Origin of the sequence: Mesorhizobium sp. B2-3-15 (assembly GCF_006442875.1) — a bacterium.
Lineage (GTDB): Bacteria > Pseudomonadota > Alphaproteobacteria > Rhizobiales > Rhizobiaceae > Mesorhizobium > Mesorhizobium australicum.
The window spans coordinates 339,034-393,085 of sequence record NZ_VFVO01000005.1 but is presented as its reverse complement, the minus strand read 5'-3'; the positions used below and the strand labels follow the sequence as shown (position 1 = coordinate 393,085).

Here is a 54,052-nt window from a genome sequence, read left to right as displayed (position 1 = left end):
AACGAGGCGAGGTCGACCGGCTTTTCTTCATCCGTCGGCAGCGGCGAAAGGGGGTCGCCTTCCGGCGACAGCGGATTCCACTGTCCGCTTTTGATGTCGCTTGACTTGCGCCTTGCATTGTCGATGCGCCGGCCGTCGGGCGTGGCATAGAGGCCCTCGCCATAGACGCTCATCGAGGAGGCGACGACGATCCGTTCGACCGGATGCTTGATCAGCGCTTCAAGCAATGTCGCCGTGCCGAGATCGTTGGTGCCGACATAGCGCGCGATCTCGTACATTGATTGTCCGACGCCGACTTCCGATGCCAGATGAATGACGGCGTCGACGCCTTCCAGCGCCTCGGCAACGGCTTCGCGGTCGCGAATGTCGCCCTTGATCAGTTCGGCACCTGCGGGAAGCGCGACCGCTTCACCCGCATGCACCTGCTCCAGCAGGGCGTCGAGAATGCGAACTGAATAATCCTGAGCGATGAGTTCTTGTGTGACGTGGCGGCCGATGAAGCCGCAGCCTCCTGTAACCAATATGCGTTTCACGACGACTCCTCGGACAAGTGACCTCGGCGCCCCGAACTTTTCGGCAAAAGGTTTGTTCCCTGTGCTTCAACAAAGTTCCCTTCGCGGGCTTCGCCTGAAAGCAAGCGCAACACCATCGGCCCGCGATGCGGGAACATTGCCGCCGGTATGCTGTTAGGGCGCTCGACAGCCGCCGTGACGCCGAAAGGCGAAGCCGATGATCAAGGGAGATTTCAATGTCGCAGTCCCAGACGACCACCAATCACGACGAAATTCGCAAATGGGCCGAGGAGCGGCAGGGCCGGCCGGCGGTGGTCCGCACCAAGGGCGAGGGCGGCATCCTGCGGATCGACTTTGGCGAGCCCGAGGAAGCATTCGACCCCATCGATTGGGACGAGTTCTTCCGGATATTCGACGAGAACGATCTGGCCTTCCTTTATCAGGCCAAGACCAGCGACGGAAAATCCAGCCGTTTCAACAAATTCGTCGAGCGCGATCGCAAAGGTTAAGAAGGCCTGGCGGCCGATGCAGCGGGCCCCAGAAAATCTCGAAAGTCGCTGGAACAATCGACTGCCCTATTGCTTCGGGCGCTGATCCAGAAAGGTGATCCAGCAGCCCCCAAGGGAAGCGCTTTGGCCTCGGCCCAGGAGAATTCAATGCATCAGCTTTGCGCCGCGGGCTTTGGCCACTTCTCGCATGACGTCGTTGAGCCAGTTTTCGGTGGACTGGCCAAGCTGCCGGTGGTCGACGTCCCGGATCGCTTGCTCGAGTGTCCTCTCGACCAGCCGGTCCGATGCGTTGACGTCTCCCAGCAGAAGACGCGCCGCGAGGCGCAGTTTGGGCAAAAGGGTGAAAACGTCGTCTGGCGGGGAGGGCACGGAGATGTCCGCTTGTTCGGACGCCTGCGGCGGAAAAAGGGCATTGAACACAGCCTTGCTGCCCGAGGATTTCCGCAAATTGCTGGCGTAACGGAGATGCTCGGGGATGGCGATGTCGTTGTCGCCGCTGAAGAATACGAAGGGGATACCGCGGCGCATCAACTTGTCGGCGATCGGAAACACACGTCGGCCGTTGAGATTGACGTCCAGGATTGCAGCTTCGGCTTGATCGGTATGTTCAGACGCCTGCTCGACGGTAGCGGCGGGCCCGAGAATGATAGCACCCATGTTGCTGAAAAACCTCGCAAGATCTCCAGCCATCGACCATTCGTCTTCGACAATCAGAAGATGCAACCCCCGCAGATCGCGCACGTCGTCATCCTTTCTTCGAACGGAGTTTAGGATGCAAAGAAGGCACTTCCACTTTCCTGTCATCCAGCGCCGCTTGCAACCGTTTCGCAAGCACCAGCATGCGATCCGGGATGGGCCCATCGAGACCTTCGATTAATTCAGGCGCCCCCGGCACCATTGGCGCCAGGAGTTTCAGGCCAGCAGAGCGTTTTGTCATTGAACCACCATGGATATCGGGTTCAACGTCATCCTTGCTGACTTGTTCCATCCTCCCTGCGCGCTATATGGTTGTGTCCTGTCCGATCCGACGTTGAGAGGCTTCATGTCGGTCGGGCGAAAGGGGGACAAGCCGTGACAGCCCGATCAATCAAGTTCCCCATCGTCGGCATCGGTGCGTCCGCTGGTGGCATTCCCGCAATGGAAGGGCTTTTCAAGGGCATCACCGACCGGCCCGGCATGGCGTTCGTGATCATCACGCACCTCAGTCCCAAGCGCAACAGCCTGCTGCACGAGGTCATCGACCGCTACACCGCCATGCCTGTCGTGGTGGTCGAGGACGGCGTGGCCGTTGAACCCGACCACGTCTATGTGATGCCGGAAAACGTCACTCTGGTCATCGAGAATGGCGTGCTGCACCTGCGGCGCCCCAATGGGCTTACCCAAGAGCGCAAACCTGTCGATATCTTCTTCAGCGCACTGGCCGACGACCAGGGCGAATACTCGGTCGGCGTGATTCTGTCGGGCGGTGATTCCGATGGCACCCTGGGCGTCAAGGCGATCAAGGAGCGGGGCGGGCTCACCGTCGCGCAAGCGCCGGACGGCTATGGTCCGCGCAATCCCGACATGCCGCAGAGCGCCATTGCCAGCGGCCTGATCGATGTTGCCGTGCCCGCCGAGGAGATTGGGGCGAAGCTCGAGGCTTACGCCAGGGGCTTCGACACGCTGGACGGGCTGACGAACGAAGAGGACGACCATGCGGCCGACATAGATAAGGTCCGCGAACAGATATACGGCATTTTGCGCAGCCACTCCGGCCACGACTTTTCAGGCTATAAAACCAAGACATTCCTGCGCCGCATCAAGCGGCGCATGCAGATCGCCCAGATGCAGTCCATCAACGGCTATATCGACTGGCTGAAGAAGGACCCTCGCGAGGTGATGAACCTGTTTCGCGATCTGCTGATCAATGTCACCAACTTCTTCCGCGATCCCGATGCCTTCGAATTGCTGGAACAAAAGATTATCCCGCGGCTGTTCGAGGGCAAGACCGCGACCGATACGGTCAGGGTCTGGGTTCCGGGCTGCGCCACCGGCGAGGAGGTGTTCTCCATCGGCATCCTGCTGCGTGAACACATGGAAACGCTTTCAGCGGTTCCGCGCGTCCAGATATTCGCCACCGACATAGACGAGCCGGCCCTGGCCGTGGCGCGCGCCGCACGCTATCCCGAGGCCTTGATGCAGGGTCTTTCCCCGGAGCGCAAACAGCGGTTTTTCAACGGCGATGGCGAAAGCTACGTCATCAGCAACGAGATCCGGGAACTGTGCATCTTCTCGCCGCACAGCGTCATCCGCGATCCGCCCTTCTCGCGCATGGATCTGGTTTCGTGCCGCAATCTGCTGATCTATTTCGGCCCAGCCATTCAAAGTCGCGTTCTTCCTGTCTTCCACTATTCGCTGAAGCCGGGTGGCTATCTTTTCCTCGGCACGTCCGAAAGCGTTGGGCAGCACGAAAATCTGTTCGCCACCGTCGACAAGAAGCATCGCCTCTTCCAAGCACGGGAGCATGCCTCGCCACATATCAGGCTGCCGGCGCTGATCGGGGATGTCCATTCCGGCGTCTTTCCCGCCGAAACCGCCGGCTTGAAGAAGGGCACGGTCGGCTATCCGCTGCGCCAGGCTGTCGAGGCGCAGGTGCTGGAGCGGTTCGCGCCGCCGCATGTCCTCGTCAACGCCGAAGGCGACGTCGTCTACTATTCGGCGAGGACCGGAAGATACCTCGAAGCGCCGCAAGGCATCCCCAGCCGGCAGTTGCTGACGATGGCGCGCCGCGGGCTTCGCCTGGACCTGCGCGCCGCATTGAGGGAGGCGACGACGACACGCCGCACTGTTGTGCGGGACAATCTCGCCGTCGAGGAAGACGACGAACGCGTCCAACCGATCAGGCTGACCATCGAACCCCTGGCCGAGAGGGGCAATGGTGAGCCGCTTTACCTTGTCCTCTTCGAGCCGTCGGGCCCGACCCAGGCCCGATCCGATGAGGCCGGGGGCGGCCGTGACAGCGACAGCACCGCCGATCTTGAGCGGGAACTGCGCGACACAAGAGAGCGCCTTCAATCCACCATAGAGGAATACGAGACGGCCCTCGAAGAGGTGAAATCGTCGAACGAGGAACTCGTCTCCGTCAACGAAGAGGCGCAATCCACCAACGAGGAACTTGAAGCGTCCAAGGAAGAGATGCAGTCGCTCAACGAAGAGCTCAACACGATCAACGCGGAGTTGACCAGCAAGATAGAAGAGCTCGATCACGCCAACAGCGATCTGCGCAATCTGTTCGAAAGCACCGACATCGCGACCATTTTTCTCGACCGCAGTCTTGTGGTGCGGACCTTCACGCCGGCGGCCTCGTCCTTCTTCAGTCTGCGCCCCTCCGACGTCGGCCGACCGCTGACGGATCTGTCGAGCCAACTCGATTATCCCGAGTTGAAGCAGCACATCGACAAGGTGTTCGAGACAGGCGAGACCCTGAACCACCATCTTGCGCGCGATTCCAGGGGCCTGTTTCACATGGTCCGCATCAATCCCTATCGGGACAAGGGCAACAGGATACAGGGCGTCGTGGTGACACTGGTCGACGTCACCACCCTGGCGCGGGCGGAAGAGCATCAGCAGGTGCTCATCTCGGAGCTCAACCATCGCGTCAAGAACATGCTGGCGGTGATCGCCAGCATCGCCAACCGGACGCGGGACAGTTCGGATACGAAAGAAGAGTTCGCGGAGGCCTTGATCGGCCGGCTGCATGCCATGTCCCGGGCCTACGGATTGCTGACCCGCGAGAGGTGGAAAGAAGCTTCGGTCAAGGAACTGCTCCACCAGGAACTCGAGCCGTTCGGCATCGAACGGATCGAACTCGATGGCGACGATGTTAGACTCGGCCCGCAACAGGGGCTTTCCCTCAGTATGGCCATCCATGAACTGGCAACCAACGCGGCCAAGTATGGCGCCCTGTCCAAGCCTCGAGGCAGGATTGGTGTCAGATGGGCGATGGACGGCGATAATTTCACGCTTGGCTGGCGCGAAAAGGACGGCCCTCCGGTCAAGGAGCCGTTGAACAACGGCTTTGGCCTGAACCTGTTGAAGGGGGAAATCGGCTACAGGCTCGGGGGCCAGGTCGACACCTCCTTCCACAAGGAAGGTCTTGAGGTCCAGATCGCTTTTTCGGCAAACCACAAGGACGCGCCGTGAGCGACAGACCGCGCGTTCTGGTGGTTGAGGACGAGTGGCTGATCGCGGAGGACGTCGCGTCTGATCTGCGTGCGGCGGGCTATCCCGTGGTCGGGCCTGTTTCGTCCGTTGCCGCAGCACTTCGGCTGGTCGAGGCCGATAAGGTCGACATGGCGTTGCTGGACGTTCAACTGAACGCCGAAACGAGCCTGCCGATCGCGGAGATATTGCTGGCCCGCGGCACTCCTTTCGCGTTCGTCACGGGATATGGGCGGGGCGATCTTCCCGCCCGGTTCCGAAACTGCAAATTCGTGGCAAAACCCGCAAGCGAAGCGGCCATTCTCACTGTCGTGGCTGAACTGGCGTCGCTTCACGCCAACAAACCCTCATGATCTAAAGAGCCAGCCCGTCGCGATCAATCCAGCGGCTTGTCGGTGGGCCGGAGCGTGGTGCTCGCCTGGCGCGGCCGACCGGCATTTCGGTTGGCGACCGGATTGTCCAATGGAACGCTTGACGGGCGCGACGCGCCCGCGGTCTTTGGCGTCAACGGTTTTGCACCGGCATCCGTGTCGCTGGCATCCCTCCCTGGGTGCGGCAGGCCCTCGGCGTTCGGTGAATGGACGGCGGGTTTCGAGGCAGAATCTTCCTTGGCCATGATGGTTCCTTTCCTGCACGAAACGATCTCAATCATCGGCACGATTGAAAGTTCCGCGACCGCGACGGCGCCGACGCCAAAGGGGAGGGCACGAGCGAAGACGAAACGGTTCTCGTGCCGATGAACGGCTCACCCATGCGGCCGCATGACCACCTTGATGCAGCCGTCCTGCTTGTCGCGAAACGTCTTGTAGAGATCGGGCCCGGCTTCAAGGCCGGCCCTGTGCGTGATCACGAAGGACGGGTCGATCTCGCCGGTCTGGACCTTGGCCAAAAGCGGTTCGAGATACCGTTGCGTGTGGGTCTGGCCCATACGGAACGTCAGGCCTTTGTTCATCGCGGCGCCAAAGGGGATATGATCGACGAGGCCGATATACACGCCGGGGATCGAAATGGTGCCGCCCTTGCGGCAACAGTAGATTGCTTCGCGCAGCACATGTGGCCTGTCGGTGCCGAGGAAGGAAGCCGCCTTGACCTTGTCGAGCATGGAGTCGGCACTGGCACCGGCATCGGCTTCGGTGCCCACGCAATCGATGCAGCGATCCGGCCCTCGGCCATCGGTCATCGCCATCAGGGCGTCGTAGACATTTGAGTTACTGAAATCGAGTGTCTCGGCCTTGCCATGTTCGCGAGCCATGGCCAGTCGTTCCGGAACCTTGTCGATCGCGATGATGCGACCGGCGCCGAGCATCCATGCGCTCTGGATGGCGAACTGGCCGACCGGACCGCAGCCCCAGATCGCGACCGTGTCGCCGGGCTCGATGCCGGCGTTTTCCGCTGCCATGTAGCCGGTCGGAAAGATGTCGGAAAGAAACAGCACCTGCTCGTCATCCATGCCTTCCGGCACCTTGATCGGGCCGACATCGGCGAATGGTACGCGCAGATATTCGGCCTGGCCGCCCCAATAGCCGCCAACCAGATGCGAATAGCCGAACAGGCCGGCCGGCGATTGTCCCATCACCTCGGCCGCTTGCTTGGCGTTGGGATTGGACCGGTCGCAGAGCGAGAACAGCCCCTTCTGGCAAAACCAGCACTCGCCGCACGAAATGTTGAACGGCACCACGATGCGGTCGCCCTTCTTGAACTTGGAATGACCGCGGCCGACCTCCACGACCTCTCCCATGGTCTCGTGTCCAAGCACGTCGCCCGATTCCATGGTCGGCATGTAGCCGTCCATCAGATGCAGGTCCGAGCCGCAAATGGCGCAGCAAGTGACCTTGATGATGACGTCACGGTCATCCTCGATGGCCGGATCCTGCACCTGATCGCAGCGTATATCGCCTTTGCCGTGCCATGTGAGGGCTTTCATCCTGTTGCTCCTGCGTTGACTATTTTGAGGTATCGGCAAATGCAGCTTTCATTCAGCCGAAGTGGGCGCCACCGACGATTACCTTGCGATACTCGCAAAGGGTCTGCGTCCGCAGACAGGAAGAGATCAGTCCCTGGACGCTGAACCCGGCTCGGCCATTTTGCGGTGCTGTTCGGCCAGCGTACCTGCCGGAGTGATATGCGCGGCGGCGACCTGCAGCTTGTTCTTCCAGCCGCTGATCACTTGTTCCTCTCCCGCCATCATCGCCTCATAACCGGTTCTGGCGACATCTGCCGGATCGTCCTTCTCGTCGGTGCCGACCTTGGTATCCATCATTTCGGCGCGTTCGAAGAACCGCGTCTGCGTCGCCCCGGGCATCAGCACCGTGACTGTGACGCCGGTGTCCCGCATCTCATGGCGCAGCGCGATCGAGAAGGAATCAATGAACGCCTTGGTGCCGTTGTAGACGGCCTGGAAAGTGCCGGGCATGAAGCCGGCAATCGATCCGGTGAACAGAATTCGGCCACGGCCGCGGCGTGCCATCCTGGCGCCGAGCTCATGCGCAAGGGAGACCGTGCCGGTGATGTTGGTGTCGATGACCCGGCGAACCTTCTGCCAGTCCTGGTCGAGAAAGCCGTCGCCGAGGCCGCGTCCGGCGTTCAGGAACAGAAGGTCGATGTCGCGATCGCCGACCCGCGCAATGAGTTGATCGACGCCTTCGACGGATGCCAGATCTGCCTCGACGGCTTCAACGGTCACATCATGCGAAGCCAGAGCCTCGGCCGCCTGTTGGACCGCGGGCTCGTCGGCGGCTATGACCAGGTTATAGCCGTCCTTGGCGCATAGTTTGGCAAGTTCCCTCCCGATGCCGCTCGATGCGCCCGTCACCACGGCCAGCTTTGCGTTGGTCATCATGTCCTCCGAAGTTCGTTCCGGCCGAACCAGCGGGGTCCCTGATTGTTCCGCGTGGACCGGATCGAATGCCGGGCTGCCGAAGGGCCATGCCAGTCGACCCCCTTGGCGCGTTCAGGCACGAACAACGCGAAGATGACGAAGTGGAACAACTGAGGCCGATCCAGGTTCGGTGTCGTGCGGCGTCGTCGCTCCCCTTGTTTGGCGCCGCGCGATCGGGTTCCCCTCAGCCTGATCAGCCCGCGCGCTCCCCGGCCGGGAGGCGCGGGCTTTCTCATGAGCTTGGCGGTCGTGTTTCGAGTTCAGCTGGGAACAACCCACACACTCGGCAGTTCGGCGCGCAGGAGAAACGAAAATGCAATATGCCGATGAAATCGCGCTCAGGCGCGTGAAGATGCTGGTCGAACAATATGTATCCGCCAGAAGCAGGAGATATGACTTCGTCTCGACCGAGTTGGCGTGCAAGGCCATTCGTCAGCTGGTTCGCAGCCCCATCGACGATAGCGAGCTGGATCATTTGCTGGCTAAAAGTGCCGTCAAACAAGGGCTTTCCATCCGGTTCGATCGAATAGGTCCCTTGCAGGTTGCTTCACCCCAACTCATCCAGGAAAAGTCAGTATGAAAGCGATGTGGTTGATTTGGTCGGCATCGGCGTTGCTCGCCCTGGCGGCGTGCAACAACAATGCCGACCCCGTCAAATCCAAGACGGATACGATGAACAGCCAGCCGGCCGACAAGAATCCAACAACGGATACCAATCCGACACCGCAGTCCAGTACCGGCGGGGACCAGCAAGGCACGCAGCCGACGCAGCCGGCGTTACCGAAGCCATCTGGAAGTTAGGGTTGGTGCCGTTGCTTGTCCGGGTAGTGACACCGGCGAGAATCGTGAGGCGCGCATGAGTTGCAAAGTGACGCCGCGTCTGGTTTCGATATGATCGCAACAGCAAGGGCGCACGTCGCTGGCGCGACCCGGCCGAGCTCGATCCCGTTGCGTTGCTTCGCGGCTGCGGTGACGGCCGGCGCCCGGCCTCGGTGCCACCTGGCTGTGGAACTATTTTCGTCAGTGGCTGTTCGGCAGGCGAAGGGAGCCGCAGGATGGAACGACGCAACGCACTACTCTCGCTGGTGATAGCCGCTGTCATCATCGTCGGTTTCCTGATCGGCTTTCTCTACGTCGATGTGGGGTGGCGCACCTCGCCCCTGAAACGAGCGCCTGAGCAGAACCAGGGCGGCAACGCTCCGGCGGACACCTCACCGGCTGCAGGGGTCAAGAAAGATCCCAAGGAGAATACCGAGATGCCGGGGCAGCAGTGATTCACGGCTAGCCAACAGCCGCAACTTGGGCACCGACGGCGCCGTCTTTCATATCATTTCAGCTCAACGCGTTGTCTGTCATCCCACCGTACTGTTTCTGATGTTCCTTCTGCTCCTGGTCTGGTTGGTTGCTGGTTTTCCCGGTCTGGCTCTGCCATCGCGCTTCGCATAGCTTGCGTGCTTCTCGGAACATCTCCGCAGGACTGACCATTATCGGCATGGAGAGCAAAGCTATGGAGCTTGGTGATGGGTATCCTTTCCGATCTGGACAAGAAGCTGACGGACAACATGTATGAACATGGCAGTGAGCTCACCGACGCGGTAGCGGACCTGCCGCGGCCGGTCGTTGAAACCGTCGACCGGCTGATGCTTTTCATTCAGCCCGAAGCGCGCGAGACAGTGAGAAATCAGGTTCTCGGCCTGGTCCACGAATACCGGATCGAGAACCCTGCAGATCCAACAGAGCAGGGGTGAATTAGCCGTTCTGGTCGATCGCGTGGGGCGCGGGCTGGCTGCCGCTATCGTTGCTCGTTCTATGGCTGCCGAGCCACAACCAAGCCGCAATGATGACGGCTGCCACGATGGCTATCCAGACTATGAGACGAGGCATTGCCGAATCCTCTGTGCAGCAGTCCATCACGTCGATGATCAGGACGGGTCGCCACCTTCCCGTGTTCCAATCCCACAATCGATGCTTTGTTCCGCTTGAATTGGGTCTCGTGGCCGGCGGGCCTCTGTCGTTGGTCCTTATGTCTCGCGGTCGGCGCCTGTCCGAGCGGTGGCGTTTGATTGACGGGCACACCGGGCGCTCTAGATCAATTCACGCCGACCGTGACTTCCATCGGCTCGGGAGACCATTCTCGTGGCGCACCAAACGCCGGCTTTGACCTTTAGTGGCCCTTATCCGAGGCTGAGTTGTATGCGCGTGCTGTTGCTCACGGGCGTCTTGGCGGGATGCTCGTCCTCCGACCAGATCGAGCAGCAATCAAAAACGGCGGCCTCCGCGGCACAGACCGTATCGGTAATGCTCGATGCCTGGATGGATGGGGCGGCGCCGTTCGCATACACAGCCGGCACGCTGCGGTCGACCGGCAAGACTCTGGCCGACGCCGAGGCACAAATCCGATCGGCCGGAACGGCTGAACCCGCCGAGCAATCTGCTTTGGCGGCAGCGATCAAGAATCTGTCAGCCGCGGTGGCTCGCGCCGACGCGGGATTGCAGGCGGACAATCGAGCGGAGGTCCAAAACGCAAAGCAGGATCTTCGACGGGGCTCGCGCACGCTGGCCACCGCCTATGCCAGATATTTCGCGCCGAAGCCATGAAGAAGCTCGTGGAGATATCGCTTGGCGTGGTTACCAGCGTTGGCGGCTTCCTTGAAGTCGGATCGATGGCAACGGCGGCCCAAGCGGGCGCAACCTTCGGCTTCCAGTTGATCTGGGCCGTGGTCCTCGGCACCATCTGCATCATCTTTCTGGTGGAAATGGCCGGCCGGTTCGCCGCGGTGAGCCATCACACGATCTGCGACGGCATCCGCGAGAGATTTGGTTTCAACGTCTTTGTGTGGCCGTTGCTTGCCACCTTGCTGCTCAGTCTCATGGTGCTCTCCGCCGAGATCGGCGGCGTTGCCATCGCACTCGAACTTGCCACGGGCATAGGCTTCCAGTGGTGGGCTCTGCCGGTGGCTTTTCTGGCATGGCTGCTGCTCTGGAAAGGCACGTTCGGTTTCATCGAGAAAGGTGTGTCGATGCTCGGCTTGGTGACGTTGTGTTTCGTCGTCGCGGCCGTGATGCTGAAACCCGATTGGACGGCGGTCGCGGCTGGCGCAGTGCCTTCGCTGCCAACCCACGACACCGCCAATTACTGGTTCATGGCGGTCAGCATTCTCGGCGCCTCGATATCGCCCTACCTGTTCATGTTCTATTCCTCGGGGGCTATCGAGGACCAGTGGGACAAGAGCTACCTCGGCGCCAACCGGGCCATAGCGGGACTGGGGATGACCTTCGGCGGCACCATTTCGATCGGCGTGTTGATCGTGGCCGCTCTCGTGCTGGCGACGCACGGCATCAACCAGGTCGACGACTATCACCAAATGCCGTTGATGCTGATCCCGGTATTCGGCTTCTGGGGTTTCATCCTGTTCGTAGCCTCGCTCGCCATTGCCTGCTTCGGCGCTGCACTCGAAGTCGCGCTGCAGCAGGCTTACCTCGTGGCGCAAGGTTTCGGCTGGACCTGGGGCGAGGACCGCAAGCCGCGCGAGAATCCAGGCTTCAGCGCCGTGTATACGGTATCGTTGTTGCTTGCGGCCATCCCGATCATGCTTGGTGTCGATCCGTTGAGGCTCACCATATTTTCCATGGCGCTGACGGCGGCCAGCCTGCCGTTGACGGTGGTTCCATTCCTGTTTCTGCTGAACGACGAACGCTACGTCGGCGAGCATCGCAACGGCATTCTCTCGAATGCCGCGGTCATCTTCATCATCGCGCTCGGCTTTGTGCTGGCCGTGGTGACGATCCCGCTGCAGATATTCGGAGGCACATGATGGAGTTGCTGCGTGATCTCCTGGACAAGCAGGTGGTCGACCGCCGCCAGGTCAAAATCGGCAAGGTCGATGGGCTGGTGGCCGAATTGCGGCAGGGCAAGCCCCCAAGGATCGTCGCGATCGAACTCGGCTCCATCACTTTGGCGCGTCGCCTTGGCACGTGGCCGGGGCGATGGATGGCGCAACTCGCGGCAAAGCTGGGTGGCAAGCGCCATGGCGAGCCGCATCGGATCGCCTGGCACAAGGTGAAGGATATCGGCGTCGACATCGAGTTCGATATCGATGTGCGTCGCACGACGATCTTCGCCTGGCAGGACTGGTTGCGCGATCATGTCATCGGACGCATTCCGGGAGCTTGATGATGACCGTCGTCAATCTTGAACATCTGGCTGGGCGACGCGTGCTTTCGCAGCGGGGCAAGAGCATCGGCTACATCGAGGAAATCCGCGCCGAACCGGATGGCGACGATTTTGTCGTTACTGAATTCCATGTCGGCGTCTACGCCGCTTTCGAGCGTCTTTCGACCTCGGCCATAGGCGTGGCGGTGCTCGATCTCTTTCGGCTGCGCCGCCGCGATGGCCTATACCGCATCCCTTGGGACAAGCTCGACATTTCTAACCCGGCGCGGCCGCGGCTGCTGTGTCCGATGACCGAACTTTCGGGCATGAAGAGCGCACCCGATCTTCGCGAATAGGCCGTCGCCGCGCTTTCTCGCAGACGTCTTCACCGAAGCATGCTCGCCGCCAGAAAAACCGCGGCCGCTACCAAAACGACGGCTGCAACGACCAACAGCGGCCAGTTGCTGCGAGGTCGTAGTTCCGGCTCGCCTTCGACCGGCCGCATCGCATTGGCGAAGCTGGCGTCATTTTCGAATTTCGGCCGGCGGGAACGTGGCGGCTCCGTAGGGATCGGATTTTGTGTGTCCGCCGCCTCGGCATCGGTCTCCATCGGAGCAACGGCAGGATCGAAGCCCGGCGTTTTGTCCTGCGTCTCTCCCCCCTGGATCTCGCCTCTGGCAGAGGCCGGTGTAGGAATTGACATCTTGGCACTGACCTCTCTCGTTCGAACCAGGCTCTGCCAAATCCGCAGCGGTGGTGCGCATAGCGCCAACGACTAGATTTGATCGCCGAGCAGAATCCTGGCGTCCTTGGCCGCAACAATGAACGCCTGTCGTGCAACCCTTGGAGGCTTTTCGCCACGCATCACCGCAAGGCAGGCCCTGATCGCGGCAAGACGCCTTTCCGACGTCGGCTTTGGCCAGTCCCGCAGCAGCACTTCGGCGGCATCGGACACAGAGACCACAACCCTGTCGCGGTCTATGCGGCCAGGTTGAATAACGATCGGTTTTCTGAAATGGCCTGTACGCACCCGCCCCTCCAAGACCTTCGCCTGTTGCTCCACGGAGCCTTCCGCGGACGGCCTCTAACGCCGCGACAGTCGATTTGTTCCAGTGCACCTGGCGTTTGGAATTTGGAATAACGACGCTTGAGCCGCTCGTCTCCACCCATGGTTTTCTGGCGCTGCCGGGTCTAGCGGCATGGGGCCTGGAGAGCGGAACAAAGCGCATCTTGGCTTGTTAGGACGCAGCCAAATTCGCTCACCGACAAGGACAAAGCCGATGAAAACACGACACCTTCTCGCATCCCTCGCGGTTGCTTCCACGGTTCTCGCAATGCCTGCCTTCGCGGCCGACAGCGCCCAGGATTTTGTCGACAAGGCTGCCGTCGGCGGCAAGTTCGAAGTGGACTCGAGTCAGATTGCCTTGGGCAAGGCCCAGGACCAGCGCATCAAGGATTTTGCCCAGATGATGATCCGGGACCACGGCGCCGCCAACACCAAGCTGCAAGCGGTCGCCGGCGAACAAAAACTGAAGGTGCCCTCAGCGCTCGACGCTCAGCATCAGGGCGATCTGGATAAGCTCAAGAACGCGCAGGGGCCGATTGATCCGGCCTATGTCGACGCGCAGCGCAAGGCGCATGACGAAGCCGTCAAGCTGTTCGAGGATTATGCCAGCGGGGGTGACAACGCCGCGCTCAAGACTTTTGCCCAGCAAACGGTCGGCACACTGAAGATGCACCAGCAGGCGATCGAAAAGATCGCCGCCGGGCAAGATTCCGTTACGGGAGCGACAACGCCGGCGGTGAAGACCGACAATACTCCCAACGCCGCCGCCCTCGTTCCTGGTGCAAACAGCTTCACCGAAGCCCAGGCCAAGAGCCGTATCGAGAACGCCGGATATTCGAACGTGTCGAAGCTGACCAAGGACGATCAGGGCATCTGGCGCGGCCAGGCGGCCAAGGGAGGCGAAAACCTCAACGTTGGCGTCGACTACCAGGGCAACGTGGTTGCCGCAAGCAAGTGAGCGTGGATCAGGAGAAATCACATGAAAACCGTAACTGGACTGTTCGACAATTATGACGACGCGGCCGATGCGGTCGGCGAGCTTGAGGCGACGGGAGTCCCGCATTCCAACATCAGCATCGTCGCCAACAACTCGGATGACTGGTACGACGCAAATCGTTCCGAGGCCGCTGAAGACGCTGGCAGCGGTGCCGGAATCGGAGCCGTGATCGGCGGCGCCGGGGGGTTGCTCACGGGACTTGGCGTCATGGCCATCCCGGGTGTTGGCCCGGTGGTCGCGGCCGGATGGCTCGCCGCCACCGCCGCCGGTGCGGTTGCCGGTGCCGTGGCCGGTGGAGCGGCCGGCGGCATCATTGGCGCTCTGACGGAATCGGGCGTGCCCGAGCGCGATGCGCACGTCTATGCGGAAGGTGTACGCCGCGGCGGTACCTTGGTGACGGCCAAGGTGGAGGACGAACTCGTGCCGAATGCCGAGCAGATTTTGGGGCAATCCCGATCGGTGGACCTGGCCGAACGCCGCAGATCGTACGAGGCCGACGGCTGGACCGGCTTCGATGCCAATGCAGGCGAATACGTGCCGGGCGAGATCGATCGCGACGGCGGACGCGCAATCAATCGACCCTGAAAGCGGCTCACGTTCCTTTGACTGGCACGCAGCGACGAGGTTCGCGGAAATCGATCTTGCCGCGCTATGCTGGGGCGCTTTGCGGCGTTTAAGCACCATCGAATCCATCTCGAGGGCATCGGGCTGGGTTCGATCGCGTTTGAAGCCATGTTCCCAGCGGAATCACCGCCGCTCAGAACAGATCGCTCCATGACGAAACGGACCCCGCCCGCAAGGCGGAACCATGGAGGGGTCGACGTTGTTGTCCCAGCGGCCGACTTGTCGGTTGGCGGCTAGGAGCCATCATTGATGACCACCGATCGATCACGCGAAGACGTCCTGGTTTCGCTCCCGTTGATCAATGCAAAGGCGGCGCCGACGCTTAAGCACGCCGGGGCGGAGGTGTTCTACATGGAAGCCGTCCGCGAGCTCACCGCCACGGACATTCCCTTTCTGGTCGCTGGAACCTATGCGGTAAGCGCCTATACCGGCGTCACTCGCCAGACCAAGGATCTCGATATCTTCTGCAAGGCCGGTGACTACGCGCGGATCCTCGCCCATTTCAAGGAGCTTGGATATGCCGTCGAAATCGTGGACGACCGGTGGCTTGGCAAGGTGTTCAAGGGCAGGCATTTCTTCGACGTCATCTTCGGATCGGCCAACGGCATGATGCCTGTTGGCGATCGATGGCTGGAGCACGCCAGACAGACCGAGTTGCTGGGCAGCCGCGTACGGATCATCGGCCCGACCGAACTCATCTGGTCCAAATGCTTCATCCAAGACAGGGGCCGGCACGATGGCGCCGATATCGCCCACACGATCCTCAAGGCACACGACCAGATAGATTGGCACCGGCTGCTTTCCTATCTGGAGGTTCATTGGGAGGTCCTGCTGATGCAGCTCATCAACTTCAGATGGATTTACCCAAGCGAGCGCGATCACATCCCGGCATGGCTCCTCGATGAACTCCTCGACCGCCTCGCCAAGCAACGGCAATTGCCGTCCCCCAGGATGAAGATCTGCCGCGGGCGGCTGCTGTCGCAAACCGACTACGAGATCGATGTCAAGGAATGGGGCTTCGCCGGCGTCGGCGGCGTGGGAGATTTTCGTGATGCCTGACCGCCTGGAGAACGTCGCGCCGAAGGATAACGCAGGGACGCTCAGAGTTGCTGCCATGGGGGATTTGCATGTCAGGGAAGATCCCCGAACCTCGTATCGCGATCTCTTCGGCGAGATATCGAGGGAAGCCGAGATTCTCGTCCTGACGGGAGATCTCACCAATCTCGGCAAGCCTCGTGAGGCGGAGATGCTCGCCGAGGACCTGCGCAACTGCTCGATCCCCGTGGTGGCGGTGCTCGGCAACCACGACTACGAATCCGGCGCGGTGGACGACGTCGCAAACATCCTACGCCAGGCGCATGTTCACCTTCTCGATGGCCATGCGGTCGAAATCGAGGAGGTCGGCTTCGTCGGCGTGAAAGGGTTCGTCGGTGGCTTCGGATCGCGCATGCTCGGCTCCTTCGGCGAACCCGCGATCAAGGCGATGGTCTCGGAAAGTGTCAACGAGGCAATGCGCCTCGAAAACGCGATGCGCCAGGTACGGGCGAAGCGGACGCTCGTGGTCCTCCACTACGCGCCGATCGCTGAGACCGTCGAGGGAGAACCGCTGGAGATATTTCCGTTTCTTGGCTCTTCACGCCTTGCCGAGACGATCGATCGGTTCAAGGTCAGCGCCGTTGTGCACGGTCACGCGCATCGCGGCTCCTATGAAGGCCAAACGCCCGGCGGCGCCAAGGTTTACAACGTCGCCATGCACGTGGCCAAACCGAACGGCCGCCCCTATGCCCTGCTGGAACTCTGACGCCACGGCATCGTGCGAGCATTCAGTTGGAACGCTCTGCCAGGAAGTGGCGGCGCGATAGTGCGAGCTGATCACGGTTGTTTGCCCGCGACATTATTTTTGGAGTTCGTCGCCAGCGGCGAATTCGTCAAACCTCCGTCTTGTCGAAGCCCTGCCGGGCGATAATTTCTTCAGAAGGCGTGGGTACTTCTCCCTCTCAGACAGGAGCCGACCATGAAACATCAGACACTCGACCAGCTCCAAACCGTCGCCAGGATTGAGCCGCTGGCGCCGTTTTCGGTAATGACACGTAATGAACGCATCGCGCGTTGGGCTGAACTTCTCGAGCAAAATCCCGAACGATGCCTCGGTGCGCTAACCGGCACGGAACATTTGCGTCCTGAAGCACGGGCCATCGCACGTGGGGAAGGATCGGCACTCGCGGTTGCCTTCGAAGACCCGATCTTGCGTGCATCGGGGCTGGGGGACGACACATACGGCGAGGCAAAGCGCTTCTTCGAATTGAGCGACTGGCAACTCCACGACATTGTCTGTGATTGCCACGTCGGTGCCACCATGAAAGCCCGATGGGCCGCAGCTCGGGTCCGTGCAACGATCAGCGGGAACAGGCTCTTTGCGTTCCTGAGGCGGTGCTTGATGCGGTGAGACCAAGGGGAGGTCGTTGCATGTCAGCGACGACCTCCTACACCGCCAATGCGCAAGCTATCGCCGATCGTCCTCGCGATAGAGCTGGTCGGTAGCGCGGTCGCTTTCCCTGCGTTCAACCGGACCACGGTTACGGCGGGTTACCAGGACATAGGCAATCAGTATGACCAGCAACGCTGGCCCGCCGGCGACGACGATTAGCCACATGATACCGTCTGACATGGGAAATCTCCTTTCCTTCACAACCGGCAAGAAGACGATCCGTTCCGCTTGGAGCGGTTCGCGGTGCGGACCGGCCGGCGATCGGTTCCTGTCATCCAGGAGGTCCAGACGCCTCCCGGCTATTGCCGGTCGGGTTTCCTTGCGAAGACCGCAGCAGAAGGGCGAGAGGAACCAGCAGCGCCGTTGCCACCGCGCAGTAACGAAAGACGTCGATATAGGCGAGCAGTGAAGCCTGGCGGGCGATCAACTGCCCGATCCAGCCAATGGCCTGCTGCTTGGCCTGGAGCATCGAGGAACCCTCGGCGACGAAGTGCTCGGTCGCCTGCCGTACCACCTGCTGGTAGGCGGGCGACGATTGCGCGGTGTGGCCGACAAGGTTCGCCTGATGGAGTTGTGCGTTCTGGGCGATCACAGTGTTGGAGAGCGACACGCCGATGCTGCCGCCGATATTGCGGGCAACATTGATCAAGGCCGAGGCCTGGTTGGTCTTTTGCGGCGCCAGACCGACATATGCCGCAGTCGAAATCGGGATAAACAGGAACGGCAATCCGATCATCAGGAAGATGCGGGCAAAGGCAAAGAAGCTGAAGCTGGCGTCGGGCGTAAGCGAAGTCATATGCCACAGGCCGATCGCCACCACCGCCATGCCCGCCATGATCAGGTATTTTGGCTGGACGATGCCGGCGGCAAATCCCGAAATCGGCATGAGCATCAGCATGGCGACGCCGCCCGGCATCATCGACAGGCCCGATAGCGTCGCCGTGTAGTCGAAGGCGGTCTGCTGCAGCTGGGGCATCAGCTGCGTGGTGCTGAACAGCACCGCACCGACCGCCATCATCACTAGGAAGGATGTACCGAACTGGCGGGTGAACAGCAGGCGCATGTCGACGATCGGATCGCGGTGGCGGAATTCCCATGGGATCAGCAGGGCGAAGGAGATCGCCGAGATAATGGCGAAAGTCGTGATGAAGCTCGACGCGAACCAGTCGTTGCGCTGGCCCTCGTCGAGAAAGATTTCGAGGCAGCCGAGCGCGGTCGCCACCAGGATGAATCCGACCCAGTCGATCCTGAGACCTCCTTTCAGCCGCTGCTGGCGTTCGCGTTCGAGTACCTCCGGTTCGACCAGCAGCCACTGCACCAACGCCAGCGACATGATGCCGAACGGCACGTTGATGAAGAAGATCCAGTGCCACGAAAAATTGTCGGTCAGCCAGCCGCCGATGGTCGGCCCGACGGTCGGCGCGACGATGACGGCGATGCCGTAGAGGGCAAATGCCTGCGAGCGCTTTTCAGGCGGAAAGGTGTCGGCCAGGATGGATTGCTCGCTTGGCGCCATGCCGCCGCCGCCGAGGCCCTGCAGGATCCTGAAGACGATGAGCATCTCGAGATTGGGCGCCAGCCCGCACAGCAGCGATGCCAGCGTAAACGTCGCGACGCAAAGCATGTAGTAGCGCTTGCGGCCGATCACGCTGGCCAGCCACCCGCTGATTGGAATGATCACGGAGTTGGCGACCAGATAGGTGGTGATGACCCAGGTACTTTCATCCATGCCGGCAGCCAGGCTGCCGGCGATGTTGCGCAGCGCCACATTGGCGATCGAGGTGTCGAGCACCAGCATGAAGGTGGCAATGGAGACAATGATGGCGATGAGCCAGGGATTGCGCTCACCGGCCGCGGACCGGCTTTCGCCTTGGTCGCTGGCCATGTCGCGGCTCATCGCACCTTGACCGTCGGCACCACCGACAGGCCCGGGCCGAGCAGCACATCGGGCGGGTTGTCGAAGACGATCTTGACCGGCACACGCTGCACCACCTTGACGAAATTGCCGGTGGCATTTTCGGCGGGCAGCAGGCTGAAGGCGGTGCCGCTGCCGGCCTGCAGGCTGTCGACATGGCCATGAAAGGTCTTGTCCGGATAGGCGTCGATATCGATGTCGACCGGCTGTCCGGTTCGCATCCTGTCGAGTTGGGTTTCCTTGAAGTTCGCCTTTACCCAGACTTCGTTGGGAACGAACATCATGAGCACCTGACCCGGCTGGGTGTAGGTGCCGATGGCGGCCGAAATGCTTGTCGCGCGGCCGGCGACAGGGGCTGTAATAATGGTACGGGTCAATGCCGTGCGGGCTTGATCCCGGCTGGCCTGTGCCTGGTGAAGCTTGGCTTCGCCGCTTTTGGTCTGTGCCTGCAGCACTGTCACCTGGCTCTTCGCCGCGGCCACGTCCGCCTCGGCGCTGTCCAGGGTTGCCTGGTCCTGTCGAAGGGTCGATGCAGCCTGCTGCGCCTGCTGCTGCGTCACCGTGCCCTTCGTCAGCAATTCGCGATTGCGCTGGTCTTCGGCCTTGGCGAAGTCGAGCGCTGCCTGGGCCAGCGCCACCTGCTTCTGGGCGGCGTCGATCTTGGCATTTTGCGCCTCGATCTGGGCCGCCACATTGGTGATGTCGGCCTGAGCGGCGGCTACGCCGGCATCCGCTTGGCTGAGCGATGCCCGGTAGTCGCTGTCGTCGATGCGCAAGAGAACGTCACCCTTGCGCACCGGTTGGTTGTCGGTGACGGCCACATCGGTGATACGCCCGGCAATCTCGGCGCTCACCGTTACCGTGCGGGCATCGATGAAGGCATCATCGGTGGATTCATACTGACGCGTATTCAGCCACCAGATCGCTACACCCATCGCAACAAGCAGAAGCAGGAGGACAATTGCCGCTGTCCAATAGGGATGGCGCCTGGGAAAGCCCAGCAGGTTCGATTTCTGCGGCCTGTCGTCCATTTGCCGATCGTCCGATTTGTCGTGCCGCGAACTTGGCTGGCTGGCGAGACGCTTGCTTTGCCCGGCCCTGTCGTCGGATGGGTCCGGCTCGCTTTTCTGAGGCTTCGTATCCACGGAACTGGCTTTCAGCAGACTGAAGGGTGATGTCCGCGATGGCGAACGCGGTTTCAACGGCAAAGCCTTGGCAAAGGTTCCTGTTTTGACTTCCCGCCAGCGCCATGGGCAGCGACGCCCTTCAGCCAGTCGGTGTGTGGCTGCTCATCCTCTTTGGCCTGCCCGATTGGGCAATAGGACCGCCCTCCCATCAACCTGGGGCGCTGAGTACCAGCATTCCCGTTTTATAGACGATAGCCGCACTTGGTGAGAGTGGCTCGAACCTTGTCGCTCGTGCAGGTGACGATGGGACATCTACCTGAAAGTTTCATCAGTCCGCAGTCTTGCCCAATGTGTCGGCGACGACCGCGCCGCGCTCACCCATGGGAACCGCCGGGCCTGTGGTCGAGTCACAGGCTGTCTGATGTTCCATTTCCGCGTTGATGGCGGCGCCGGCGATCAGGATGATGACTGAAATCCATGTCCACATCATCAGGCCGACCACGGCACCGAGCGAGCCGTATGTCGCGTTATAGTTGGCAAAATGCTGGAGGTAGAACGAGAACAGCCACGACGCGATAATCCATGCCGCGGTTGCCGCAAGCGCTCCCCAGCTCAACCATCGCCATTTCGCATGTTCCCGGCTCGGCCCGAAGCGGTAGAGCAAGGAAATGCCGGTTAGGATCGACACTACCAGGATGGGCCATCGAGATACCGCAACCACGGTTTCTGTCCAGGCATCAAGGTAGAAAAAGCGCAACAGCGCCGGGACAACACCCACCGTAAGCAGCAGCACGATGCCGATGAGCAGGGCTCCGACCGTGAACAGGATCGACATCAGATTGAGGGTAATGAACGAACGTTTCTCACGCTCTTCGTAGGCGATGTTCATCGCGTCGAAGAGCGCCTTCATGCCGCTGTTGGCGCTCCAGAGGGCGATTGTCAGGCCTATGAAAAAGCCTGTGCCGAGAGCGCCTGCTTTCTGGCGGGCCAAGGCCTGCAACTGATCGCGGATAAGATCGAGCCCGCCCTGCGGTAGCAATCCCTGGAGGTAAGCGACATGGTCGGCGACCGTGACCGGGTCCGCGACGAAGCCATAGATCGAGATGAAGGCTGCCAGGGCGGGAAACAAGGCGAGCAGGAGATAGAAGGTTGCGCCGGCAGCCACCAGCAGAACCCGGTCCTTGTTGAACTCTTCCCAAAGTCGCCAGAAGATGTCCTTCCACCCCAGCCCAGTGATTTGAGATGGCCACGTGGCGTCGCGCCCACGGCTTCCTGGCTCCCGCCCTGCCGCGGCGTTGCTGTCCTTCGTTGTCGAGGCCGCGCGGCCGGCTGCTTCCTCATCGATCAGCGAGGGCTGCTTGTCGTTCGGCGGAGAGCCTCGTTGTGGTTTCAAAGCCATTACCGGGTTCGCTGATGTCCAAAGCGTGGCTGACAACGCGGGATGAAGACACCCGTTCCCGATGCGCGGCCGATCACGATTTTCCTCCTTCCCTGCATCTTTTGCGGCCGATCGGCGTTTGAAATTGGTCAAGTGAACGGGTGTGTCCGATGAGAACGACAACCAGGGATAAGCTCAGGGGCGAAGCGGAGTTGTCCGAGGACGCCGACCTGATCGTCAATCGAACAGCCCACTTCATTTCGGATTGGATCGAAGAACACGTCGTTGACGAGCCTATCCCTATGTCCGGCATCGATGCCGCGGAGGAACTCGCAAATCAGTGCGTGGCGGATGCGCAAGATGAGGGGATCGCGGCGCAGGACATCCAGGATGAGGTGGGCGATCTCACTGAATACATCGCGGAAACGATCGATGAAGGGAACGGCTCCCCCTTGGAAGGGGTGGCCACGGCGGCAACCAAAATCGCGGAACCTCGTTTGTCGAGTGTCAACCCGAGGAGATGGCGATGACGAGGTTCCTATCCTTTCTGATCCTGGCAACGGGTCTTGCGCTCACCGCATGTGACAACAACACCGAGCCGACGAAGGCCAACACCGACACCGTCACCAAGAACCCACCAGTCGACCAGGACGCCAGACCGAAGTCGACGACCGGTGGCGATCAGCCAACTGCCCCGGCGACCAAATGAACGTGATTTCCTATTGCTATACGCCGCTGCCGCTTGCGTGGCTGGCCTGACGGATGAGGCTCCGGTCATTCCCCTGGCGCGGCTAGGCTGATGACTGCGGACGCCAGGATTTCCGGAGGGACCGGAACCTCAATCCACTGCCGCGCATTTCGACTTCACGCGTGGAAGACAAATGTCATCCAACCATCAAGACGCTGGCCAAGGAGAATTCAGATGCAAGGTTCAGAAGCGATTTCCAGGCGCCCTATCGGCGGCATGAGCATAGAACCATTCCTCGGCACGGTGACGGTCCGGTTCTCCGACGCGATAGTCGCTGCAAGCGACCGTGCGAAAATTCTTCGGGAGGAGGGCCATGAGCCGGTCTTCTATATCCCCTTCGAGGATATCTATTTCGACCTGTTCGAGAAGACCAACACCACCAGCGAGTGCCCGTTGAAGGGAACAGCGAGCTATTGGCGTGTTCATGCTGTCGGCGGCTCGGCCGATGACTTCATGTGGGCGTATGAGACGCCGGATACCGCGGCCCTGGCCATCGCGCGTCATGGCGCCTTCGATCCGAAAAAGGCACGTATTGACGTCGATCCGAAGGAGGATAAGCGGCACACTCCACATGTCATGGAGTAGGATGCCGCCTCGACCGTCGTTCTTCTTGCTTGCCGGCATGCCGGCAAGTGGCCGCCGCCAGGGTCAGCGGCACCGGTGCGAGTCCGAGCCTTCCCCTCATCGATCCACCCCTCCACCAAGAAGCCTCGTTGCGGCCGCTTCGATCGGGTTTAGCCGCGCCTCACCGCCATGCCGGAGCAAAATCACTCTTTCGCGATCAGGCAGGGTTTTGTCGCACTGCATTCGGAACAATGCCCGGAGTGAAAGGTTAGCGGCGAAAGCCAGCCCAGGAGCGAGCCATGTCCGAAACCCTCGTCCCAAAGCCAATTAGCCTCAGCCGGAGACTTTTCATGACGGGCACGGTTTCGGCCGCTGCGGTCGCACCGCTCCTGCCTCCCAAGGCCGAGGCGGAGGAAGTGGCCGCTTCCCGTTCCAATCTGCGGGAGCCGGTCGTCACCTCGCTTCGTATCAACAGGCAGGCTTACGAGCTCTCGCTCGACACCAGGACCAGCCTGCTCGACGCCTTGCGTGACCACGTTGGGCTGACCGGGACGAAAAAAGGCTGCGACCATGGGCAATGCGGTGCATGCACCGTGCTCGTCGACGGAAAACGGGTCCTCTCCTGCCTGAGCTTCGCGGTGATGATGCAGGGCAAGGACGTGACGACCGTGGAGGGGCTCGCCTCGCGCGACGGCGCCCTGCATCCGATGCAGCAGGCCTTTATCGACCATGACGCCTTCCAGTGCGGCTATTGCACGCCGGGCCAGATTCTGTCGGCCATCGGCTGCGTCAACGAAGGCCACGCCGGTTCCGAAGCCGATATCCGGGAATATATGAGCGGCAACATCTGCCGGTGCGCCGCATACCCCAACATCGTGGCCGCGATCGTGCAGGCCCGCGACGAAACCGGGAGAGCCTGACATGCGTCCTTTCGTTCTCGAGCAACCGGCCAACATCCCGGCGGCTATCGCCCTCGCTTCGAACTTTGCCGCGCCGGATCGGCCGCCGACCCAGTCAGACATGCAATTCATCGCTGGCGGCACCAATCTGGCCGACTACATGAAGCTCGACGTTGCCCGGCCGAACCGCCTGCTCGATCTCAATCGTCTCTCCGAGCCGGCGCTTCGGCAAATCCGCGTCACCACCGAAGGGGTTCGTTTCGGCGCGCTGGTGCGGATGGGCGAGGCGGCTGACGATAACGACGTCAAGCTCCACTATCCGGTCATTGCCGACAGCCTCAGGCTGGCAGCCAGCGGCCAACTCCGCAACATGGCCAGCCTTGCCGGCAACGTGCTGCAACGGACGCGGTGCGAGTATTTCAGGGAGACCTCATGGGCCTGCAACAAGCGCCAGCCGGGTTCGGGCTGCGCGGCAATGGACGGTTTCAATAGGCAACACGCGGTGCTGGGCGTCAGTGATGCCTGCATCGCCACCTATCATGGTGATTTCGCCCAGGCACTGATTGCCCTTGACGCCAACCTCCATGTCGAGGGTTCTGGCGGCGCGCGCGAAATCCGGTTCGCCAACCTGCATCGCCTGCCCGGCGATACGCCGCATGTCGAGACCGGCCTCGCCGCTGACGAGATCATCACCGCCATCGAGGTGCCCGCGGGTCCTTGGACCCGCCGTTCCCGCTACCTTAAGATCCGTGACCGCGAATCCTATGCCTTCGCCCTGGCTTCCGCGGCGGTCGCTCTCGACCTCGACGGCAACAGCGTCCGCGAGGCACGCATAGCCCTTGGCGGCGTCGCCACGGTGCCGTGGCGGGCGAGGGAAGCGGAAGCGGTCCTGCACGGCAAGATGCTGGACGAGGCAATGGCGCGGGCGGCCGCGGAGACGGCTTTCGCCGATGCCAGGCCGCGCGGCCACAATGCGTTCAAGATCGAGCTTGGCAAACGGACGCTGGTGCGGGCGCTCCTCGAAACCCGTGACATGAAGGTGTGATCATGAACGCAGCCGCTCCGCAGCCCAAGGAGAACATGGGTGTCCCGCTGCCGCGCATCGACGGGCGGCTAAAGGTGACCGGCCAGGCGAGTTATCCGGCGGACCTCGCGGCGGCCAATGTCGCCTATGGCGCGCTGGCCACCAGCAGTATCGCCAGGGGCACGGTGACGGCACTTCACCTGGACAATGCCCGAGCGGTGCCGGGCGTGCTCGACATCGTGACCTATGGCGACATGGACGCGGTGGACAAGCCGAAATTCGGCAATACCGCCGCCGCCTCGATCGCGCCGCTGCATGACCGGAAAGTCTTTCACGATGGGCAGATCATTGCCTTGGTGGTCGCCGAGACCTTCGAGGCGGCGGAGGAGGCTGCGCTGCTGATCCGCGCCGACTACGCCGAGGAGAAACCGAGTGCGGGCTTCGACAGCCCTGGAGCAACGACCATTGCCGCCGCGGGCAAAAGCCCGATGTTCAAGGAAGACGTCAAGGTCGGCGATTTCGATGCTGCCTATGCCGCTGCTCCGGTCAGGATCGATGCACGCTATTCGACACCGACGCAGCACCACAATCCGATCGAACTGTTTTCGACGACGGCAATGTGGCAGGGCGATCAACTCACCATTCATGAGCCGTCCCAGAACGTCACCGGCTGGAAGGCCGAACTTGCCAGGCAGTTGAAGATCGATCCGGCGAAGGTGCGCATTGTCAGCCCATATATCGGCGGCGCATTCGGCTCGAAGGGACCGATGACGGCCCGCACGGCGATCGTCGCGGTCGCGGCAAGGCGTCTCGGCCGGCCGGTGCGTTGCGTGGTCAGCCGCATGCAGGCGTTTGGTACACAGACCTATCGCGCCGAGACCAGGCACCGGATCCGCATGGGCGCAGACAAGGACGGCCGCATAACCGCTTTCGCGCATGAGGGCTGGGAGGTGACATCGCGCCCCGATCCCTACGTGGTCGGGGGAACGTCGGCGACCGGCCGCATGTATGATTACGGCGCGGTGCTTACGCACGTGTCGCTGGTCCAGGCGGACCGCAACACGCCCGGCTACATGCGTTCGCCTCCCGAGACGCCTTACGTCTATGCGCTGGAGAACGCCATGGACGAGATGGCGGTGGCCCTGGCCATGGACCCGGTGGAGTTCCGAAGAGTGAACGAGCCAAAAGCCGAGCCGATCGGGAGAAAGCCGTTCTCGAGCCGCTCGCTGATGCAATGCTACGATCAGGCGGCGGACGCATTCGGCTGGACGAATCGGGACGCCAAGGTCGGGTCGATGCACGACGGCGACTGGTTGATCGGCATGGGTTGCGCGACGGCAGTCTATCCGACCTCGTCGGCTCCCTGCGCTGCGCGCGTATGGCTGACCGTCGACGGCGATGTGCGCGTCCAGAGCGGCTCGCATGAAATCGGCACCGGCGTGCGCACGGTCGCCGGCCAAATGGCAGCAGAGCGCCTCGGTGTCGCCATGGACAGGGTGAGCGTCGAGATGGGCGACAGCACCTTGCCCCCGGCGCCCGTGTCGGGAGGGTCTATCTCCACGGCAAGCGTCTGTTCGGCGGTGCTCAAGGCCTGCGACGCGATCAGGACGAAGCTGTTTGCCGCGGCGACCGGCGAAGGTGGTGCGCTTGTCGGCGCCCACAATGAGGAACTGGATATCCTCGATGGCAAAATCATTGCCAAGGGCGGCGCTTCGGCAAAGGTCGAGGACGTCTTGAAAACCATGCGGGTGGGGGCGATCGAGGAGTATGCCGAGTATGCGCCCAAGGGGGCGAGCCCCGAAGCGCTCAAGAAGCTCTATGCCGGCCAGCCGGAGTTTCACGGCGGCGAGCAGGACGAGGATTCGGTGAAATATGCATTCGGCGCGGAATTCGTCGAAGTTCGCATCAATCGCCTTACCAGGGAAATCCGCGTGCCGCGCATTGTCGGGGCCTTTGCCGCCGGCCGCATCATGAACACGCGCACGGCGCGCAGCCAGCTGATGGGCGGAATGATCTGGGGCATCGGCCAGGCGCTGCATGAGGCGACCGAGGTCGACAGCCGCTATGCCCGCTACGTCAATCGAGATCTGCAGGACTACCTCGTGCCGGTCAATGCCGACATCAAGGATCTCCAGGTGATTCTGGTTCCGGAGATTGACCACGAGGTCAATCCGGCAGGCGTCAAAGGCCTCGGAGAACTGGGCAATGTCGGCACGGCGGCCGCCGTTGCCAGCGCGGTCTACCATGCGACTGGCAAACGCATCCGCGATCTTCCGATCAGGATCGAGCAGCTTATCGTCTGATCTGGCCTACCCCATGGACGGTCCGATTCACGAAATATTACGTGAGGGAACGTCCGGGCCGCCAGCGTCTTTGGCTCTTGAGGCGGTTGATCGCCTCGCATAACTCAAAGGAGAAGAAGATGCCCAATCAAGGTGGTAGCCATGAGCAACATGTGAAAGCAGGCCAGCAGAGCCACAAGAACATGGACGATAAGAACCGCCGTCAGCAGCAGGCGGCCGGTGACAACCATCGCCAACAAGGCGGCGACAGCGCCGGCACGACGCGTGGCGGAACCCATGAACAGCATGTGAGAGCTGGCGAGCAAAGCCACAAGAATCGCTAGCAAACCTGTGTGGCTCCGTGCCCGTCCCGAGCGCTCGGGACGGGCTCTGCATGTGACCGTGCTGGGCAGAGCCGACCCGCACAGTTCGCCGAAAGAGAGACAGATTTGATGCCCGATCCGAGAGAACCCGACCCCAACCGCGACGTACCCATGCCGGCTCCCAATTGGAAGCCCAAGCCGATCGGCGAACCGGAGCCGGAAGGATTGCCCGATGAGGCGCCGTTACCCAATCCTGACGAGAACGAAGAGCCCCCAATGCACGCGGTCGGCTGAGCGGAATCCGCCCGTAGTTTGGTCACTCCTCGTCGAAGCGGCCGCCTTCCCTTGAAGGATCGCGTGACAGCACCGCTTCCTCGACATCGTCGGGCAATGCCTCGTCGCTTTCCTGGTAGGCGTTGTCGTCATCTTCCTCGGGCAATTCGCCGTCGGCCTCGTCTTCCACCTCGACGTCATCCGGAAGGATTTTCGCGCCTGCTAGCGCGTCCCAGTCCTGCTGCTCTACCGTGGGACCTTCAGTCTCCGTCGGGTCTTCCGTCTGAACTGCGGGTTGCTCTCTTTTGCGGGGGTCCATTGTCGTTCTCCGAAATCCGGGGAGTTTGCCCCGGATCGCCTGAAGCGCCCGGGGCAACAGCTCGCCAGCTAGGCGGCCTGTTCCAGGGCACGCTCGTTGACGCCGCCCTCGCCAAGGCTGGAAAGTGCCTCGTCGGTCGCCGTCTCCTCCTCGAGGGTCTCGTTGAGGAGTTTGACCACGTCGCTCTTGCCGAGCTGTTCGGCCCAAGCGATCAGCGTCCCGTAGCGCGCGATCTCGTAGTGTTCGACGGCCTGCGCAGCCCCGACCAGCCCAGCATCCAGCGCGGGGTCGCCCTTGTATTCCTGGAGGATTTCCGAACCCTCCTCGATGATGCCGTCGATGGCCGGACAGGTCTTGCCCCTGGCAGGCTTGTCGAGGAGTTCGAAGATCTGTTCGAGGCGGTCGACCTGGCCCTCGGTTTCCTGCAGGTGTTTCTCGAATGCTGCCGAAACATCTTCGGATTCGGCGCCTTTTGCCATTTTCGGCAGCGCCTTCAGGATTTTCTTCTCGGCGTAGTAGATGTCCTTCAGCCCGTCGAGGAACAGGGCTTCAAGCCCTTTCGTTGCCGCTTTCTTCGCAGTCGCCATGATTGTCATCTCCAATTGTCGTGAAGCCCACCAGCGGTGTAGCTGGAGCACAACTTGCCGTGAGGACGGTTGTTCCAGCCATCTCGCAAAGAGGCGACCGTTGCGTCGGCTCTCATCGCGACCGGGCTTCGCAAGCGCGTCCGCGGCACGAACTCCATCACTGGATCTGTTGTATGGTGCATTGACGCGGCGCCTTGTCCGGCCGCCAGCGCAACAGTTTGGTGCCATGCCGGAACCTGTCGCCGGTGACATGGTCGAAGCGGACCTCGACCACCAGTTCCGGCCGCAGGGGCTCCCATTCGCCGCTGCGCTGCGTGCTCCAGCGGCTAGGCCCGCCCGGCGCCTTGCCGGTGAAGCCGGGTCCGCCACGCAGCTTTTCCAGCTTTCGGGTGACGCCAGCCCGGTCATCCCTGCCGATGGTCGAGGTAAAGCCGACATGGTCGAGCTTGCCCCTATCATCGTAAAGGCCGAGCAGGAGCGAGCCGACCTCCTTGCTGCCGGTCAGATAGCGGAATCCTCCAACCACGCAGTCGGCCGTACGCAACCGTTTGACCTTGACCATCGCGCGTTCCCCTGGACGGTAGGGGTCGGCCAGCAATTTGGCGACCACGCCGTCGGTGGAACCATGGCCGGCTTCCTCAAGCCAGCGTCTGGCGGCCGCCGGATCGGTCGTGCTGGGCGAGAGCCGCAAGCCAGGCTCGGCGTAGTCCTGAACGAAGCCCTCGACCGCCCGGCGTCGTTGCGACAACGGCTCGCCGAGCAGGATCGTGCCGCCCGGCGCGACCGGCATGTCGAACAGGATCAGCCGGGCAGGCGTTTGCGCGCTCAGCTTGCGGATGCGGCTTTCGGCTGGGTGAAGCCGCATCTGCAGCGCATCGAAAGAAAGCTGGCCTTCGAGCTCGATGACGATCTCGCCATCGACCACGAAATTGCGGGCCTTGACTTGCCGCAGCATGGCGACGAGCTCCGGGAAGTAACGACCGAGCGGTTTGCCGGATTTGGCGCGCAAGTCGACATCCGTGTCGCCTTTGAAGGCGAGGCAGCGAAACCCGTCCCATTTGGGCTCGTATTGCCAAAAGCCCTCCCCATCCGGCAGAGCGTCGGCTGCCTTGGCCTCCATGGGGGGCGTGTTCAGGGGTAGGGCAAAGCTGTCCGTCATTGCCTTACGTCGCTTTCTGGGGCACGCGCCAGCGGCGAAGCCCGCCAACCGGCACCCGCGGCAGCTTCAGGCACCGAGATCGATCAAAGCCACGCCGAATTCGGCTCGCTTGCGGCGGCGCAGGTGACCCGGCGCTTCCACCACGGTGATTTCCAATGTCGGCCGAACGGTGCCTTCGAGCAGATGGCCGCCTTTGGTCGTGCCGTCGCTCAAGCCAAGCACCGCGTGGACATGAAGGCTTGGCTTGCCATCATCGCCCGTCGCGACATCACCGATCGCGCTCAGGACCTCGCATTGTTCGTCGATCGGGATTTTTCGATAGCTCTTCGCCTCCAGGTCGAACCAACCGACGGTGGCCCGTTGGAACGCGCCGATCGCCGTCAGGGAGGCGCTGCCGATCTTCTGCTCGACCGCGAAGCTGGTCAGTGCCGCGAACGCTTCCTCGCCCGGGTCGAGCACCACGACAAATATCCGTTGGCCATTGGCCTCGTTGACGAGTCGCGATTTCATGCCGGCGTTCCAATCCTCGCGGTCGGTCAGTGGGCGTGGTGTTCGGCGTTCCTCTTGCGGGTCGCCGCCGCCTTCTTTGCCGATTCGGACCGGCTGGCGGCCGATCGGGAAGCGGACGCCTTTCCGCCGCTTTTGCCGCCCTTGTGCGCCGCTGGGTGACCTGTGTGCTTGCCACGCCCGGAGCCGCCTTCCTTCTTGCCGCCACCATCGTCCTTGTTGACCGTCGCCCATGCGCGCCGCTCGGCTTCCTTGTCGGAGACGCCACGCTTCTCGTAGCCTTCGGCAATATGGTCGGCCTTGCGTTCCTGCTTGTCGGTGTATTTGGATTTATCGCCTCGGGGCATGATCGTTTCTCCTTCTCGATGGAGGTTGAACGCCAAGTCGGCGCCCGGGTTCCAATCGCGGTCAGCCTTGCCCGACACACCCTGTCGCGGGGCTGTTGCAACAAGGCAGGTTCAACCGATCGCGAACCTGACCACCGCCGCCAGGATCAGGATGCCGACCAGTCCTGCCACGAAGATGATCCGGCGCGTGCGGGTTCGCAGGATGATCTCGCCTTGCGAAGCCTGGCGCGCGGAGAAGACAGGTCCATTTTCGCCGCGTCCGTCTTTGTCGTCTTTGCCATGCCGGTCGTCGCTCATGACCGCCTCCTGTCGGGCTGTTACGCCTCTGGCGCCGTCGCGGGTGCCGTGTAGCGCCGCCGAACGGCATCGAGCACCCGTTTGCGGCTCTCGTCAGCCGAAAGCTTGCTGTCCTTTTCCGCCTCGGCGGTTTCGCGGGCGAGGTCCTTGTCCCTGATCTGGTGGCGGAACCATTTCGAATAGTCGCCCGCGCGCAAATGGAACTCCCAGGTCTTGTCGTCTATGCCTTCGGCCATCTGAGCAAAGATCATCAGATTATGGGCCCTGAGGTTCATCGCGTCGTCGGGACCGCGGAAATAGAAGCTGCCTGTCTCATCGAGTTGACCCTCGGCATATTTGCGGCTGTGGCGCTTGAGCGACTGGCGAGGTTCTATGACCTTGACCGTTGTGAGTTTTTTGCGCGCCCCCGGCCGCCAGAACAGAACCCGATCGCCCTTGGGCGTGGGAATGTCCTTCGGCGGCTCGATGCCGGTCTCATGGCAGAAGGTCTTCACCACGTCCTTCGCCTTCGGGCCAAGGGCGATGACGGCCGTCATCAGGCGCAGGGCGTCGGTCGAAATCGCCTCGGGATGGACGGTGATCAGGATCGTGCCCGGCAGTTCCAGGGAGAGCACGGCGCGGGTGTCGTCGCGCCGCTTCGGAAGAAGATGGTGCGCTTCGTCGATGACCAGCCAATGCGGCCTTGCGGTGCGGCGACGGAAACTGCCAAGGCCAGGCAGCAGGTCGGCAAAGAAGTCTGGCCGTTCGTTGACACGCAGCGCCAGCCCGTTGACGACGACATTGCTGTCGGCCTTGGCGATCAGGTCGAGCACCTGCGCCTTTGTCGGCGCGCTCGATGCATCCCCCAGCCGAACGGCGCCCTCGAGGCCGTCATAGTCACCCTCTGGATCGAAGACGCAAAATTGAAATTGGCTGTCGACGAAGCGTTCCGTCAGTGCGGTGGCCAAAGTGGATTTGCCGATGCCCGAACTGCCGGCGATGAGCACGCTTTCGGTCGGCGACAGATAGATGTCATCGCCACCGGACGATCCCAGAACAATCCCGCCATGACGCTTCGGCACGATCCCGTGGTCGCTTTTTATCAGCTTGGCGATCAGTTCCTCGACGCCTTTGCCGCGTGCGCCGCGCGTGACCAGGTCCGCGGTGCTTTTGACCGCGGGAATGGCATTGTCGACCGCAACGCTGCAGCCGCAGGCCTTCAGGAAGGCGTGATCGTTCTCGGCGTCGCCGATACCCACAACATTGTGCGGCGACAGGTGAAGGTCCTCGAGCGCGGCCGCCAGACCGGTGGCCTTGTTGACGCCGCTCGGCAGGATCATCACCGCGCCCTTGTTGAAGATGATTTCGAGTTCGAGCCCCATCTTCTTGATGACCTCGAGCACGGTCGCCTGATGCGGTTCCCAGGTGGCGACGATCGACCGCCCCACGGAAAGTGGCTTCACCCCCTGCTTTTTTAGCCTGGCGACGAATTCGGGCTCCGGCGATGGTGAGATCGCCCGCTCTTCCTCGCTAGCCGGTGTGTAGATCAAGGCGCCGTTTTCGGCGACGACCTTGTCGAACAGGCCGACATCGGGAAACACGCGCTTGAGGTCGGGCAACTCGCGGCCAGTGACCAGAAGCAGTTTGCGGCCACTTTTCTTGAACCGCTCCAGTGCCGCGAGCGTCTTGTTGGAGACCGTCCCGTCATGTGCGAGCGTCCCGTCATAGTCGGTCGCCAAGGCAATGAAATACATTGCGCTGACCTCAGTAGCCGCCGACGATCGGCAGGATCTCGCCGGTGATGTAACTCGAACAGTGCGGGGAGGCGAGGAAAACATAGGCGGGAGCCAGTTCCTCCGGTTGGGCCGGCCGTTTCATCGGCGTGTCGGCGCCAAATTTCGAGACGTCGTCGGCTTCCTTGTCGGACGGATTGAGCGGCGTCCACACCGGGCCAGGCGCGACCGCGTTCACCCTGATGCCCTTGGCGATGAGGTTGCCCGAAAGCGCGCGCGTGAAGGCATGGATGCCGCCCTTGGTCATCGAATAGTCGACCAGCTGCTTCGAGCCTTCTATGCCGGTAACCGAACCCGTGTTGACGATCGCCGAGCCCGGCTTCATGTGGGGCACGGCTTCCTGCGCCATATGGAAATAGCCATAGAGATTGGTCTTCAGCGTCGTATCGAAATGTTCTTCGGTCAGGTCGCCGAAGTCGCTGGAATGGATCTGGAAGGCGGCGTTGTTGACCAGCACGTCGATGCGGCCGAATGTTTCGACCGTGGTCGCCACGGCATCGTGGCAGTCCTGGCGTTCACTGACGTCGGCCTTCAACAGGATGCAGCGTCGGCCTTCTTTTTCGACAGCGGATTTTGTCTCCTCGGCATCCCTGTCCTCGGCCAGGTAGACGACTGCGATGTCGGCGCCTTCGCGAGCGAACAAAACCGCGACCGCGCGGCCGATACCCGAATCGCCACCAGTGATGAGAGCCACCTTCCCTTCGAGTTTCTTTGATCCGACATAGTAGGGTGCATCGTAGAGCGGAGCAGGCTCGATCGCCGCTTCATGCCCGGGTTTCGCCTGATGTTGCTTGGGGAAGGGCGGCTCGGGATAGGGGCGCGCGCCTGCCTGCATGGCGTGCTCCGCCTTTCCGTTGCGCTTCGATTTGTCCTTGGCATCGATCCCGCGCTGGATATGGCGCTGCTTGGCGACTTCACCGGCCGTTTGTGACTTCGTCTGCATGGTCGTCTCCTCGGCTGAAGAAAGTTCAACGCGCGGCAGACCGGCGGTCTGCGCGGCGCATGGCTTGTCAGAAGGTATCGCCCCCGTCCGCGTCAGTCCTTGACATAGGCGCCGGGTTGGCGGCCCGACCTTGGAGCCTTCGCGTCCTTCGAGTGCTCGGAGATCGCCGGGCCCGCGCCCGATGTCTTCTCCGTTGCGGGGCTGGGCGTCGCCTTGCGAGGCGGGTTCTGTCCTTCTGACTGGTGTGTCTCTTCATTTGTCTGATCCGCCGGTCGCGTAAGCCCCATTCCGCCTGCCGGCGGCTTGTTGCCCGCTGCGTCAACCGAGAAATCATCGTTCGGATCCGGGCCGGTCCTGGCGGGATACTTCCGTGCGCCCGTTTCATATTCGGTTCTGTCGCGTGCCATGGCTTCCTCCGTATTTGGCTGAACGGAAAACAGCCGCCGGGCGATCAGGTTCCGAACAAACGGTGATGGTCCCCCTTTTCGCCACCGGTCGCATCGCCCTTCGCGTGCGACGGCTGCCAAGTGCATCTGGATCGGGTGACGTCATCATCCGGCATGCAGGCGGGCGATCTGGCTCCCCAGGAGAAAAATCTTTTCCGATTTCGTCCCACGGCGACCGTGAATTCCTTTTGTTCGGCAGCAATGTCTATAAAAACTATGGACATTGGCAAACTGGTTCGAAAAGATCACAGGGCATCCATCATGACCAATCCGGCCATTGTCGGCTTCTCCGGCAATTTCACGCGGCCCTCCAAGACCCGTGGCTTCGTGGACCATATCGTGACGGAGATCGCCGGACGATACGGCCTCGCCGCCAGTACCCATGACATCGTCGATCTCGGTCCCAGCCTTGGCAATGCCAAAGCCACTCGGGACCTGGACGAGCAGGCCCGCGCCGTCCTCGAGCGGATCCTGACCGCCGATGTCCTGGTGGTCGGCTCGCCCACCTACAAAGGCAGCTATACCGGGCTGTTCAAGCATTTCTTCGATCTCGTGGATCCGGCGGCCCTCAGGGGCAAGCCGGTGCTGCTGGCGGCGACCGGCGGCGGCGATCGCCATGCATTGATCGTCGAGCATCAGCTGCGGCCGCTGTTCGGCTTTTTCGAAGCCTTTGCGCTGCCGACGGCCATATACGCCTCGGAGAAAGATTTCGCTGATGGCGTGCTGGCATCCGAAGCGATCCAGACCCGCATTGGCCTCGCCGTGGACGATGTCGGTCTGGCGCTCTTCGGCCGGCAGCACGCCAGGATAGCCGCCGAGTAGCGTGCTCGGAACATATCCCGCTCCGACCGCCGGCGCGCTGAGGCGCTTGGCTGAAGCCGGCCGTTGAACGCGCCTGCGCGCCGCAGGGCGACTTGCAGTGCACGGTCGCAAATCAGCGGGCGCTGATGCTCCGCATGCATGGACGACCACGCCCGAAGATTGTCCGCTGCCAAGACCGGAGCATAGCGGCGTGCTTTTCCGTTACCGGCCGAACCAGTCCTTCACCCGGCCCGAAAGGATCGCCGCTCTGACGCCAAGCGGCCAGAAGCGGTGGAGCCGGATCGGCTTCAGCCCCGATATCGGCATCGGGAAGGGAATGGTCTCGTCGCCGCGAAGGCGGTTTGCCAGCGCATTGCCCATCGCCGAGGCCATGGCAACACCGCGGCCATTGTAGCCAAGGCAGATCAGCACGCCGTCTTCCGGCTCGTGAACGTGTAGAAGATGGTCCTTGGTGACCGCGACCCGGCCGTTCCAGCCATGTGTCCACCCAGCTCCAGCAAGCGCCGGCCAGAGCCGTAGCGCATAGTCGGTGAGATAGCGGATGGCGGAAGCATCGCCGATGGGCCTCATCGGTCCCCGTCCGCCCATGAGGAGCCGGTTCTGGACGTCGATGCGGTAATAGACGGTGATGTTGCCGGCTTCGTAGACGACCGGCCTTTCGGGAAGAATTGCGGCCGCGACCGTGGGCGACAGCGGTTCGGTCGCCGCGATGGCGCTGAACACCGGAACCAGCGACTGCTCCAGGCCAGGCCACAAGTTTCCCGTGTAGCCGTTTGTCGCCACAAGGACCTTCTCGGCGCTGACGGATCCGTTTGCGGTCTCGAGGAGCCAGCGCCCGGCCTGCCTGCTGAGCGAGAGAACCTCGCTGCCGCCAAATATCCGCGCGCCGGCCTTCCGCGCGGCGGCCGCCAGGCCACGCGCGTATTTCAAGGGATGGAGGTCGCCGCCGCGAGCATCGAACATGCCGAACATGTATCTGTCCGTGCCGGTTCGCGCCGCCATCGCTTTTGAGTCAAGCAAGCCGACCGGCATCCCCCGCCGCTCGCATTGGTTGGCCGTGGCCCGCACCGCGGCTGCCGGCTGCGGCCGGATGGCCGCGCGTATGGTGCCGTTCTGCCGGACCTCGCAATCGATCGACAGGCGCTTGATGAGGCTGAAGGTGAAATCCGGAGCACCGTAGGAGAAGTCGATCATCCGCGACCCCAGCTCGGGGCCGAACATGGCTTCGATCGTGTCGGGATCGTATTTGAGGCCGGGATTGACCTGGCCGCCATTCCTGCCCGAGGCTCCCCATCCCGGCTGATAGGCCTCGAGCACGCAGACGTCGTCGCCGGCTTCCGCCAGATGCAAGGCAGTCGACAGGCCGGTCAAGCCAGCGCCGACAATGGCGACCCTTGCCCGCTGCGCGCCGGCAAGGGAGGGGTAGTTGCCGGTGCCGCCAGCCGTATCGCGATAGAGGCTCCGGGGCGGGCTGCTTTCGTTCATGGACGAGGCTCTCACGACAAGGCGGCCGGCTCGAGGGGCACGATAGCTTTCAATGGCCGATATCCCGCACGCGCGGCAGACCCAGACTTTCGTGTCGGGTACGCCAGGCAATTCTGCTTGCTTTCGGGAGGTTACGACATTTGCGACAGGGCTGCCGCCCGTGGCATCTCGTATGAAGAGCCAACTACGCGATCCCGGTGCGGCGGCTGACCTCTCGTTATCGCAATCAGCTCTGTTTGTATATGCTTGTATATGTAAGTCGATCTGGTAGTCTCTGGGCTATGGAGCGGCCAAGGAGGATCACATGCGCGACGCTTCTCTTTTCGACCTCTCCGGCAGGAAGGCGCTTGTCACCGGCGCCAGCCGTGGCATTGGCCGCAGCATCGCCGGGGCGCTGAGCGCGGCCGGCGCCGACGTCGCGGTCACGGCGCGTAGCCTGGACTCGCTTGACGAGACGACGGCGGCCATCCGCGCGGCCGGCGGGGTTGCGCACGCCATTGCGCTTGACGTGACCGATGTCGACCAGTGCCGCACGGCCATCGCCGAGGCAGCCCGCCTGCTTGGCGGCTTCGACATTCTCGTCAACAATGCCGGAGTGGAAGAGGTCCGGCCCTCGCTCGACGTTGACGAGCCGCTGTGGGACCGGATCGTCGATACCAATCTCAAAGGGGCGTTCTTCTGCGCCCAGGCGGCGGCACGGCAGATGCGGGACGCCGGGCGGCCCGGCGCCATCATCAACCTCTGCTCGTTGACTTCAGAAGTCGGCATTCCGACGGCGGTGCCATACGGCTCGTCCAAGTCGGGCCTGCTTGGCATGACCCGGGCGCTGGCAGCGGAATGGGCGCAGCTTGGCATCAGGGTCAACGCCATCGCCCCGGGCTATTTCAGGACGGCGATGACGGAGGTGTTCTACGCCAACGAGGCGTGGCGGCAATCCATGCTCGCCAAAATCCCGCAGCATCGTTTCGGCGATCTGCGCGATCTGCACGGCGTCGCCGTGTTCCTTGCTTCGGATGCCTCAGCCTACATTACCGGCCAGTCCATTCCGGTGGATGGCGGTTTCCTCGTATCGATCTGAGGCGGCTCGCCCAGGTTAGAGAACAAAGTCTTCCGCAATGTGACCGGTCGGCGCATTGCTCTGAACAGAAGGAGCACCCATGTCAGACATCAGCTTCCACGATCTGTCATCCCTCGATACCACGCAACGGGCCGGTCTGCTGAAACGCGCCGAAGGCGATCTGTCGGCCTTCGTCGAAAAGGTCCGCCCGATCATCCAGGCCGTCAGGGAAGAGGGTGACGCCGCCCTGATCCGTTTCGCCAGGGAGTTCGACAAGGCCAATGTGAGGGAAGGCGGACTGAAAGTGTCGGAAGCGGAGTTCGATGCGGCCTTCGACAAGGTCGAGAAGGAAGTCGTGGAGAGCATCAGGTTCGGCATCGAGAATATCAGGCATTTTCATGAGGAGCAGAAGCCGGAGACCATGTGGCTCAAGGAGATCCGGCCGGGCGCCTATGCCGGCGACCGGTATACGCCCATCGCATCGGTCGCGCTCTACGTGCCGCGCGGCAAGGGCGCCTTTCCATCGGTGACGATGATGACGTCGGTTCCGGCTGTGATTGCCGGCGTGCCGCGGATCGCGATCGTGACGCCGCCAACCTCGGATGGTTCGGTGGACGCGGCCACGCTGGTCGCCGCTCGCCTTGCCGGCGTCGGGACCGTCTACAAATGCGGCGGCGCGCAAGCCGTTGCCGCCGTCGCCTACGGCACCGAGACGGTGAAGCCGGCGCTCAAGATCGTCGGCCCGGGCAGCCCGTGGGTGGTGGCGGCCAAGAGCGTGCTGTCCTCGATCATCAATACGGGCCTGCCTGCCGGACCATCGGAGGCCATCATCTTTGCCGACGACAGCGTCGACGGGGGCCTTGCCGCGCTCGACCTGCTGATTGAAGCCGAGCACGGGCCGGATTCTTCAGCCTATCTGGTGACGCACAGCCGAAAGGTCGCCGAGGCAGCCCTTGCTGCACTTCCCGACCACTGGTCGCGGATGACCGAACAGCGTGTGGAATTCTCGCGCGCGGTGCTGACCGGAAAGCGCGGCGGCATCGTGCTGACGGCGTCGCTGGAGGAAAGCTATCGCTTCATCAACGACTACGCGCCCGAACATCTGGAAATCCTGTCGAAGGAGCCGTTCGCGCATCTCGGCCACATCACCGAGGCGGCCGAAATCCTCATGGGTCCGCATACGCCGGTAACCATTGCCAACTTCGTCCTCGGGCCGAATGCGGTGCTGCCGACCAGCCGCTGGGCGCGAACCTATGGACCGCTTTCGGTGACGGATTTCGTCAAGCGCTCCTCGGTCGGCTATGTCACCTCGGCCGCCTATCCGGAACTGGCGCAGCATGCCCGCCGGCTCGCCCGCTACGAGGGCTTCAGCTCGCACGAAAACGCGGTCTCGGAGATCCGCGACCGCTATCTCGCCGGCTGAGCGGAGACGATCGCGATGAAGGCGGCACGACTTTATGGACCGGGCGACCTGCGCGTCGAGGACATCGCCGCGCCAGGCATTCCCGATGCCGGCTGGGTAAAGCTCAGGGTCGATGCCGCCGGCATCTGCGGTTCGGACCTGCACAATTTCCGCACCGGCCAATGGATAAGCCGGGCGCCCTCGACGGCGGGCCACGAGTTGACCGGCACGGTGATCGCGCTGGGCGAGGGCGTCGATACCATTGCCGTCGGCCACAGGGTCGTCGCCGATTCCCGTTTCTGGTGCGGAGACTGCGCGCAATGCCGTGCCGGCAAGCGGCATCTCTGCGCTGCGCTGGGCTTCGTCGGCGAAATCTGCGACGGCGGCTTTGCCGAACAGGCGGTGTTGCCCGCACGTCTGCTGCATGTCATCGATGCGAGCCTTGACGAGCGCGTCGCGGCGATGGCCGAGCCGCTTGCCGTCGCGCTGCACGCGGTGCGGCGTCTGCCGAAGACGGCGGGTTCGGTTCTGGTCGTCGGCTGCGGGCCGATCGGCGGTCTAGCCGCGCTGTTGCTTTCGCGAACCTTCGCCGGCACCGTGCTTGTCGCCGACCTCAACCAGGCGCGCTGCGCCCGCGTGGCGCGAGTGACGGGCGCCACGATCGTCGATCTCGACCGCGAGGCCATTGCAGCCGCGACCGCCAGCGCCCCGCTGCTGGCGGCCGTCGAGGCGACCGGCAGCATCGCGGCGTTCAGCCAGTTGCTCGGCGTTCTCGATCCTGGTGGCGCGATAGCGATGGTCGGCATCTTCCATGGCCGCCTCGACATCGACCCCAATGTTCTTGTCGAACGCGAGATCGCGTTGCTCGGATGCCATGCTTTCGCGGACGAATTGCCAGACGCTGTCCGGATGCTGGGTGAGCTGAGTGAACCGCTGCTGGCCCTGGTCGATTGCGAGATCGGTCTGGACGACATCCCAGCCGCCTATGAGCGGCTGTTGGCGGGAAGCAGCGATGGCTTGAAAACAATCATCCGCATGCGGCAACCTGCCGGAAAGGATTTTTGAAATGATCGATTTGCCCGACACGGCAAGCCCCCTCTACGAGAAGGTGAAGGACTATATCCTGACCAATATCGGGACGGGCCGGTGGGGCAAGGACCGCAAGCTGCCGTCCGAGAATGAGCTGGTGGCGTCACTGGGCGTGTCGCGGATGACGGTCCACCGGGCTCTGCGGGAGCTGACCTCGGCGGGATTCCTGATCCGGCTGCAGGGTGTGGGAACATTCATCGCGCCGCCCCGGCCGCAGTCGACGCTGATCGAGATCAACAATATCGCTGCGGAGATCGTCGAGCGCGGCAACAGCCACCGCTCCGAAGTCCTCGTTCTCGAAACGATGATGCCGACCAAGGAATTGGCACTGACGTTCGAGTTTGCGAAGCGGGTTTCGATCTATCACTCCGTCGTTGTCAATTTCGAGAACGACTTGCCGGTGCAACTGGAAGAGCGTTTCGTCAATCCGGGCCTGATCCCCGACTACGACAAGCAGGACTTCACCAAGACAGCGACCTATGACTACCTGATGCAGAAGACGCCGGTGACCGAGGTCGAGCATATCATCTCCGCCATCCCGGCCACCAAGGAGGCCGCACAGCATCTCGGCATCGATGTCGGCAGTTGCTGCCTTCTCCTGCATCGCCGGACATGGACGGGGGCCATCGTGGCCACGGTCAGCAAGCTGACCTATGCCGGCAGCCGCTACTCGCTAGGCAGCCGCTACTCGCCTTCCAAAGCGAGCTGAAGGCGACGGGAGCGAGCTGAAGGCGACGGGCCAATGCAAGCCGCCGAGCTGGATCAACCTGAAATTTGAGTCTCTCCAACTTGTATATGCATGTATGTATTTCAGCCTTGACATCCGCTGCCGCTGCCGCTGAAATATGTCAGCGCTTCAACCATGAAGTGGCGGGCAAGACGCCGAGGCACAGTGCCGCAAGAGCAGAACCCCGCAGTCTCACCAGACCGGATGCCTGGGTAAAAAGCGGTCTGATCATCAAGGGGAACGAAAGATGACGCTTAACCTAGCAGGACAATTTCGCGCGCTCGTGATGGCCGCCGCGATCGGGCTCGCCACCGCCCCGGTGGCCCACGCAGCCGATGCTGCCATCCCGACGACACCTGAAGCTGGATCGTTCAAGATAGGCATCGAGCCCTGGCTTGGATATGGTCAATGGCACGTCGCCGAGGCCAAGGGACTGTTCAAGACAAACGGTCTGTCGGACGTCCAGATCGTCAACTTTGCCGAGGACAAGGACATCAACGCGGCGCTCGCAAGCGGCCAGCTCGACGCCGCCAACATCGCCACCCACACGGCGATGGGCATGGTTGCGGCCGGTCTGCCGGTGAAGATCGTGCTGCTGCTCGATGTCTCCATGACCGCCGACGCCATCGTCGCAGGCAAGGATGTCACCTCCATCGCCGATCTCAAGGGCAAGCAGGTCGCTTTCGAGGAAGGCACGACGAGCGACATCCTGCTCAAATACGCGCTCGCCAGGAACGGCATGTCGGTCGCCGATATCCAGCCGGTTCCGATGCCTGCCGCCGACGCCGGCGGCGCCCTGATCGCGGGCCAGGTGCCGGTCGCGGTCACCTACGAGCCGTACCTCACTGTCGCCATGGCGCAGAACAAGGACGTCAAGCTGCTGTTCACCGCCGGAGAGGATCCCGGCCTGATCAGCGACGTGCTGGTGGTGCGTGACGAGGTGATCAAATCGCGACCCGGCCAGGTGCTGGCCATGATCAAGAGCTGGGACGCCGCGCTCAAGGATTATAACGCCGACACCGCTGGCGGCCGCGCCATCATCGCCAAGGCGGTCGGTTCCGACGTCAAGGACCTCAACACCGCTTTCGACGGGGTGCGCTACTATTCGCTCGCCGAAAACAAGACGGCGCTCACCGGCGAGTTTACCACCAAGACATTCGCCGATGTCGAAGCGGCCGCCAAGAACGCCAAGCTTCTGCAGGCCGATGTGACGCCGGAGCAGATGATCGATCCGTCCTTCGTCAAGGCGGCGCAGTGACGAGATCCGGATCGCGGTGGTAACGCGGATGTCCGGGGAGCCTCCCGCGAAAACCGGCTTGGCCCGCCCGGCACGAGCGCCCGCCGCAACACAGGCAAGGCGACGCCGATCCTCCGGGATCGGCGTGCCCATCGCCCGGTCGCGTTTCCTTGCGATAGCGGTGGCCGTCTTTGTTGGCCTTGGCCTTGCCTGGTGGGCAGCGACCGGGCTGGGATGGGTGAAACCCATCTTCCTGCCGTCGCCGGGCAGCGTTGCGACCCAGATCGCCAAGCTCGCCGCCGACGGCACCTTGTGGCTCGACCTCAGGGCTTCGATGTACCGCATTTCCATCGGCTTTCTCCTCGCCTCGGCACTGTCCATACCGATCGGCGTGCTGATCGGCAGTTTCCGTTCCTGGGAGGCGGCCATCGAGCCGCTGGTCGATTTCATCCGTTACATGCCGGTTGTCGCCTTCGTGCCGCTCTCCATCCTGTGGGCAGGCACCGGAGATACCCAGAAATTCCTGATCATCTTCATCGGCACTTTCTTCCAGCAGGTGCTGATGATCATGGACAATGTGAAACGGGTTCCCGCCGACTTCATCGGCCTTGGGCGCACGCTCGGCCTGCCGGACCGCAAGATCCTGACGCGCATCGTCGTTCCCAGCGCCTTGCCGGGCATCTGGGACACGCTGCGCATCAGCCTTGGCTGGGCATGGACCTGGCTGGTGCTGGCCGAACTCGTCGCTGCGACATCCGGCCTCGGCTATCGCATCACCGTGTCGCAGCGCTATTTCCAGACAAACACCATCATCGGCTACATCCTGCTGCTTGGCGTGCTTGGCCTCATCACCGATCAGGTCATGAAGGCCCTGGAGAAGGTGCTGTTTCGGCAGGAAGGCCACCAGCAATGAGGAACCGCCGGTGACTGCTCCCAAATTGCGCATCGCCGGTCTCGACAAGAGCTTCGGCACCGGCGAGCGGCGCACGCAAGTGCTGCGGGATATCAATCTCGACCTCGCCGACAACGAGTTCGTCTCCCTCGTCGGCACGTCGGGCTGCGGCAAGAGCACGCTGCTGTCGATCGTCGCTGGACTGCAGGATTTCGACGCCGGCGATCTCAGCATCGATGGCGCGCCGATCCTGCAGCCGGGCCTCGACCGTGGTGTTGTCTTCCAGTCCTATACGCTGCTCCCCTGGCTGACGGCGCGGCAGAACATCGAGTTTGCTCTCAAGGCCGCCGGCTATGATCGCGCCGCCTGCCGCGAGATCGCGCTCGAGCATCTCGACCTCGTCAAGCTTACGCAAAGCGCCGATCGCTTCCCGTCCGAACTGTCGGGCGGCATGAAGCAGCGCGTCGCCATCGCGCGCGCTCTCTCCTATCGCCCCAAAATGCTGCTGATGGACGAACCCTTCGGCGCGCTCGATGCCTTGACCCGACACCAGATGCAGGAACTGCTGACCCAGATCTGGGAGGAGCACCGGCTCACGGTGCTGTTCGTCACGCATGACGTCGAGGAGGCCGTTTATCTATCGGACCGCATCGTCGTCATGGGGATCGGCCCGGGTCGCATCATGCAGACCTTCAACGTCGACATCGAACGCCCGCGTCGGGAAGAAGTGATGGAAACGCCGGCCTTCATGGATTTGCAGCGCGGCGTGCACAAGGCGATCCGCGAGGCGTCAAGACGTCCCGAAATGGTGTAGTGCCAGCAACCTTCGTAGGCCCGCCGGCGGACAGGTATCATGGGCCGTGGGGACCGCACAGGCCGAGCGTCCACTGGATGGTTCCACAGAAGTCGTCGGCACGGCCCCGGTAACTGCCGTAGCCATTGTAGTAGCTGTCCATCCAGTCGTTATTGTCGGCCGAATTCTCGCCGGTCCAGCCCCTGCCGACCCAACCGTGACGGTGGCCGCGTCCGCGGTTCGCGGCGTGCGCGTGGTCATTATGGGCGGCGTTGACGCGGACATAATGGTGCCTGGTGACGGCGGCATCGGCCACAGCGGCAAACGGGACGGCGCTCGCGGCCAACAGCACCACGAGGGAGCCGAGGAATACGCTTCGCTTTCTCATCAGCATGTCTCCTTGCCATTCGAGACATATGGGAAAGAACGCCCGCCTCGCTGCACACGTTCCTTCACGAAATCGGGACGGCGCTCGCTGAAATGGGCAGTGTTTGTCCGCGGCACTCGTGGTGCCGGTCAAGATTTGTTGACTTCCAGCGAAGCGGAAATGACTACCGCTCGCCGATTTGCCGGATCACAAGAGGGCCTGCGATCAGGCCCGGCTGGCCGGCAAGGCAATCTTGCCTTTGAACCGGGACAAGCCACTTTGGCCGATAGAAGCCATCTGCATGACGGAATTGACCAGAGCATTGGAACAGCCTCAATTTGCCACCGAGCGCGACCCGAGGCTGCGGCTGATCATTCCGATCATCGTCGCCATCGCGTTTTTGATGGAGCAGCTCGATTCCACCATCATCACCACCGCGATCCCGGCAATAGCGCAAAGTCTCGACACGACGCCGGTCCGTCTGAACCTTGCGATCACCACCTACATCTTGACGCTCGCCGTGTTCATCCCGGTCAGCGGCTGGTTTGCCGACAGGTTCGGCGCGCGCAGGGTGTTCGCGCTGGCGCTTTTCACCTTCACCCTTGGCTCGGCGCTGTGCGGCATGGCCGACAGTTTCGGCATGCTGCTGGCGATGCGTGCCCTGCAGGGGCTGGGCGGCGCCATGATGACGCCGGTCGGCCGGCTGATCCTGCTGCGCAGCTTTCCGCGCAGCGGCCTGATCACCGCCATGACCTATATGACCCTGCCGGCCATCATGGGGCCGGTCATCGGGCCGCTGCTCGGCGGCCTGCTGACCACCTACGCGTCGTGGCGCTGGATATTCTATGTCAACGTGCCGTTCGGCTGCCTTAGTATCGTTGCCGCGCTGCGCTTCGTCGACGACTTCCATGGCGAGGCGGTGCAGCATTTCGATGTCCCGGGCTTCCTGATGGTGGGGTTTGGCGTGGCACTACTGCAGTTCGGGCTGGAGAATATCGGCCGGCCGGTCATTCCCGGGTCCGCGACGGTGCTGGTGTTGGCCGCGGCCGCGTTGCTGCTGCTTGCCTTCGGGCGCTATGCACGCCGCGTCGTGGCGCCGGCTGTCGACCTGACGCTGTTTCGGTTCCGCTCGTTCTGGGTCGGCACGCTGGCGGGCGGCCTGTGCCGCGTCGGTCTCAACGGCGTGCCTTTCCTGGTGCCGCTGATGCTGCAGGTCGGCTTCGGCATGAGCCCGGTCACATCAGGCTCGCTGACATTCGTCGGCAGCTTTGGGGCGCTGCTCATGCGGCCGCTGCTGTCGCCGCTGCTGCGGCGCTTTGGCTTCGGTGTGGTGCTGGTCGGCAGCGCGCTCGTCGGCTCCGCCACCGTGGCGGGCTTCGCCCTGATGGGTCCCGATACGCCGCATTGGCTGATCGGTTTCTATGTCTTTCTGTTCGGCATCGTCCGCTCGGCGCAGTTCATGACATCCAACACCCTGTCCTACGCCGATCTTCCGGCCGACAAGCTCAGCCGCGCCACTAGCCTTGGCGGTGTGCTGCAGCAGCTCAGCGTGTCGCTTGGCGTCTCGATCGCCGCGATGCTGCTGGGCCTGATTGCGGGCGAAAGCCATCTCCTCACGCCGGAACGCTTTCACCAAGTGTTCCTGCTGACCGCGATCATCCCGCTGCTCTCGATTCCGGGCTTCCTGTACCTGCGCGCCGAAGACGGCGTTCAAGTTAGCGGCCACGTCAGGGGATCTCGCAAATAGGTCTTGTCGGAGGCATCAGGCAATCCGTCGGCTCGCACCCTGCCAGCACCGGCTCACGTCGCTTCGCCGACCGAAGCGTCCATTCCCATGGCTTCCTCGGAAATGTCGTCGAAGGAAGCGTAGTTCATGTTGTAGAGGCGGGCGTAAAGACCTTTTCTCTTCATCAACTGTTCATGGTTGCCGCTTTCGACGATATCGCCATTCTGCAGCACGATGATGCGGTCGGCGCCCCTTATGGTCGCCAGCCGGTGCGCGATGACCAACCCGGTGCGCCCTTCGAGCAGCTTGATCAATGCCTTCTGGATCAGCATCTCGGTGTAGGAATCGATGCTGGCGGTAGCTTCGTCGAGCACCAGGATCTTGGCGTCGGCCACCAGCGCCCGCGCGAAGCTGATCAGCTGGCGCTGACCGAGCGAGAGATTGCCGCCGCGCTGCTCGAGTTCGGTGTCGTAGCCGTCAGGCAGTTGCTCGATGAAGTCGTGCGCGCCGACGGCTTGTGCGGCGCGGACCACCTCTTCGCGGCTGGCGCCGGTCTTGTGATAGCGGATGTTCTCCAGCACCGTGCCGGAGAACAGGAACGGCTCCTGCAGCACCATGGCTACCTGATCGCCGAGCGAATCCTGCGTCAGGTCGCGCACGTCATGGCCGCCGACCAGGACCTCACCCGACCAGACATCGTAGAAGCGGTGCACCAGCGCCATCGAACTCGACTTGCCTGATCCGGTCGGCCCGACAAGCGCGACCGTCTCGCCCGGATTGACGCGGAAGGAGATGTTCTTCAGCACCGGCTGGTTCGGCCGGTAGCCGAAGGTGACATTCCGGAACTCGACCGAACCGTCCATGTCGCGCGACAGCGCCACCGCATTTTCCTTGTCGCTGACATCCACGGGCACGTCGAGCACTTCGGAAATGCGCTGGCCCGACGCCATGGCGCGCTGCATGACGCTGTATTGCATGGTGAGCGAGCGGATCGGGTCGAAGAAGCGCTGGATGTAGAACAGGAACGCCACCATCACGCCGATATCGAGACTGTGCGACAGCACCATCGACCCGCCGACGACGATCACGGTCGCCATGGCGATGCCCGTCAGTGTGTCGACGATCGGCACCATCACCTGCGCATATCTCGCCGACCGCAGATGGGCGTTGAGATTGGCCAGCACCTTCTCGTCATAGAGATCGAAATTGACGTGCTGGCGTTCCAGGCTCTGCACCGTACGCACGCCGTGGATGCCTTCGGCCAGCGCCCCGTTGGCGATGGAGTTGGTCTCGTGCGCGGCCATGAAGGCGACCTTGGCGCGCGGCAGCCAGAACAGGCGCACGATGAACAGCGCCGGCATGGTCGACAGCGTCAGCAGCCCGAGCCGGAAGTCCAGCCACAGCAGGACGGTGACGATGCCGAACAGAAGCACGATGTCGCCAACCGACATCACGGACGTCTCGAGGAATTCCTGCATCGAATTGACGTCGCCCTGCAGGCGCGACATCAGCCGGCCGACCTCGGTCTTGTCCATGAAGCCCAGAGAGACACGCTGCAGGTGGCTGAACATTGCACGGCGCAGGTCGGACAGCACGTTCTCCGCCACCTTGCCGACGACGCTCTCCTGGACATGGCTGGCGGCGTAGTTGATGAGGATGATCACGGCAAAAGCGGCGACCGCGGTGGTCATCACCGAACGGTCGAGCCTGCCTGGCGCCATGCCGTGATCGATGGCGTAGCGGATGACCAGCGGGATCGCCAACTGCGTCAGCGTGAACACCAGCACCGCCGCGACCGAGATGAAGATCCGGCCCCGATATGGTCTGACGAAGCTCCAGATGCGCCTGACGATGCGCGGATCGTAGGCCTTGCCGAAGACCTCTTCCTCATCGCGGTGCGAGCCGACGACGGCCTTGGTCGGGCGTCGGCTTGTGTCTTCCTTCTCGTCGTCCTGTGTCGACATCAGGCGGCTCCCTCGAGCCGATCGTCGTCCGGGCGCAACTGCAGGTCGTAAAGCGCGCGGTAGCGTCCGCCGAGCGCCAGCAATTCCTCATGCGTGCCGCGCTCCACGATCTGGCCGCCCTCGACGAACAGGATCTGGTCGGCATGCATCAGCGAACTCAGCCGATGCGAAATGATGAGCGTCACGCGATCCCTGGCGAAGCGCTTCATCGCCGCCCGGATCCGCTGCTCGGTGCCGGCGTCGACCGCGGCCGTGGAATCGTCGAAGACCAGCACCGATGGTCTTAGCATCAGGCTGCGCGCGATGGTCAGGCGCTGCCGCTGGCCGCCGGAAAGCGAGGCGCCGCGTTCCCCCACGACCGTGGTGTAGCCGGCCGGAAGCCCGATGATGTAATTGTGCAGCTGGGCATATTCGGCGGCCTGGCCGATGCGGGTCTCGCGCGCCCAGGGATTGCCGTAGGCGATGTTGTTTTCGATCGAGGTGGTAAACAGGAACGCATCCTGCTGCACGACGCCGACCGCCTTGCGCAGCGATTGCAGCGTGACCTTGCGGATGTCCTGTCCGTCGATGGTGATCGCGCCCGAGGTCACGTCGTAGAAGCGCGGGATCAGGTGCGCGATGGTCGACTTGCCGCTGCCTGGCGGCCCGACGATGCCGACGGTCTCGCCGGGCCTGGCTTCGAAGGAAACGCCGGAAAGCGTCGGACGCTCGCCCGCGCCCTGATAGCGGAAACCGACATCGTCGAAGCGCAGCACGCCCTCGGTGATGACGAGCTCCCTGGCGTCGGGCGCGTCCTTGATGTCGAGCTCAGCGTCGAGCAGTTCGAACAGCCGCGTGCCGCAGGTCGAGGCGCGCGCGAAGGAGTTGACCATCAGGCCGAGCTGGCGCACCGGCATCTGCAATATGGTCATGAAGGTGAGGAACTGGGCCAGCGTGCCGACGCTGATCTGACCCGCGATCACCTTCTGTCCGCCGAACCACAGCACCAGGCCCATGGCGGCGAGGAAGGAAAAATTCATGGCGCTGGTGTTCGAGACGCGGATGTCGACGCGCTCATTGGCTAGGTCCAATGCGTCCCGTTTGGCACGGTCGAATTTTGCCAGCTCATGCCGTTGAGCCGCGAAGGCGCGCACGACACGGATGCCGCCGAGATTCTCGTCCATCACCCGGCTCAGCACCGACAGCCGCTCCTGCAGCGTCAGCCAGGTGCTGCGCAGTCGGAGCTGCGTCACTGACGAGCGCCAGGCAACAAATGGCACGAAGCTGAGGCTCAACAATCCGAGCACGAGATCGGTGCTGATCAACAGATAGGCGCCGACACCGATCAGGACGCCAAGCAGCACCACGCGCAGGATACCGGTCGAAAAGAACATGCGCACGCCGTCGAGGTCGAGCAGCCCGAGGGTGATGAGATCGCCGGTATGGACCTTGTCGTGGAAGGAAAAGCTCAGCCGCTGGATCTTCTCGTAGAAGGCGAGCCGCAGCTCATAGCCTGTCCGGTGGCCGACGGCTTCGCCATAGTAATTCTGCGCCATGGTGAAGAGGCCGCGCAGGATGCTGACGACCAACAGCGTCTGCGCCGTATTCCACAGCGCCCGCTCGGCCGCGGTGCCGGCGCCCGCCGCCATCACCCCTTGCGCCTGGTCGATGGCGCGCCCCAGGAGACGCGGAATGAAAAGCTGCAGCGTCGCCGCGATAAAGGTCGAGATGAGGGTGATGGCAACCTGCCAGGGATGGCGCAGCGTCATGCGCACGATGCGCAGCAAGGTGCTGAGGCCCTTGCCCCAGGAGGCTTCCGCCACATGGGCAAATGATTTGCCGCGCTTGGCAGCGCTGGTCGCATCAGTGTGCAAGGAAATACCAGACCAATCCGGACATTAGCCCGAACGAATGTAGCAGACTCAATCAGATAGCGCGATTTTACGCGCGTCCGACCTGCCCGTTCAAGGGACCAATGGCGGCATCGCACTGTACCTGAAACCGGCAAGATCGTGTCGCAACTCGCCGCTGGTCTGCCGCCGGTGATCGATCTCGCGCCGTTCCCGGCGGATAGGTTCTGATTATTCAAAGCCTGCCGGACCAGCAGGACTCCGCTCTTGCACGAAGGAAACCGACGTGATCGCAAATGCCGACACCCGCGCCGTTGAACCGGTCGATCCGCAACGCGCCTACACCGTGCTGGTCTGCGATCTGATCGGCCTGCGCTTCGACGCCGACGGAAAGCCCGACCCGTCGGAGGTGCGTGCGCATATCGAAGCCAAGGGCGGCCGCTTTCATACGGCTGCGCTTGGCGACAAGGCCGCTCTCGAATCTGGCCGCGTGCATTTCTTCTATCAGCCGGACCTCAGCACCCGCGAAGAGCTGATCGAAGTCGCCGGCGATGGACGCTATGATGCCGTCATTGCCGCCGCGACCTTCCTGCCCGCCGAAACCGTCTTTCCGCTCGCCGGCGTCCGCATCGGCGCCGGCACCGGCAATATGGGTTCGCACTCCTGGGGCGGCGGCAGCGGCGAAGGCGGTACGGCCGTGCTGATGAATACGCCCGGCATCAACAGCCGCGCCACGGCGCAGATGGTGATGAAGGCGATCCTGAAAGTGCTGCCGGATCTCCCGGTGGACTTGCTTCACAACCGGGTGGCGCGCGGCGCCTTCGACACCGGCAGGGAGCTGCGCGATTTCCCGACCGAAAAGCTCGAAGGCAAGACGATCGCGATCGTCGGCTACGGCAATATCGGCAGGGAGGTGGCCAAACTTGCCCAGGCCTTCGGCATGCGCGTGGTGATCCACGCACGGCCCCGGCATCGGGACTGGATAGAGGCCGAAGGCTTTGTCTATGCGGCGGACCTCCTCGATGCGGCTGATGGTGCCGATGTGTTGAGTGTTCATGTCGGCCTGGGCAAGCAGGATGCGCAGACCGGCCGCTACGCCAATGCCGGGCTCATCGGCGCGGATGTCCTGTCGCGCGTGAACAAAGGCGCGGTGCTGGTCAACTACGATCGCGGCGAGCTTGTCGACGTTGCGGCCCTCGGCGAAGCCTTGTCCTCGGGCAGGGTGCGTCATGCCGCGATCGATGCCGACCTGTTCAAGGATGCCGCGACCGGTCGCCTTTCCGGACCGATGCTGCCCTATCTCGGCCTCGTCGAGAAGCACAGCGGAAAACTCGAGCTTCTGCCGCATGCGGCAGCCGATACGGATCATCCCTCGCGCGTCGCCGGCGCCAAGCAGGCCGTCGACCAGATCTTCGATGTCATCTGCCGAAAGTCGGTGACGAACGCAAAAGGCAGCGTGCCGCCGGCCTATCTTTCCCTTGGAGCAACCACGCCTCCAGGCATTGGATTGGTGACCTCCGGCCAGCTCTTGAAACTGACCGCTAGCGAATGTTCCGAGCTGGCGGATCTCTGCGATCGGCAAGGCCGGTTGTGGAAGGCTCTCTCCGATAACTCGCCTGCCGAGCGAGGCGCCGTTGTCGCCGAGCAGGGCGAGGACCTTGTCCGGTTGATCGACCGCTTCTGCCTTCTGGCCGAGAACCTCAATCTCAGGGGACCTTTCCAGCGATAAGCCGGAACTCAGTCTCGGGGACCCGCCACCATCCGGGCGACCCGCGTCATGTCCGCGCTCATCTCGCGGTCATCGTCGAGCGGGCTGACGAGCGCACGCACGGCGGCATAGGTGCGCCGTGGTCCTTCGCCCATGCTGTCGACGACGCCGCGCAACTCCACGCCCGTCGCCGCGAAGATCAGCTCCATCGCCACGAGATAGCGCAGGCGTTCCACAATCTCGGCTGTCTTGGCCACCACCCGTGGTGCCATCGACGACTGGTCCTCGATCCCGTCCGATACGGCAAGCGGGCTGAGCGACATCGGGTTGGCCAGATGCCGGATCTCGGCCTCCAGCGCGGCAAGCGGTTTCTGCAATTCGGCGTAGCCCTGGCGGCTGCCGCCCCTGGCCGACAGGAAGCGCGGCAGTTCCGCCACCGTCGGCGACATCAGCTTCATGCAGCGGTTGGCGGTGCCCACGGCGCAATGCGCAAGCGCCTGGCCGAGCTGCTCCCAGGCCAGCGTCATCGCGGTGAGGTCGAAATTGCCGTTCGAGACGACGCGTCCGTCCTCGGGTAGGATCACCGGGTTGTCGCCGGAATGGGCCAGTTCGATCTCCGTTGCCAGCTTCGCCTGTTCGAACGCATGCAACAGGCCGCCCCACACCTGCGGCACGCAGCGATAGCTGAGCGGATCCTGGAGCCGCCGCGCGGCGTTCTCCCTCCAGAGCCCGCTTCCAGCGAGTTCCGCCCGCAGCCGCGCCCCGATCTCCCGCTGGCCGAACGCCGGTCGCGCCGACAGCGCAGCTTCATCGATGGCGGTGAGTGACGAGCGGAACGCTTCGTGGTTGAGTGCCACCGCGGCCAGCGACCAGTCGATGAGGTGGGCGACATCCTCCAGGCAGAGGCAAGCCGTGCCGGTCGACAGGCTGTTGGCGACGATGATGGCATGGCCATCCTTCTCGCGCAGGTCGAGCCGTTCGAGCCCGGCGAGCGCGAGCGCCTCGGCCGACGGCATGATCCTGCCCTGGAACTCCGTCTCGCCGTCGCCGCGCAGCGCTCGCGCCATGTGGCCGAGATGGGCAAGGTCCGCCGCTCCGATCGATCCCCAGGTCGGGATCACCGGATGGACGCCGGCGTTGAGTGCCGCCACAAGGCCCATCACCACGCGTTCGGAAGTGCCGGTGCCGCCGGCGGCCATTCCCGAAATGCGCGCGGCCATCAGCGCGCGGACCGCCTCGGTGGGAAGGGCCGGGCCGATGCCCATGCTGTGGCTGAGCGGCACGCTGTGCTGGAAGGCGATCAGATCGGCCTGCGCGAGCGGCGTGTCGACGCAGGCGCCGAGGCCGGTGGTGACGCCGTACATCGGCTTGCCGAGTTGCGTCAGCTGCTCGACGAGCGTGCGGCTCGCCCGGATGCGGCGCATCGCCTCCTCGCCCAACATCAGCCGCGCATTGCGCCGCGCGATCTCGGCGACATCCTCGATGCCAAGCGGCTTGGCGTCGAGCAGTATCATTCGGGCTGTCATGTCTCGCCTGTATCCCGTGACCGTATGCCCGGGCCGACGGCGCGGCGGGCGTCGCCGTTTGTGGCGGCTTACCGGCTGGTCTGCAAGCCATTCCGATCATGGCAGCAGCAGGCGAGGGGCGCTTCAGGCGAAATGCAGGTTTCGGCAGGTCACCTCGCGACGGCGTCGGGCACCACCACCAGCTTGCCGACGAAATCCTTGGCGACGAAATCAGCTTGTGCGCGGTGGAAATCGGAGAGTTTGTAGACGCCGCCGACAAGCGGCCGGATCTTGCCCTCTTCGATATAGCGAACGATACGGCGGAAGTCCGCGCGCGTGCCCTGGCTCGATCCGTGCAACTGCAACTGTTTCAGATACATGGTCCTGAGATCGAGCTGGACGACCGGACCTGCGATCGCGCCGGCCGTGGTGTAGCGGCCCTCCGGCCTCAGGATGCGCAGCAGATCGTTGAAGATCGCGCCGCCAACGAGATCGGCGACCACATCGATCGGCTGGCCGCCGGTCGCCTCTGTCACGGCTTGCGGCAGGTCCGCGACACCACGGGCGATGACCGCCTCGGCGCCGATGTCGAGCACCGCCTTTTCCTTGCCCTTGCCTACGACAGCAAAGGGAATGGCTCCACGCGCCCGCGCCAGTTGCACGATGCCGGAGCCGACGCCGCCCGACGCGCCGGTGACCAGCACGCGCTCGCCTGCCTTGAGCTTGGCCCGTTCCAGCATCTGTTCGCCGGTGAGATAGGCGCAGCAGAAGGTGGCGAGTTCGACGTCGCTCAAAATGGTGTCGACAACATGCGCGTTCTCGGCCGGCACGGTCTGATACTCGGCATAACCGCCGTCGCGGCCATGGCCCATATAGTCGATGTCGGCCAGTGAATCGTCGTCGCGGTTGTAGATGGAGAAATCGACCATCACCCGTTCGCCGATTCGATCGGACGAAACGCCTTCGCCGACGGCGACGATGGTGCCGACAGTGTCGGTGCCCTGGATGCGCGGGAAGGTCAGCGTGTTGCCCTGGCGGCGCCAAGTCGAAACGGCGGCCGCGTCCTCTTCCGTGCCATAGGCGCCCTGGCGCACCCAGACATCGGTATTGTT

General features: G+C 62.8%; 59 protein-coding genes (1 of these 59 cut by a window edge). 34 read left to right on the top strand and 25 right to left on the bottom strand.

The genetic code is table 11. The features are described 5' to 3' along the window. Positions 1 to 533: NAD(P)-dependent oxidoreductase (locus FJ954_RS13540; RefSeq protein WP_140661628.1), on the bottom strand; the 533-nt coding region annotated here is incomplete at its 3' end. 215 nt (positions 534 to 748) lie between these two features. On the opposite strand from FJ954_RS13540, the gene FJ954_RS13535 reads away from it, so the two are divergent. Next, entirely contained in the window at positions 749 to 1,021 is a 273-nt protein-coding gene (locus tag FJ954_RS13535) for a hypothetical protein (RefSeq protein ID WP_015319143.1), read from the top strand. Positions 1,022 to 1,165: 144 nt separating this feature from the next. Here FJ954_RS13535 and FJ954_RS13530 read toward each other — a convergent pair whose 3' ends face one another. Further along, the gene (locus FJ954_RS13530) at positions 1,166 to 1,762 is read right to left on the bottom strand and encodes a response regulator (protein WP_015319142.1); all 597 of its coding nucleotides are present in this window, start codon (positions 1,760 to 1,762) and stop codon (positions 1,166 to 1,168) included. Between the two features lie 4 nt (positions 1,763 to 1,766). Beyond that, positions 1,767 to 2,009, bottom strand: a complete 243-nt coding sequence (locus FJ954_RS13525) for a hypothetical protein (protein WP_140617534.1) — start codon at positions 2,007 to 2,009, stop codon at positions 1,767 to 1,769. Between the two features lie 83 nt (positions 2,010 to 2,092). On the opposite strand from FJ954_RS13525, the gene FJ954_RS13520 reads away from it, so the two are divergent. Further along, a complete protein-coding gene (locus FJ954_RS13520) occupies positions 2,093 to 5,203 on the top strand; it encodes a CheR family methyltransferase (protein ID WP_140661627.1) in 3,111 nt (1,036 codons plus the stop codon). A 20-nt stretch (positions 5,204 to 5,223) separates the two neighbouring features. Continuing rightward, the gene (locus FJ954_RS13515) at positions 5,224 to 5,574 is read left to right on the top strand and encodes a response regulator (protein WP_246681067.1); all 351 of its coding nucleotides are present in this window, start codon (positions 5,224 to 5,226) and stop codon (positions 5,572 to 5,574) included. A 392-nt stretch (positions 5,575 to 5,966) separates the two neighbouring features. Here the strand turns inward: FJ954_RS13515 and FJ954_RS13510 are convergent, their stop codons facing one another. Continuing rightward, positions 5,967 to 7,145, bottom strand: coding sequence for a zinc-dependent alcohol dehydrogenase (locus FJ954_RS13510; RefSeq protein WP_140661625.1), 1,179 nt, complete (start codon positions 7,143 to 7,145; stop codon positions 5,967 to 5,969). 126 nt (positions 7,146 to 7,271) lie between these two features. Next, the gene (locus FJ954_RS13505) at positions 7,272 to 8,057 is read right to left on the bottom strand and encodes an SDR family NAD(P)-dependent oxidoreductase (RefSeq protein ID WP_140661624.1); all 786 of its coding nucleotides are present in this window, start codon (positions 8,055 to 8,057) and stop codon (positions 7,272 to 7,274) included. A gap of 355 nt (positions 8,058 to 8,412) precedes the next feature. On the opposite strand from FJ954_RS13505, the gene FJ954_RS13500 reads away from it, so the two are divergent. The 8 genes from FJ954_RS13500 to FJ954_RS13465 all read left to right on the top strand — a co-directional run bounded on the left by FJ954_RS13500 (position 8,413) and on the right by FJ954_RS13465 (position 12,608). Next, positions 8,413 to 8,679 (top strand): hypothetical protein, encoded by a 267-nt coding sequence (locus tag FJ954_RS13500; protein ID WP_140661623.1) that lies wholly within the window; start codon positions 8,413 to 8,415, stop codon positions 8,677 to 8,679. Beyond that, on the top strand, positions 8,676 to 8,900 hold the full coding sequence (locus FJ954_RS13495; RefSeq protein ID WP_140661622.1) for a hypothetical protein: 225 nt from the start codon (positions 8,676 to 8,678) through the stop codon (positions 8,898 to 8,900). Before FJ954_RS13500 ends, FJ954_RS13495 begins: the two co-directional genes overlap by 4 nt. Positions 8,901 to 9,154: 254 nt before the next feature. Then, positions 9,155 to 9,373, top strand: a complete 219-nt coding sequence (locus FJ954_RS13490; protein ID WP_015319134.1) for a hypothetical protein — start codon at positions 9,155 to 9,157, stop codon at positions 9,371 to 9,373. Positions 9,374 to 9,619: 246 nt separating this feature from the next. Then, entirely contained in the window at positions 9,620 to 9,847 is a 228-nt protein-coding gene (locus FJ954_RS13485; RefSeq protein WP_181177812.1) for a hypothetical protein, read from the top strand. A 445-nt stretch (positions 9,848 to 10,292) separates the two neighbouring features. Next, positions 10,293 to 10,697 (top strand): hypothetical protein, encoded by a 405-nt coding sequence (locus FJ954_RS13480; RefSeq protein ID WP_140661620.1) that lies wholly within the window; start codon positions 10,293 to 10,295, stop codon positions 10,695 to 10,697. Next, positions 10,694 to 11,914, top strand: coding sequence for a divalent metal cation transporter (locus tag FJ954_RS13475; RefSeq protein ID WP_140661619.1), 1,221 nt, complete (start codon positions 10,694 to 10,696; stop codon positions 11,912 to 11,914). The genes FJ954_RS13480 and FJ954_RS13475 overlap by 4 nt, the downstream gene beginning before the upstream one ends. Beyond that, a complete protein-coding gene (locus tag FJ954_RS13470) occupies positions 11,914 to 12,273 on the top strand; it encodes a hypothetical protein (RefSeq protein WP_015319130.1) in 360 nt (119 codons plus the stop codon). Before FJ954_RS13475 ends, FJ954_RS13470 begins: the two co-directional genes overlap by 1 nt. Positions 12,274 to 12,275: 2 nt before the next feature. Continuing rightward, positions 12,276 to 12,608, top strand: coding sequence for a hypothetical protein (locus FJ954_RS13465; RefSeq protein WP_140661618.1), 333 nt, complete (start codon positions 12,276 to 12,278; stop codon positions 12,606 to 12,608). A gap of 29 nt (positions 12,609 to 12,637) precedes the next feature. On the opposite strand, the gene FJ954_RS13460 is transcribed toward FJ954_RS13465, so the two are convergent. Beyond that, entirely contained in the window at positions 12,638 to 12,955 is a 318-nt protein-coding gene (locus FJ954_RS13460; RefSeq protein WP_015319128.1) for a hypothetical protein, read from the bottom strand. 72 nt (positions 12,956 to 13,027) lie between these two features. Further along, positions 13,028 to 13,315 (bottom strand): DUF982 domain-containing protein, encoded by a 288-nt coding sequence (locus FJ954_RS13455; protein WP_224595357.1) that lies wholly within the window; start codon positions 13,313 to 13,315, stop codon positions 13,028 to 13,030. Positions 13,316 to 13,532: 217 nt separating this feature from the next. Here FJ954_RS13455 and FJ954_RS13450 point away from each other — a divergent pair, with 217 nt between their 5' ends. The 5 genes from FJ954_RS13450 (at position 13,533) to FJ954_RS13430 (ending at position 17,385) form a co-directional block, all read left to right on the top strand. Next, positions 13,533 to 14,276, top strand: coding sequence for a DUF4142 domain-containing protein (locus FJ954_RS13450; RefSeq protein WP_015319126.1), 744 nt, complete (start codon positions 13,533 to 13,535; stop codon positions 14,274 to 14,276). A gap of 21 nt (positions 14,277 to 14,297) precedes the next feature. Beyond that, positions 14,298 to 14,900, top strand: coding sequence for a general stress protein (locus tag FJ954_RS13445; RefSeq protein ID WP_015319125.1), 603 nt, complete (start codon positions 14,298 to 14,300; stop codon positions 14,898 to 14,900). A 288-nt stretch (positions 14,901 to 15,188) separates the two neighbouring features. After that, a complete protein-coding gene (locus tag FJ954_RS13440) occupies positions 15,189 to 15,998 on the top strand; it encodes a hypothetical protein (RefSeq protein ID WP_015319124.1) in 810 nt (269 codons plus the stop codon). Next, positions 15,991 to 16,740: a metallophosphoesterase gene (locus FJ954_RS13435; RefSeq protein ID WP_140617525.1), complete on the top strand. Its 750-nt coding sequence runs from the start codon at positions 15,991 to 15,993 to the stop codon at positions 16,738 to 16,740. Before FJ954_RS13440 ends, FJ954_RS13435 begins: the two co-directional genes overlap by 8 nt. 213 nt (positions 16,741 to 16,953) lie before the next feature. After that, positions 16,954 to 17,385 carry a hypothetical protein gene (locus tag FJ954_RS13430; RefSeq protein ID WP_023771244.1) on the top strand — a complete coding sequence of 144 codons (432 nt, stop codon included), beginning with the start codon at positions 16,954 to 16,956 and terminating at the stop codon, positions 17,383 to 17,385. A gap of 57 nt (positions 17,386 to 17,442) precedes the next feature. Here FJ954_RS13430 and FJ954_RS31560 read toward each other — a convergent pair whose 3' ends face one another. From FJ954_RS31560 to FJ954_RS13415, 4 genes are all read right to left on the bottom strand, one after another. Beyond that, positions 17,443 to 17,607, bottom strand: coding sequence for a hypothetical protein (locus FJ954_RS31560; protein WP_015319121.1), 165 nt, complete (start codon positions 17,605 to 17,607; stop codon positions 17,443 to 17,445). Positions 17,608 to 17,698: 91 nt separating this feature from the next. Beyond that, positions 17,699 to 19,312: a DHA2 family efflux MFS transporter permease subunit gene (locus FJ954_RS13425; protein ID WP_140661617.1), complete on the bottom strand. Its 1,614-nt coding sequence runs from the start codon at positions 19,310 to 19,312 to the stop codon at positions 17,699 to 17,701. 8 nt (positions 19,313 to 19,320) lie between these two features. Further along, positions 19,321 to 20,373, bottom strand: a complete 1,053-nt coding sequence (locus FJ954_RS13420; protein WP_140661616.1) for an HlyD family secretion protein — start codon at positions 20,371 to 20,373, stop codon at positions 19,321 to 19,323. 424 nt (positions 20,374 to 20,797) lie between these two features. After that, complete coding sequence (locus FJ954_RS13415) at positions 20,798 to 21,868, bottom strand: YihY/virulence factor BrkB family protein (RefSeq protein ID WP_140617522.1); 1,071 nt, start codon at positions 21,866 to 21,868, stop codon at positions 20,798 to 20,800. 149 nt (positions 21,869 to 22,017) lie between these two features. Between FJ954_RS13415 and FJ954_RS13410 the strand changes: the two genes are divergently transcribed. The 8 genes from FJ954_RS13410 (at position 22,018) to FJ954_RS13375 (ending at position 27,981) form a co-directional block, all read left to right on the top strand. Beyond that, positions 22,018 to 22,377, top strand: coding sequence for a DUF768 domain-containing protein (locus FJ954_RS13410; protein ID WP_140661615.1), 360 nt, complete (start codon positions 22,018 to 22,020; stop codon positions 22,375 to 22,377). Then, entirely contained in the window at positions 22,374 to 22,556 is a 183-nt protein-coding gene (locus FJ954_RS13405; protein ID WP_015319116.1) for a hypothetical protein, read from the top strand. The genes FJ954_RS13410 and FJ954_RS13405 overlap by 4 nt, the downstream gene beginning before the upstream one ends. A 255-nt stretch (positions 22,557 to 22,811) precedes the next feature. Beyond that, complete coding sequence (locus FJ954_RS13400; protein WP_246681066.1) at positions 22,812 to 23,180, top strand: DUF427 domain-containing protein; 369 nt, start codon at positions 22,812 to 22,814, stop codon at positions 23,178 to 23,180. Positions 23,181 to 23,509: 329 nt separating this feature from the next. Then, on the top strand, positions 23,510 to 24,079 hold the full coding sequence (locus FJ954_RS13395; protein WP_246681065.1) for a (2Fe-2S)-binding protein: 570 nt from the start codon (positions 23,510 to 23,512) through the stop codon (positions 24,077 to 24,079). Between the two features lies 1 nt (position 24,080). Then, positions 24,081 to 25,103, top strand: a complete 1,023-nt coding sequence (locus FJ954_RS13390) for a xanthine dehydrogenase family protein subunit M (protein ID WP_140661613.1) — start codon at positions 24,081 to 24,083, stop codon at positions 25,101 to 25,103. A 2-nt stretch (positions 25,104 to 25,105) separates the two neighbouring features. Beyond that, positions 25,106 to 27,385, top strand: coding sequence for a xanthine dehydrogenase family protein molybdopterin-binding subunit (locus FJ954_RS13385; RefSeq protein ID WP_140661612.1), 2,280 nt, complete (start codon positions 25,106 to 25,108; stop codon positions 27,383 to 27,385). Between the two features lie 119 nt (positions 27,386 to 27,504). After that, positions 27,505 to 27,708: a hypothetical protein gene (locus FJ954_RS13380; RefSeq protein WP_140661611.1), complete on the top strand. Its 204-nt coding sequence runs from the start codon at positions 27,505 to 27,507 to the stop codon at positions 27,706 to 27,708. A 108-nt stretch (positions 27,709 to 27,816) separates the two neighbouring features. Beyond that, a complete protein-coding gene (locus FJ954_RS13375) occupies positions 27,817 to 27,981 on the top strand; it encodes a hypothetical protein (protein WP_015319110.1) in 165 nt (54 codons plus the stop codon). 22 nt (positions 27,982 to 28,003) lie between these two features. Here FJ954_RS13375 and FJ954_RS13370 read toward each other — a convergent pair whose 3' ends face one another. From FJ954_RS13370 to FJ954_RS13335, 8 genes are all read right to left on the bottom strand, one after another. Then, positions 28,004 to 28,279 (bottom strand): hypothetical protein, encoded by a 276-nt coding sequence (locus FJ954_RS13370; protein ID WP_015319109.1) that lies wholly within the window; start codon positions 28,277 to 28,279, stop codon positions 28,004 to 28,006. 68 nt (positions 28,280 to 28,347) lie between these two features. Then, on the bottom strand, positions 28,348 to 28,866 hold the full coding sequence (locus FJ954_RS13365) for a ferritin-like domain-containing protein (RefSeq protein ID WP_015319108.1): 519 nt from the start codon (positions 28,864 to 28,866) through the stop codon (positions 28,348 to 28,350). Between the two features lie 157 nt (positions 28,867 to 29,023). After that, the gene (locus tag FJ954_RS13360; protein ID WP_140661610.1) at positions 29,024 to 30,025 is read right to left on the bottom strand and encodes an ATP-dependent DNA ligase; all 1,002 of its coding nucleotides are present in this window, start codon (positions 30,023 to 30,025) and stop codon (positions 29,024 to 29,026) included. A gap of 66 nt (positions 30,026 to 30,091) precedes the next feature. Further along, positions 30,092 to 30,535, bottom strand: a complete 444-nt coding sequence (locus FJ954_RS13355; protein ID WP_140661609.1) for a PPC domain-containing DNA-binding protein — start codon at positions 30,533 to 30,535, stop codon at positions 30,092 to 30,094. 26 nt (positions 30,536 to 30,561) lie between these two features. Then, on the bottom strand, positions 30,562 to 30,879 hold the full coding sequence (locus FJ954_RS13350) for a hypothetical protein (protein WP_015319105.1): 318 nt from the start codon (positions 30,877 to 30,879) through the stop codon (positions 30,562 to 30,564). 111 nt (positions 30,880 to 30,990) lie between these two features. After that, positions 30,991 to 31,176 (bottom strand): hypothetical protein, encoded by a 186-nt coding sequence (locus tag FJ954_RS13345; protein WP_140617515.1) that lies wholly within the window; start codon positions 31,174 to 31,176, stop codon positions 30,991 to 30,993. A 20-nt stretch (positions 31,177 to 31,196) separates the two neighbouring features. After that, positions 31,197 to 32,909: an HAD-IIB family hydrolase gene (locus FJ954_RS13340; RefSeq protein WP_140661608.1), complete on the bottom strand. Its 1,713-nt coding sequence runs from the start codon at positions 32,907 to 32,909 to the stop codon at positions 31,197 to 31,199. A gap of 10 nt (positions 32,910 to 32,919) precedes the next feature. Further along, on the bottom strand, positions 32,920 to 33,891 hold the full coding sequence (locus FJ954_RS13335; protein ID WP_140661607.1) for an SDR family oxidoreductase: 972 nt from the start codon (positions 33,889 to 33,891) through the stop codon (positions 32,920 to 32,922). Between the two features lie 707 nt (positions 33,892 to 34,598). On the opposite strand from FJ954_RS13335, the gene msuE reads away from it, so the two are divergent. Continuing rightward, entirely contained in the window at positions 34,599 to 35,159 is a 561-nt protein-coding gene (msuE, locus tag FJ954_RS13325) for an FMN reductase (RefSeq protein WP_140661646.1), read from the top strand. Positions 35,160 to 35,360: 201 nt separating this feature from the next. Here msuE and FJ954_RS13320 read toward each other — a convergent pair whose 3' ends face one another. Then, on the bottom strand, positions 35,361 to 36,644 hold the full coding sequence (locus FJ954_RS13320; protein WP_140661606.1) for an FAD-binding oxidoreductase: 1,284 nt from the start codon (positions 36,642 to 36,644) through the stop codon (positions 35,361 to 35,363). A 304-nt stretch (positions 36,645 to 36,948) separates the two neighbouring features. On the opposite strand from FJ954_RS13320, the gene FJ954_RS13315 reads away from it, so the two are divergent. The 7 genes from FJ954_RS13315 to FJ954_RS13285 all read left to right on the top strand — a co-directional run bounded on the left by FJ954_RS13315 (position 36,949) and on the right by FJ954_RS13285 (position 43,862). Further along, entirely contained in the window at positions 36,949 to 37,722 is a 774-nt protein-coding gene (locus FJ954_RS13315) for a glucose 1-dehydrogenase (protein ID WP_140661605.1), read from the top strand. A 79-nt stretch (positions 37,723 to 37,801) separates the two neighbouring features. Next, positions 37,802 to 39,124 carry a histidinol dehydrogenase gene (hisD, locus tag FJ954_RS13310; RefSeq protein ID WP_140661604.1) on the top strand — a complete coding sequence of 441 codons (1,323 nt, stop codon included), beginning with the start codon at positions 37,802 to 37,804 and terminating at the stop codon, positions 39,122 to 39,124. Between the two features lie 15 nt (positions 39,125 to 39,139). Continuing rightward, the gene (locus FJ954_RS13305) at positions 39,140 to 40,168 is read left to right on the top strand and encodes a zinc-binding dehydrogenase (RefSeq protein WP_140661603.1); all 1,029 of its coding nucleotides are present in this window, start codon (positions 39,140 to 39,142) and stop codon (positions 40,166 to 40,168) included. A 1-nt stretch (position 40,169) separates the two neighbouring features. After that, positions 40,170 to 40,901, top strand: coding sequence for a histidine utilization repressor (hutC, locus tag FJ954_RS13300; RefSeq protein WP_140661602.1), 732 nt, complete (start codon positions 40,170 to 40,172; stop codon positions 40,899 to 40,901). A 265-nt stretch (positions 40,902 to 41,166) separates the two neighbouring features. After that, entirely contained in the window at positions 41,167 to 42,177 is a 1,011-nt protein-coding gene (locus tag FJ954_RS13295; protein WP_140661601.1) for an ABC transporter substrate-binding protein, read from the top strand. A gap of 28 nt (positions 42,178 to 42,205) precedes the next feature. Beyond that, the gene (locus FJ954_RS13290; RefSeq protein WP_041163526.1) at positions 42,206 to 43,069 is read left to right on the top strand and encodes an ABC transporter permease; all 864 of its coding nucleotides are present in this window, start codon (positions 42,206 to 42,208) and stop codon (positions 43,067 to 43,069) included. A gap of 10 nt (positions 43,070 to 43,079) precedes the next feature. Then, positions 43,080 to 43,862: an ABC transporter ATP-binding protein gene (locus FJ954_RS13285; protein ID WP_140661600.1), complete on the top strand. Its 783-nt coding sequence runs from the start codon at positions 43,080 to 43,082 to the stop codon at positions 43,860 to 43,862. A 37-nt stretch (positions 43,863 to 43,899) separates the two neighbouring features. Here FJ954_RS13285 and FJ954_RS13280 read toward each other — a convergent pair whose 3' ends face one another. Beyond that, the gene (locus FJ954_RS13280; protein ID WP_140617504.1) at positions 43,900 to 44,229 is read right to left on the bottom strand and encodes a hypothetical protein; all 330 of its coding nucleotides are present in this window, start codon (positions 44,227 to 44,229) and stop codon (positions 43,900 to 43,902) included. Between the two features lie 280 nt (positions 44,230 to 44,509). Here FJ954_RS13280 and FJ954_RS13275 point away from each other — a divergent pair, with 280 nt between their 5' ends. Continuing rightward, positions 44,510 to 45,955, top strand: a complete 1,446-nt coding sequence (locus FJ954_RS13275; protein ID WP_140661599.1) for a DHA2 family efflux MFS transporter permease subunit — start codon at positions 44,510 to 44,512, stop codon at positions 45,953 to 45,955. Between the two features lie 53 nt (positions 45,956 to 46,008). On the opposite strand, the gene FJ954_RS13270 is transcribed toward FJ954_RS13275, so the two are convergent. Continuing rightward, positions 46,009 to 47,898 (bottom strand): ABC transporter ATP-binding protein, encoded by a 1,890-nt coding sequence (locus FJ954_RS13270; protein ID WP_181177811.1) that lies wholly within the window; start codon positions 47,896 to 47,898, stop codon positions 46,009 to 46,011. Next, on the bottom strand, positions 47,898 to 49,751 hold the full coding sequence (locus tag FJ954_RS13265) for an ABC transporter ATP-binding protein (protein ID WP_140661597.1): 1,854 nt from the start codon (positions 49,749 to 49,751) through the stop codon (positions 47,898 to 47,900). The genes FJ954_RS13270 and FJ954_RS13265 overlap by 1 nt, the downstream gene beginning before the upstream one ends. Positions 49,752 to 50,013: 262 nt before the next feature. Here FJ954_RS13265 and FJ954_RS13260 point away from each other — a divergent pair, with 262 nt between their 5' ends. Beyond that, a complete protein-coding gene (locus FJ954_RS13260; protein WP_140661596.1) occupies positions 50,014 to 51,456 on the top strand; it encodes an NAD(P)-dependent oxidoreductase in 1,443 nt (480 codons plus the stop codon). A gap of 8 nt (positions 51,457 to 51,464) precedes the next feature. Here FJ954_RS13260 and hutH read toward each other — a convergent pair whose 3' ends face one another. After that, on the bottom strand, positions 51,465 to 52,961 hold the full coding sequence (gene hutH / locus FJ954_RS13255; RefSeq protein ID WP_140661595.1) for a histidine ammonia-lyase: 1,497 nt from the start codon (positions 52,959 to 52,961) through the stop codon (positions 51,465 to 51,467). Between the two features lie 149 nt (positions 52,962 to 53,110). Then, on the bottom strand, positions 53,111 to 54,052 hold the 3' portion of the coding sequence (locus FJ954_RS13250) for an alcohol dehydrogenase family protein (RefSeq protein ID WP_140661594.1). Its footprint extends 153 nt past the window's final position; only the last 942 of its 1,095 coding nucleotides appear in the window; the start codon falls outside the window, past its right edge; it ends in the stop codon at positions 53,111 to 53,113.

Excerpts from the sequence above, each read along its gene's own strand:
- FJ954_RS13535 (WP_015319143.1), top strand. The coding sequence starts at position 749 with ATGTCGCAGTCCCAGACGACCACCAATCACGACGAAATTCGCAAATGG.
- FJ954_RS13525 (WP_140617534.1), bottom strand. The coding sequence starts at position 2,009 with ATGGAACAAGTCAGCAAGGATGACGTTGAACCCGATATCCATGGTGGT.
- FJ954_RS13510 (WP_140661625.1), bottom strand. The coding sequence starts at position 7,145 with ATGAAAGCCCTCACATGGCACGGCAAAGGCGATATACGCTGCGATCAG.
- FJ954_RS13505 (WP_140661624.1), bottom strand. The coding sequence starts at position 8,057 with ATGACCAACGCAAAGCTGGCCGTGGTGACGGGCGCATCGAGCGGCATC.
- FJ954_RS13500 (WP_140661623.1), top strand. The coding sequence starts at position 8,413 with ATGCAATATGCCGATGAAATCGCGCTCAGGCGCGTGAAGATGCTGGTC.
- FJ954_RS13495 (WP_140661622.1), top strand. The coding sequence starts at position 8,676 with ATGAAAGCGATGTGGTTGATTTGGTCGGCATCGGCGTTGCTCGCCCTG.
- FJ954_RS13490 (WP_015319134.1), top strand. The coding sequence starts at position 9,155 with ATGGAACGACGCAACGCACTACTCTCGCTGGTGATAGCCGCTGTCATC.
- FJ954_RS13485 (WP_181177812.1), top strand. The coding sequence starts at position 9,620 with ATGGGTATCCTTTCCGATCTGGACAAGAAGCTGACGGACAACATGTAT.
- FJ954_RS13480 (WP_140661620.1), top strand. The coding sequence starts at position 10,293 with ATGCGCGTGCTGTTGCTCACGGGCGTCTTGGCGGGATGCTCGTCCTCC.
- FJ954_RS13475 (WP_140661619.1), top strand. The coding sequence starts at position 10,694 with ATGAAGAAGCTCGTGGAGATATCGCTTGGCGTGGTTACCAGCGTTGGC.
- FJ954_RS13470 (WP_015319130.1), top strand. The coding sequence starts at position 11,914 with ATGGAGTTGCTGCGTGATCTCCTGGACAAGCAGGTGGTCGACCGCCGC.
- FJ954_RS13465 (WP_140661618.1), top strand. The coding sequence starts at position 12,276 with ATGACCGTCGTCAATCTTGAACATCTGGCTGGGCGACGCGTGCTTTCG.
- FJ954_RS13460 (WP_015319128.1), bottom strand. The coding sequence starts at position 12,955 with ATGTCAATTCCTACACCGGCCTCTGCCAGAGGCGAGATCCAGGGGGGA.
- FJ954_RS13450 (WP_015319126.1), top strand. The coding sequence starts at position 13,533 with ATGAAAACACGACACCTTCTCGCATCCCTCGCGGTTGCTTCCACGGTT.
- FJ954_RS13445 (WP_015319125.1), top strand. The coding sequence starts at position 14,298 with ATGAAAACCGTAACTGGACTGTTCGACAATTATGACGACGCGGCCGAT.
- FJ954_RS13440 (WP_015319124.1), top strand. The coding sequence starts at position 15,189 with ATGACCACCGATCGATCACGCGAAGACGTCCTGGTTTCGCTCCCGTTG.
- FJ954_RS13435 (WP_140617525.1), top strand. The coding sequence starts at position 15,991 with ATGCCTGACCGCCTGGAGAACGTCGCGCCGAAGGATAACGCAGGGACG.
- FJ954_RS13430 (WP_023771244.1), top strand. The coding sequence starts at position 16,954 with ATGAAACATCAGACACTCGACCAGCTCCAAACCGTCGCCAGGATTGAG.
- FJ954_RS31560 (WP_015319121.1), bottom strand. The coding sequence starts at position 17,607 with ATGTCAGACGGTATCATGTGGCTAATCGTCGTCGCCGGCGGGCCAGCG.
- FJ954_RS13425 (WP_140661617.1), bottom strand. The coding sequence starts at position 19,312 with ATGGCCAGCGACCAAGGCGAAAGCCGGTCCGCGGCCGGTGAGCGCAAT.
- FJ954_RS13420 (WP_140661616.1), bottom strand. The coding sequence starts at position 20,373 with ATGGACGACAGGCCGCAGAAATCGAACCTGCTGGGCTTTCCCAGGCGC.
- FJ954_RS13415 (WP_140617522.1), bottom strand. The coding sequence starts at position 21,868 with ATGGCTTTGAAACCACAACGAGGCTCTCCGCCGAACGACAAGCAGCCC.
- FJ954_RS13410 (WP_140661615.1), top strand. The coding sequence starts at position 22,018 with ATGAGAACGACAACCAGGGATAAGCTCAGGGGCGAAGCGGAGTTGTCC.
- FJ954_RS13405 (WP_015319116.1), top strand. The coding sequence starts at position 22,374 with ATGACGAGGTTCCTATCCTTTCTGATCCTGGCAACGGGTCTTGCGCTC.
- FJ954_RS13400 (WP_246681066.1), top strand. The coding sequence starts at position 22,812 with ATGAGCATAGAACCATTCCTCGGCACGGTGACGGTCCGGTTCTCCGAC.
- FJ954_RS13395 (WP_246681065.1), top strand. The coding sequence starts at position 23,510 with ATGACGGGCACGGTTTCGGCCGCTGCGGTCGCACCGCTCCTGCCTCCC.
- FJ954_RS13390 (WP_140661613.1), top strand. The coding sequence starts at position 24,081 with ATGCGTCCTTTCGTTCTCGAGCAACCGGCCAACATCCCGGCGGCTATC.
- FJ954_RS13385 (WP_140661612.1), top strand. The coding sequence starts at position 25,106 with ATGAACGCAGCCGCTCCGCAGCCCAAGGAGAACATGGGTGTCCCGCTG.
- FJ954_RS13380 (WP_140661611.1), top strand. The coding sequence starts at position 27,505 with ATGCCCAATCAAGGTGGTAGCCATGAGCAACATGTGAAAGCAGGCCAG.
- FJ954_RS13375 (WP_015319110.1), top strand. The coding sequence starts at position 27,817 with ATGCCCGATCCGAGAGAACCCGACCCCAACCGCGACGTACCCATGCCG.
- FJ954_RS13370 (WP_015319109.1), bottom strand. The coding sequence starts at position 28,279 with ATGGACCCCCGCAAAAGAGAGCAACCCGCAGTTCAGACGGAAGACCCG.
- FJ954_RS13365 (WP_015319108.1), bottom strand. The coding sequence starts at position 28,866 with ATGGCGACTGCGAAGAAAGCGGCAACGAAAGGGCTTGAAGCCCTGTTC.
- FJ954_RS13360 (WP_140661610.1), bottom strand. The coding sequence starts at position 30,025 with ATGACGGACAGCTTTGCCCTACCCCTGAACACGCCCCCCATGGAGGCC.
- FJ954_RS13355 (WP_140661609.1), bottom strand. The coding sequence starts at position 30,535 with ATGAAATCGCGACTCGTCAACGAGGCCAATGGCCAACGGATATTTGTC.
- FJ954_RS13350 (WP_015319105.1), bottom strand. The coding sequence starts at position 30,879 with ATGCCCCGAGGCGATAAATCCAAATACACCGACAAGCAGGAACGCAAG.
- FJ954_RS13345 (WP_140617515.1), bottom strand. The coding sequence starts at position 31,176 with ATGAGCGACGACCGGCATGGCAAAGACGACAAAGACGGACGCGGCGAA.
- FJ954_RS13340 (WP_140661608.1), bottom strand. The coding sequence starts at position 32,909 with ATGTATTTCATTGCCTTGGCGACCGACTATGACGGGACGCTCGCACAT.
- FJ954_RS13335 (WP_140661607.1), bottom strand. The coding sequence starts at position 33,891 with ATGCAGACGAAGTCACAAACGGCCGGTGAAGTCGCCAAGCAGCGCCAT.
- msuE (WP_140661646.1), top strand. The coding sequence starts at position 34,599 with ATGACCAATCCGGCCATTGTCGGCTTCTCCGGCAATTTCACGCGGCCC.
- FJ954_RS13320 (WP_140661606.1), bottom strand. The coding sequence starts at position 36,644 with ATGAACGAAAGCAGCCCGCCCCGGAGCCTCTATCGCGATACGGCTGGC.
- FJ954_RS13315 (WP_140661605.1), top strand. The coding sequence starts at position 36,949 with ATGCGCGACGCTTCTCTTTTCGACCTCTCCGGCAGGAAGGCGCTTGTC.
- hisD (WP_140661604.1), top strand. The coding sequence starts at position 37,802 with ATGTCAGACATCAGCTTCCACGATCTGTCATCCCTCGATACCACGCAA.
- FJ954_RS13305 (WP_140661603.1), top strand. The coding sequence starts at position 39,140 with ATGAAGGCGGCACGACTTTATGGACCGGGCGACCTGCGCGTCGAGGAC.
- hutC (WP_140661602.1), top strand. The coding sequence starts at position 40,170 with ATGATCGATTTGCCCGACACGGCAAGCCCCCTCTACGAGAAGGTGAAG.
- FJ954_RS13295 (WP_140661601.1), top strand. The coding sequence starts at position 41,167 with ATGACGCTTAACCTAGCAGGACAATTTCGCGCGCTCGTGATGGCCGCC.
- FJ954_RS13290 (WP_041163526.1), top strand. The coding sequence starts at position 42,206 with ATGTCCGGGGAGCCTCCCGCGAAAACCGGCTTGGCCCGCCCGGCACGA.
- FJ954_RS13280 (WP_140617504.1), bottom strand. The coding sequence starts at position 44,229 with ATGAGAAAGCGAAGCGTATTCCTCGGCTCCCTCGTGGTGCTGTTGGCC.
- FJ954_RS13275 (WP_140661599.1), top strand. The coding sequence starts at position 44,510 with ATGACGGAATTGACCAGAGCATTGGAACAGCCTCAATTTGCCACCGAG.
- FJ954_RS13270 (WP_181177811.1), bottom strand. The coding sequence starts at position 47,898 with ATGTCGACACAGGACGACGAGAAGGAAGACACAAGCCGACGCCCGACC.
- hutH (WP_140661595.1), bottom strand. The coding sequence starts at position 52,961 with ATGACAGCCCGAATGATACTGCTCGACGCCAAGCCGCTTGGCATCGAG.